Source organism: Eubacterium multiforme, from assembly GCF_030813415.1.
Classification (GTDB): Bacteria; Bacillota; Clostridia; order Clostridiales; family Clostridiaceae; genus Clostridium; species Clostridium multiforme.
Genome location: NZ_JAUSUF010000006.1, coordinates 1 through 57,671 on the forward strand (window position 1 = coordinate 1; position 57,671 = coordinate 57,671).

The 57,671-nt window shown below is 27.2% G+C and carries 58 protein-coding genes and 1 riboswitch (1 of these 59 running past the window's edge); of the genes, 9 read left to right on the top strand and 49 right to left on the bottom strand.

What is annotated here, in order from left to right; translation table 11 throughout:
* Positions 1–133: 133 nt before the first annotated feature.
* The 9 genes from J2S18_RS09380 to J2S18_RS09420 form a co-directional block, all read right to left on the bottom strand.
* Positions 134–586 carry an arginine repressor gene (locus J2S18_RS09380; protein ID WP_307486173.1) on the bottom strand — a complete coding sequence of 151 codons (453 nt, stop codon included), beginning with the start codon at positions 584–586 and terminating at the stop codon, positions 134–136.
* Positions 587–636: 50 nt separating this feature from the next.
* On the bottom strand, positions 637–1,581 hold the full coding sequence (arcC, locus tag J2S18_RS09385; protein ID WP_307486176.1) for a carbamate kinase: 945 nt from the start codon (positions 1,579–1,581) through the stop codon (positions 637–639).
* Positions 1,582–1,632: 51 nt separating this feature from the next.
* The gene (gene arcD / locus J2S18_RS09390; RefSeq protein WP_307486178.1) at positions 1,633–3,072 is read right to left on the bottom strand and encodes an arginine-ornithine antiporter; all 1,440 of its coding nucleotides are present in this window, start codon (positions 3,070–3,072) and stop codon (positions 1,633–1,635) included.
* Between the two features lie 94 nt (positions 3,073–3,166).
* The gene (gene argF / locus J2S18_RS09395; protein WP_307486181.1) at positions 3,167–4,162 is read right to left on the bottom strand and encodes an ornithine carbamoyltransferase; all 996 of its coding nucleotides are present in this window, start codon (positions 4,160–4,162) and stop codon (positions 3,167–3,169) included.
* 64 nt (positions 4,163–4,226) lie between these two features.
* Entirely contained in the window at positions 4,227–5,468 is a 1,242-nt protein-coding gene (gene arcA / locus J2S18_RS09400; RefSeq protein ID WP_307486183.1) for an arginine deiminase, read from the bottom strand.
* A gap of 371 nt (positions 5,469–5,839) precedes the next feature.
* On the bottom strand, positions 5,840–7,030 hold the full coding sequence (locus tag J2S18_RS09405) for a M20 metallopeptidase family protein (RefSeq protein ID WP_307486186.1): 1,191 nt from the start codon (positions 7,028–7,030) through the stop codon (positions 5,840–5,842).
* A 15-nt stretch (positions 7,031–7,045) separates the two neighbouring features.
* The gene (locus J2S18_RS09410) at positions 7,046–8,170 is read right to left on the bottom strand and encodes a M20/M25/M40 family metallo-hydrolase (RefSeq protein WP_307486188.1); all 1,125 of its coding nucleotides are present in this window, start codon (positions 8,168–8,170) and stop codon (positions 7,046–7,048) included.
* Positions 8,171–8,180: 10 nt separating this feature from the next.
* A complete protein-coding gene (locus J2S18_RS09415) occupies positions 8,181–8,846 on the bottom strand; it encodes a hypothetical protein (RefSeq protein WP_307486190.1) in 666 nt (221 codons plus the stop codon).
* Between the two features lie 9 nt (positions 8,847–8,855).
* Positions 8,856–9,563: a DUF5058 family protein gene (locus tag J2S18_RS09420; protein ID WP_307486193.1), complete on the bottom strand. Its 708-nt coding sequence runs from the start codon at positions 9,561–9,563 to the stop codon at positions 8,856–8,858.
* 167 nt (positions 9,564–9,730) lie between these two features.
* On the opposite strand from J2S18_RS09420, the gene J2S18_RS09425 reads away from it, so the two are divergent.
* A complete protein-coding gene (locus tag J2S18_RS09425) occupies positions 9,731–10,975 on the top strand; it encodes a hypothetical protein (protein WP_307486196.1) in 1,245 nt (414 codons plus the stop codon).
* 129 nt (positions 10,976–11,104) lie between these two features.
* A protein-coding gene (locus J2S18_RS09430; RefSeq protein ID WP_307486199.1) for an IS3 family transposase occupies positions 11,105–12,435 on the top strand; the annotation gives its coding sequence in 2 pieces (ribosomal slippage) (positions 11,105–11,477 and positions 11,477–12,435; 1,332 coding nt in all).
* An 88-nt stretch (positions 12,436–12,523) separates the two neighbouring features.
* On the opposite strand, the gene J2S18_RS09435 is transcribed toward J2S18_RS09430, so the two are convergent.
* Together J2S18_RS09435 and J2S18_RS09440 are read right to left on the bottom strand one after the other, a co-directional pair.
* The gene (locus J2S18_RS09435; RefSeq protein WP_307486607.1) at positions 12,524–13,501 is read right to left on the bottom strand and encodes a calcium/sodium antiporter; all 978 of its coding nucleotides are present in this window, start codon (positions 13,499–13,501) and stop codon (positions 12,524–12,526) included.
* Between the two features lie 35 nt (positions 13,502–13,536).
* Positions 13,537–13,836, bottom strand: a complete 300-nt coding sequence (locus J2S18_RS09440) for a metal-sensitive transcriptional regulator (RefSeq protein WP_209797781.1) — start codon at positions 13,834–13,836, stop codon at positions 13,537–13,539.
* Positions 13,837–13,999: 163 nt separating this feature from the next.
* Here J2S18_RS09440 and J2S18_RS09445 point away from each other — a divergent pair, with 163 nt between their 5' ends.
* Positions 14,000–15,556 (top strand): ABC-F family ATP-binding cassette domain-containing protein, encoded by a 1,557-nt coding sequence (locus tag J2S18_RS09445; protein ID WP_307486202.1) that lies wholly within the window; start codon positions 14,000–14,002, stop codon positions 15,554–15,556.
* 124 nt (positions 15,557–15,680) lie between these two features.
* On the top strand, positions 15,681–16,355 hold the full coding sequence (locus J2S18_RS09450; protein ID WP_307486206.1) for an HAD family hydrolase: 675 nt from the start codon (positions 15,681–15,683) through the stop codon (positions 16,353–16,355).
* 52 nt (positions 16,356–16,407) lie between these two features.
* On the opposite strand, the gene J2S18_RS09455 is transcribed toward J2S18_RS09450, so the two are convergent.
* From J2S18_RS09455 to J2S18_RS09505, 11 genes are all read right to left on the bottom strand, one after another.
* Positions 16,408–17,709, bottom strand: a complete 1,302-nt coding sequence (locus J2S18_RS09455; protein ID WP_307486208.1) for a PTS sugar transporter subunit IIC — start codon at positions 17,707–17,709, stop codon at positions 16,408–16,410.
* Between the two features lie 252 nt (positions 17,710–17,961).
* On the bottom strand, positions 17,962–19,131 hold the full coding sequence (locus tag J2S18_RS09460) for a MalY/PatB family protein (RefSeq protein WP_307486210.1): 1,170 nt from the start codon (positions 19,129–19,131) through the stop codon (positions 17,962–17,964).
* A 2-nt stretch (positions 19,132–19,133) separates the two neighbouring features.
* On the bottom strand, positions 19,134–19,886 hold the full coding sequence (locus J2S18_RS09465) for a MurR/RpiR family transcriptional regulator (protein WP_307486213.1): 753 nt from the start codon (positions 19,884–19,886) through the stop codon (positions 19,134–19,136).
* 216 nt (positions 19,887–20,102) lie between these two features.
* Entirely contained in the window at positions 20,103–20,783 is a 681-nt protein-coding gene (locus tag J2S18_RS09470; RefSeq protein WP_307486216.1) for an ABC-2 transporter permease, read from the bottom strand.
* Between the two features lies 1 nt (position 20,784).
* Positions 20,785–21,417, bottom strand: coding sequence for an ABC-2 transporter permease (locus J2S18_RS09475; protein ID WP_307486218.1), 633 nt, complete (start codon positions 21,415–21,417; stop codon positions 20,785–20,787).
* Between the two features lie 2 nt (positions 21,418–21,419).
* A complete protein-coding gene (locus tag J2S18_RS09480; protein WP_307486221.1) occupies positions 21,420–22,289 on the bottom strand; it encodes an ABC transporter ATP-binding protein in 870 nt (289 codons plus the stop codon).
* A gap of 22 nt (positions 22,290–22,311) precedes the next feature.
* Entirely contained in the window at positions 22,312–22,683 is a 372-nt protein-coding gene (locus tag J2S18_RS09485) for a GntR family transcriptional regulator (protein WP_307486224.1), read from the bottom strand.
* 171 nt (positions 22,684–22,854) lie between these two features.
* The gene (locus tag J2S18_RS09490; RefSeq protein ID WP_307486609.1) at positions 22,855–24,444 is read right to left on the bottom strand and encodes a cell shape-determining protein; all 1,590 of its coding nucleotides are present in this window, start codon (positions 24,442–24,444) and stop codon (positions 22,855–22,857) included.
* 427 nt (positions 24,445–24,871) lie between these two features.
* Positions 24,872–26,647: a C40 family peptidase gene (locus J2S18_RS09495; RefSeq protein WP_307486227.1), complete on the bottom strand. Its 1,776-nt coding sequence runs from the start codon at positions 26,645–26,647 to the stop codon at positions 24,872–24,874.
* Between the two features lie 165 nt (positions 26,648–26,812).
* Positions 26,813–27,598, bottom strand: coding sequence for a dimethylarginine dimethylaminohydrolase family protein (locus J2S18_RS09500; RefSeq protein ID WP_307486229.1), 786 nt, complete (start codon positions 27,596–27,598; stop codon positions 26,813–26,815).
* 155 nt (positions 27,599–27,753) lie between these two features.
* A complete protein-coding gene (locus tag J2S18_RS09505) occupies positions 27,754–28,332 on the bottom strand; it encodes a hypothetical protein (RefSeq protein WP_307486232.1) in 579 nt (192 codons plus the stop codon).
* Between the two features lie 146 nt (positions 28,333–28,478).
* Here J2S18_RS09505 and J2S18_RS09510 point away from each other — a divergent pair, with 146 nt between their 5' ends.
* Positions 28,479–28,859, top strand: a complete 381-nt coding sequence (locus J2S18_RS09510; RefSeq protein ID WP_307486235.1) for a hypothetical protein — start codon at positions 28,479–28,481, stop codon at positions 28,857–28,859.
* Positions 28,860–28,907: 48 nt separating this feature from the next.
* On the opposite strand, the gene aspS is transcribed toward J2S18_RS09510, so the two are convergent.
* From aspS to J2S18_RS09595, 17 genes are all read right to left on the bottom strand, one after another.
* Positions 28,908–30,698: an aspartate--tRNA ligase gene (gene aspS / locus J2S18_RS09515; RefSeq protein ID WP_307486237.1), complete on the bottom strand. Its 1,791-nt coding sequence runs from the start codon at positions 30,696–30,698 to the stop codon at positions 28,908–28,910.
* A 55-nt stretch (positions 30,699–30,753) separates the two neighbouring features.
* Entirely contained in the window at positions 30,754–32,004 is a 1,251-nt protein-coding gene (gene hisS, locus J2S18_RS09520; RefSeq protein ID WP_307486239.1) for a histidine--tRNA ligase, read from the bottom strand.
* Positions 32,005–32,015: 11 nt separating this feature from the next.
* On the bottom strand, positions 32,016–33,443 hold the full coding sequence (locus J2S18_RS09525; protein WP_307486242.1) for a coproporphyrinogen III oxidase: 1,428 nt from the start codon (positions 33,441–33,443) through the stop codon (positions 32,016–32,018).
* 9 nt (positions 33,444–33,452) lie between these two features.
* Complete coding sequence (locus J2S18_RS09530; RefSeq protein WP_307486245.1) at positions 33,453–34,052, bottom strand: MBL fold metallo-hydrolase; 600 nt, start codon at positions 34,050–34,052, stop codon at positions 33,453–33,455.
* 19 nt (positions 34,053–34,071) lie between these two features.
* The gene (dtd, locus tag J2S18_RS09535; RefSeq protein WP_307486248.1) at positions 34,072–34,521 is read right to left on the bottom strand and encodes a D-aminoacyl-tRNA deacylase; all 450 of its coding nucleotides are present in this window, start codon (positions 34,519–34,521) and stop codon (positions 34,072–34,074) included.
* 16 nt (positions 34,522–34,537) lie between these two features.
* Entirely contained in the window at positions 34,538–36,730 is a 2,193-nt protein-coding gene (locus J2S18_RS09540) for a RelA/SpoT family protein (RefSeq protein ID WP_307486250.1), read from the bottom strand.
* Positions 36,731–36,846: 116 nt separating this feature from the next.
* Positions 36,847–37,365, bottom strand: a complete 519-nt coding sequence (locus J2S18_RS09545; protein WP_307486253.1) for an adenine phosphoribosyltransferase — start codon at positions 37,363–37,365, stop codon at positions 36,847–36,849.
* Between the two features lie 45 nt (positions 37,366–37,410).
* Positions 37,411–38,268 (bottom strand): DHH family phosphoesterase, encoded by an 858-nt coding sequence (locus J2S18_RS09550; protein WP_307486255.1) that lies wholly within the window; start codon positions 38,266–38,268, stop codon positions 37,411–37,413.
* A gap of 143 nt (positions 38,269–38,411) precedes the next feature.
* Positions 38,412–39,281 (bottom strand): protein translocase subunit SecF, encoded by an 870-nt coding sequence (gene secF / locus J2S18_RS09555; protein ID WP_307486257.1) that lies wholly within the window; start codon positions 39,279–39,281, stop codon positions 38,412–38,414.
* Between the two features lie 4 nt (positions 39,282–39,285).
* The gene (gene secD / locus J2S18_RS09560) at positions 39,286–40,536 is read right to left on the bottom strand and encodes a protein translocase subunit SecD (RefSeq protein ID WP_307486260.1); all 1,251 of its coding nucleotides are present in this window, start codon (positions 40,534–40,536) and stop codon (positions 39,286–39,288) included.
* A gap of 246 nt (positions 40,537–40,782) precedes the next feature.
* Positions 40,783–41,067, bottom strand: a complete 285-nt coding sequence (gene yajC / locus J2S18_RS09565) for a preprotein translocase subunit YajC (protein ID WP_307486262.1) — start codon at positions 41,065–41,067, stop codon at positions 40,783–40,785.
* A 150-nt stretch (positions 41,068–41,217) separates the two neighbouring features.
* On the bottom strand, positions 41,218–42,354 hold the full coding sequence (tgt, locus tag J2S18_RS09570) for a tRNA guanosine(34) transglycosylase Tgt (RefSeq protein WP_307486264.1): 1,137 nt from the start codon (positions 42,352–42,354) through the stop codon (positions 41,218–41,220).
* 30 nt (positions 42,355–42,384) lie between these two features.
* Positions 42,385–43,410 carry a tRNA preQ1(34) S-adenosylmethionine ribosyltransferase-isomerase QueA gene (gene queA, locus J2S18_RS09575; RefSeq protein WP_307486267.1) on the bottom strand — a complete coding sequence of 342 codons (1,026 nt, stop codon included), beginning with the start codon at positions 43,408–43,410 and terminating at the stop codon, positions 42,385–42,387.
* Between the two features lie 18 nt (positions 43,411–43,428).
* The gene (gene ruvB / locus J2S18_RS09580; RefSeq protein WP_307486271.1) at positions 43,429–44,457 is read right to left on the bottom strand and encodes a Holliday junction branch migration DNA helicase RuvB; all 1,029 of its coding nucleotides are present in this window, start codon (positions 44,455–44,457) and stop codon (positions 43,429–43,431) included.
* Between the two features lie 9 nt (positions 44,458–44,466).
* Positions 44,467–45,072 carry a Holliday junction branch migration protein RuvA gene (gene ruvA / locus J2S18_RS09585; protein WP_307486273.1) on the bottom strand — a complete coding sequence of 202 codons (606 nt, stop codon included), beginning with the start codon at positions 45,070–45,072 and terminating at the stop codon, positions 44,467–44,469.
* Positions 45,073–45,269: 197 nt separating this feature from the next.
* Positions 45,270–45,842 (bottom strand): hypothetical protein, encoded by a 573-nt coding sequence (locus tag J2S18_RS09590; RefSeq protein WP_307486276.1) that lies wholly within the window; start codon positions 45,840–45,842, stop codon positions 45,270–45,272.
* 55 nt (positions 45,843–45,897) lie between these two features.
* Complete coding sequence (locus J2S18_RS09595) at positions 45,898–46,908, bottom strand: tyrosine-protein phosphatase (RefSeq protein WP_307486279.1); 1,011 nt, start codon at positions 46,906–46,908, stop codon at positions 45,898–45,900.
* A gap of 242 nt (positions 46,909–47,150) precedes the next feature.
* On the opposite strand from J2S18_RS09595, the gene J2S18_RS09600 reads away from it, so the two are divergent.
* Together J2S18_RS09600 and J2S18_RS09605 are read left to right on the top strand one after the other, a co-directional pair.
* Positions 47,151–48,656, top strand: coding sequence for an ABC transporter permease subunit (locus J2S18_RS09600; protein ID WP_307486282.1), 1,506 nt, complete (start codon positions 47,151–47,153; stop codon positions 48,654–48,656).
* Between the two features lie 14 nt (positions 48,657–48,670).
* Positions 48,671–49,411: an amino acid ABC transporter ATP-binding protein gene (locus tag J2S18_RS09605; RefSeq protein ID WP_307486286.1), complete on the top strand. Its 741-nt coding sequence runs from the start codon at positions 48,671–48,673 to the stop codon at positions 49,409–49,411.
* Between the two features lie 99 nt (positions 49,412–49,510).
* On the opposite strand, the gene J2S18_RS09610 is transcribed toward J2S18_RS09605, so the two are convergent.
* Positions 49,511–50,350 carry a DUF6241 domain-containing protein gene (locus tag J2S18_RS09610; RefSeq protein WP_307486289.1) on the bottom strand — a complete coding sequence of 280 codons (840 nt, stop codon included), beginning with the start codon at positions 50,348–50,350 and terminating at the stop codon, positions 49,511–49,513.
* A gap of 148 nt (positions 50,351–50,498) precedes the next feature.
* Between J2S18_RS09610 and J2S18_RS09615 the strand changes: the two genes are divergently transcribed.
* Both J2S18_RS09615 and J2S18_RS09620 read left to right on the top strand, forming a co-directional pair.
* On the top strand, positions 50,499–50,912 hold the full coding sequence (locus J2S18_RS09615; RefSeq protein WP_307486294.1) for a pyridoxamine 5'-phosphate oxidase family protein: 414 nt from the start codon (positions 50,499–50,501) through the stop codon (positions 50,910–50,912).
* Between the two features lie 128 nt (positions 50,913–51,040).
* On the top strand, positions 51,041–51,718 hold the full coding sequence (locus J2S18_RS09620; RefSeq protein ID WP_307486296.1) for a hypothetical protein: 678 nt from the start codon (positions 51,041–51,043) through the stop codon (positions 51,716–51,718).
* A 152-nt stretch (positions 51,719–51,870) separates the two neighbouring features.
* On the opposite strand, the gene add is transcribed toward J2S18_RS09620, so the two are convergent.
* The 9 genes from add to J2S18_RS09665 all read right to left on the bottom strand — a co-directional run.
* Positions 51,871–52,866: an adenosine deaminase gene (gene add, locus J2S18_RS09625; RefSeq protein WP_307486299.1), complete on the bottom strand. Its 996-nt coding sequence runs from the start codon at positions 52,864–52,866 to the stop codon at positions 51,871–51,873.
* 57 nt (positions 52,867–52,923) lie between these two features.
* A riboswitch (purine riboswitch) is annotated at positions 52,924–53,023 on the bottom strand.
* Positions 53,024–53,130: 107 nt separating this feature from the next.
* The gene (locus J2S18_RS09630) at positions 53,131–53,256 is read right to left on the bottom strand and encodes a hypothetical protein (RefSeq protein WP_307486302.1); all 126 of its coding nucleotides are present in this window, start codon (positions 53,254–53,256) and stop codon (positions 53,131–53,133) included.
* 185 nt (positions 53,257–53,441) lie between these two features.
* Positions 53,442–53,609 (bottom strand): small, acid-soluble spore protein, alpha/beta type, encoded by a 168-nt coding sequence (locus J2S18_RS09635; protein ID WP_307486611.1) that lies wholly within the window; start codon positions 53,607–53,609, stop codon positions 53,442–53,444.
* 160 nt (positions 53,610–53,769) lie between these two features.
* Positions 53,770–54,402 (bottom strand): hypothetical protein, encoded by a 633-nt coding sequence (locus tag J2S18_RS09640; RefSeq protein ID WP_307486306.1) that lies wholly within the window; start codon positions 54,400–54,402, stop codon positions 53,770–53,772.
* A gap of 203 nt (positions 54,403–54,605) precedes the next feature.
* Positions 54,606–55,094, bottom strand: a complete 489-nt coding sequence (locus J2S18_RS09645) for a GNAT family N-acetyltransferase (protein WP_307486308.1) — start codon at positions 55,092–55,094, stop codon at positions 54,606–54,608.
* 14 nt (positions 55,095–55,108) lie between these two features.
* Entirely contained in the window at positions 55,109–55,642 is a 534-nt protein-coding gene (locus tag J2S18_RS09650; protein WP_307486311.1) for a GNAT family N-acetyltransferase, read from the bottom strand.
* A 763-nt stretch (positions 55,643–56,405) separates the two neighbouring features.
* Positions 56,406–56,771 carry a hypothetical protein gene (locus tag J2S18_RS09655; RefSeq protein ID WP_307486312.1) on the bottom strand — a complete coding sequence of 122 codons (366 nt, stop codon included), beginning with the start codon at positions 56,769–56,771 and terminating at the stop codon, positions 56,406–56,408.
* A gap of 155 nt (positions 56,772–56,926) precedes the next feature.
* On the bottom strand, positions 56,927–57,133 hold the full coding sequence (locus J2S18_RS09660) for a hypothetical protein (RefSeq protein ID WP_307486314.1): 207 nt from the start codon (positions 57,131–57,133) through the stop codon (positions 56,927–56,929).
* Between the two features lie 286 nt (positions 57,134–57,419).
* On the bottom strand, positions 57,420–57,671 hold the final stretch of the coding sequence (locus J2S18_RS09665) for a hypothetical protein (protein ID WP_307486317.1). Its footprint extends 336 nt past the window's final position; the window shows 252 of its 588 coding nt (coding positions 337–588); its start codon lies off the right edge, out of view — the gene reads right to left on this strand; it ends in the stop codon at positions 57,420–57,422.

Here is a 57,671-nt window from a genome sequence, read left to right on the forward strand (position 1 = left end):
AATTTTACAATGGAGGTTTTTTATTTTCTACTCACCGCTGAAAGCTTTTTAGAACCACCCGCATAGCAGGTGGTATTCTAAATACAAAAAAAGAGGAAGTATTTGTGTAATACCTCCTCCATAAATTTATTAATTAAAGTCTTAAATCATTTAATTCTTTAAAAACATATTTTGAATATTCTTTACTTTTGCATAAAACTAAAACATTATTTCCACTTGCAACTGTTCCTGCAATTCTTTTGTCAGATAACCTATCAATAAGTTCTCCAACAGCTGATGCCATACCATTCATTGTTTTTAATGTTACAAAATATTCTTGAATATAAATGCTTACTACTGCCTCTTTAAATACACGTTGACATCTTTTAGCTATATCTTCCTTAGTAATCATTATATACTTATATTGCTTATTACTATTTAGCCTTCTAATTATATTCATTTCTCTTAAATCTCTAGATAGTGTAGCTTGAGTAACATTAATTCCTTTATATTTAAGTTCAATTACAAGTTGATCCTGTTTTGTTATATTATTTTTCTCTATTATTTTAATTATTTCTTTTCTTCTCTTCTTAAGTTTATTTTCCACAAACAATTCTCCCATAAATGACCACTTTACCTAATATTAAATACTAAATATTATTTAATTATTCTAGTTCCTGCTTTAGAACTTAGAGCATCTACTGCCTTTTGAAGTGATGCAATTATAGCTACCTTATTTTCCCCTGACTTAACAAACTTTTTGCAAGCTTCAACCTTTGGTAACATACTTCCTGGGGCAAATTGTCCTTCTTCAATATATTTATCTACTTCTTCAAGATTAATTTCAGTTAATTCTTTTTGATTTGGTTTATTAAAGTTTACACAAACCCTATCAACTGCTGTAAGAATTAAAAGTACATCTGCATCTAATATTTCAGCTAATTTTTCTGCTGCTAAATCTTTATCTATAACAGCTGGAACTCCAGTTAATTCAAAATTATCTCTAACAACTGGAATACCACCTCCACCACATGCAATAACTACAAATCCATCAGAAATCATTTTCTTTAATGCTTCCTTTTCAACTATATCAACAGGCTTTGGTGATGCAACAACTCTTCTATATCCACGACCTGCATCTTCTTTCATAACATAACCTTTATCTTCTTCTAATTTTAAAGCTTCCTCTTTACTATAAAATGATCCTATTGGTTTTGTTGGATTTTTAAATCCACTATCATCTTTATCTACAACTACTTGAGTTACAATAGTTTGAACTGATTTATTTATATCTCTTTTATTAAGTTCTTCCCTTATTGCATTTTGTAGATGATATCCTATATATCCTTGTGAAAATGCTCCTACAACATCAAATGGGAATAATGTATTACTTGAATCTGCTTGATATGCAGCCTCTATACTTGCAAGTATTTGTCCAACCTGTGGTCCATTTCCATGTACTATAGAAACTTCATGTCCTTCTTTTATTAAATCAACTACAGACTTTGCTGTTTCTTTACAAGTTTTTAATTGTCCTTCAGCACTTTTATCTTTACTATCGGATTGTAATGCATTACCGCCTAATGCTAATACTATCTTCATTTGTCTCCTCCTTCTTATCTTATGATAATCTATTATTTTTAATTTTATTAATTAAATTGTTATTGAACCTGTTACTAATGAATAAATTGCAAATACAGCTGCTAATAATATAAATATTGCAATAAACATATCTTTTCCTTGGAATGCTTTAGCATTTGGATTATTTTGTTTTTTTGCAAAATAGTATACTATTATACCTACTGCATAAAGAATTGCACAAAGTAATAAATACTTTAATCCAGCTGCATATACAAGCCATATAGTATATATTGATGCAATTATTGCACATATTTTATCCTTTGTTCTTCCTTCTGGATTTACATCATAAGTTTCTCCACTCATAACTAATTTTAATCCATAAAAAGCACTTAAAAGATATGGTACAAGTATTGCAGTACTAGCAACTGAATATAAAGCTTGATAAGTACTGTTAGCTACTAATGTCATAACTAAGAAAATTTGTACTAATATAGTTGTTATAATTAATGATGCAGCTGGTGCTCCCTTTTTGTTAGTCTTTGCAAATATTTTTGGAAGAGCTCCATCTTTAGCTGCAACAAATGGAATTTCTGCTGCAAGTAATGCCCAACCAAGTAATGCTCCAAATAATGATATTATTAGTCCTAAATTAATTAAAACAGCTCCCCATTTACCAACGGCAAATTCTAAAACATAAGCCATTGATGGATTTCCAAGTCCTGCAAGATCAACTCTATTCATTACACCAAGTGACATTAATGAAACTAAAAGATATATACATAAAGTTCCTATTAACCCAACTACAGTTGCCTTACCAACATCACTTTGTCTCTTTGCTCTACCTGATACAACAACTGCACCTTCAATACCGATAAAACACCATAATGTTACAAGCATTGTATTTTTAGCTTGATCTACTATACTTCCAAGGTCTGTTGAACCCCAAAATTCAAATGTAAAGTTATCAAAATTAAATGCAAATATTGCTACTACTATAAATACAAAAATAGGTACTAGTTTTGCTATAGTTGTAATTAAATTAACAAAAGCAGCTCCACTTACTCCATTAAGTATTAATAAAGTAAATCCCCATACTAATATTGAAGCTCCTATAATTGATGCTAAATTATTACCTTCACCAAACATTGGAACAAAATATCCTATAGCTCCAAATAATAATACTGAATATGATACATTTCCAATCCAAGCACTTAACCAATATCCCCATGCTGAATTGAATCCTATATAATCACCAAAGCCAGCTTTAGCATAGCTATATACACCACCACTTAATTCTGGTTTTCTATTTGCTAACATTTGATAAACAAATGCAAATGCTATCATACCAATACCTGTTATAACCCAACCTAAAATAATTGCGCCAGTTCCTGCTCCTGCTGCCATATCTGCTGGTAAGCTAAATGCTCCACCACCAATCATGGAACCAACAATTAATGCTGCCAAAGAAGCAAACCCAAGATTTCTTTGTTCCCCATTTGAATGTTCTGACATAAATTTCCCCACTCCTTTTTCATTTAATTTTTATAAAATTTTAGCCGGCTATTAACTTTAAATAACCGGCTTATATTAAATTGCTTTCTTAAAATTACTTTCCTGCAGTTGCAACCATTACGGCTTTAATAGTATGCATTCTATTTTCAGCTTCATCAAATACTACTGAATTTTTACTTCTAAATACTTCATCTTCAACTTCTCTTATATCGCAACCTAATCTTTCTCTTATATCAATTGCAACCTCAGTTGTCATATCATGATATGATGGAAGGCAGTGCATAAATAAAGTATTTTTATTACCTGTTTTATTCATCATTTCAGTAGTTACTTTATATGGAGTTAATAATTCAACTCTTTCTTTATAAAGAGTTTCATCTTCTCCCATTGATACCCAAATATCAGTATAGATAACATCAGCACCTTTAACAGCTTCATCAACATTATCTGTTACTTCAATTGTAGCTCCTGTTTGCTTTGAATATTCTTGCATTTCTTTTACTATATTTTCATCTGGAGCTAAGCTCTTAGGTCCAAGTGCTACAAAATGCATTCCCATTTTAGCAGCTCCATACATTAATGCATAGCTCATATTGTTTCTTATATCACCAGTAAATACTAATTTAATTTCACTAAGTGGCTTATGAGCATGTTCTTCTATTGTAAGAAGGTCTGCTAATATTTGAGTTGGATGGTCTGCATCTGTTAAACCATTCCAAACTGGTACTCCTGCATATTTTGCAAGTTCTTCAACTGTTGATTGAGCAAATCCTCTAAATTCGATACCATCGTACATTCTTCCAAGTACCTTTGCAGTATCTTCTATTGATTCTTTTTTACCCATTTGGGAGTTAGTTAAAAATGTTACGTGAGCTCCTTCTTCAGCTGCTCCACATTCAAATGCACATCTTGTTCTAGTTGATGTTTTTTCAAATAATAATACAACATTTTTTCCTTTTAAAGTATCCCCTAAGATTCCAGCTCTCTTTTTTGCCTTTAAGTCACGGGAAAGGTCTAAAAGATATCTAATTTCCTCTGGTGTAAAATCTTTTAAAGTTAAAAAACTTCTTCCTTTTAAGTTAACTGCCATTTTTTATTCCTCCTAAATCATCTAAAAAAATTCTTCTTAGTTGTAAATAAATCTATATTATTCCTTATTTTAAATCTTCTCTAACTAGTGGCATTGACATACATCTTGGGCCACCTCTACCTCTTGATAATTCTGATGATGGAATTACATGTAGTTTTACTCCATGTTCTTCTAATAATGCATTAGTTACATAATTTCTTGAGTAAACTACAACTTCTCCTGGTGCTATTGCAAGAGTGTTTGAACCATCATTCCATTGTTCTCTTGCTGCGATGATTTCATCTCCGCCACCACATTTAATTAATGTAACCTTTGTATCTAAATATCTGCTTAAAATATTTTCTAAACTATCTACTTCTTTTACAGTTTTAAGTGCCCCTTCAACCTTTTCATTTTTTGTTATTGCATAAACATTTAATGGACCTACAATTCCTGGATGAACTGTGAATTTATCATAATCAACTTGAGTAAATACTGTATCTAGATGCATAAATGCTCTACTTACTGGTATTTGGAATGCAAGCACAGTTTTAAAAGAAGTATCTTTATTAAATAATAATTTTTTTGCTAACTTTTCAACTGAAGCTGAATCAGTTCTTTGAGAAATACCTATTGCTACAGTATCCTTTGATATTATTAATTCGTCTCCACCCTCTATTGAAGTGTTTTCATCTCTATTAAACCAGAATGGAATATCCTTATCTTTAAATCTTGGATGATATTTAAAAATATACTTTGCAAAAATTGTTTCTCTATTTCTAGTTTCAGTTCTCATATGATTTAAAGAAACTCCATGACCTATTGTTGCAAATGGGTCTCTTGTAAAATAAAGATTTGGCATTGGATCGCATACAAAAGGATAAGTATTGTTTACTAAATCATATAAAGAATCCCGGCTATACTCTTTTAACTCTTCCTTCCTAACTCCAGCCATCATCTTATCAACCATAGCTTTGTTTTCAAAACTTAAAAAGTATTTAGTTAAAGCCTCTTTTAAAGATTCACTTTCAATTCCCGCTTCATCAATAAATTCACTTATAAATTCTGATTTTACTTTTTCATCAGTTGCAATTGCTTCAGCTGCAAGAATTTCTAAGTAAAGAACTTCCACACCAGCATCTCTTAAAGTTTGTGCAAATGCATCATGTTCTTCCCTAGCTATCTTTAAATATGGAATATCATCAAACAATAATCTATCTAATAAATCTGGAGTTAAATTTTCAACCTCTTCTCCAGGTCTATGTAGTAATACTGTTTTTAGTCTTCCAATTTCTGATGTAACATTTAAAGCTCTGTTCCCCATCATCATAATCACTCCTCTTTCCCTTCTTATTTGTAAAGTTTTTGTTTACTTTTTAAATTTTAAATTAATTTTTCTTTACAATTGTTACTATAATAAAAAAGAAAATTATTATCAAGGGGGTATTTTTCGTAATTTTGTATACGTTTTACAACTTTATTCATTAACTTTTTTTAAAAATTTTTGTAAGTACTATTTTTTTAGATTATTCCCCATTTTTCATCTATGTAAAATATCTATTTATTATAATTTTATGAATAAACTATGTATAAAATGCGAATAAAAAAATTTTCAAAATTTTTTATTTAGAGATATATAATTTTATAAAAATGGAGATATTGTTTTTAAAAGCAATATCTCCATTTTTATTATATATTCTATTTTATATTTAATTTATTAATTGCAACTGCAACAAAAATTGCAATTCCCTTATAAAATTCATCCTCAATTACATCAAATTTCGAACTATGATGAGGATATCTAATACCATTTGATGATGTTTTTAAATTTGTAAGCATAAAATAAGTTCCAGGAACTTCTTTTAAAAATAACGACATATCCTCACCACCCATAGTAGGAGTATTTATTCTTTTTACATATTTCTTACCAAATAGTGATGTTGCTATATCAAATACATCCTCAGTAAACATATAATCATTTATAAGTACTGGATAGTACCTTTTATAATTAACCTCTGCTGTAGCTTTATAAGCTTCCGCTATTTTACATGATATTTCCTTTAACCTTTTTTCTATAAGATCCTGAGTTTTTTCATCCAAAGCTCTTGCCGTTCCTAATACAGATACAGTATCAGGAATAATATTTTGAGTAGTACCTCCATTTATTTTACAACAGGATATTACAGCCTGTGATGTAGGTGATACCTCCCGACTTACTATTTTCTGTATCCCTAGTATTATTTCACTCATTATAACTATAGAATCTACACAATCCTCTGGGTGTGCCCCATGTCCACCTTTTCCATGTACAGTTATCTCAAACTTATCCATAGAAGCCATTAATGATCCACATTTAAATCCAATTTCTCCTGTATTAAGTTCGTCTATAAGCCCACCCTCATGCAAGCCAATTATATAATCTACATCAGGATTTTTCATACATCCTTCCTTTATCATTAACTTTGCACCACCTGGTATTTCTTCTCCAGGTTGAAATAAAAATTTAACACATCCATTAAACTTATCAGTATTCTCTGAAAGAATTTTGCATGCAACTAAAGCCATTGCCATATGACCATCATGCCCACAAGCATGCATTTTCCCTTCATGTATTGACTTATAAAATAAATCTGTTTCCTCAATAATTGGAAGTGCATCCATATCAGCTCTTATCGCTAAACATTTATCACCTTTTTTTCCATATACTCTAGCAACAATAGCATTTCCATTTACAAGAAGATCATATTCAATATTCCATTTCATTAATAGATTTGTTATATAATTTACTGTTTTAGGAAGATTTAATTCGAGTTCTGGTATTTTGTGAAGATCACGTCTTATTTTAATGCATAATTCTTCCTTTTCCTTTGCCAATTGAATATAATTCATTTTTTCACCTTACTTCTAATTTTCTATGCTCAAATACTTTATAAGTGCTTTTGTAGATTTTTTTAATTCTTCTAAATCTAGATATTCCTCTGTAGTATGTACTTTTTCCATTCCAACACCTATAATTATTGAATTAAATCCTTCTTTAGCAAAAAAGTTACTATCAGAGCCTCCACCTATGACCTGAAGCTTTGCATCAACTCCAATTGATTTATATACATTAACAAATTCCTTTGCAAATTCTAAATTATCCAGTGGTTTAAGTACAGGATATTCACAAGTATAATCAAGTTTATAAGATGCATTATACCTTTTAGTAACTTCCTCTGATATTTTATTAAGGTCTTCAATCATTTTATCTAATACATTAAGATCATGACTTCTCATTTCACCTTTTGCTATACATATATCAGGTACTACATTTGAAGGAAATTCTGAATTAATTTCAGATATATTTGCAGTAGTTTTATCATTAATTCTTCCAAATTTAAATTTTGAAATAATTTCAGACATTAAAACTATTGCATTAATTCCTTTTTCAGGTTCTATTCCTGCATGAGCCTTTTTACCATTTAAAGTAATTGAAAAGTTATAACATCCAGGTGCACTATGTGCAACATATTTTGCCTTTCCTGCATTATCAAGAACTATCATATTTTTTGCTGGATTCATATTTTTGTATACTTTATCCCAATCTATATTTCTAGCCCCTTTCATTCCCTTTTCCTCTCCAGGAGTAAAGACTACATAAATATCTTTATGTGGAACATTATTATTTATTATTTCTTCAATAGAATATAATATAGAAGCTATTCCACCTTTATCATCTCCACCTAAGGTAGTGTTTCCATCAGTTTTTAAAATATTACCATCCCAAAAAAATTTTAAATCTTTATTAGGCTCAACAACATCCATATGAGCTGATAAAGTTACTCCCTCCCCTTTAACTGTACCTTTTAATTTTGCAAATATAGTAGGTGAATTTCCACCATAATTTTTATATCCTTCATCAAGATAAATTTCTGCACCTAATCTTCTAAGAAATTCTATAAGATATTTTGCTAAGTCCTTTTCATTATCAGTAGGTGAATATATTTTAAGTAATTTTTCTAAAATTTCTTTTATTCTTTCATCATTCATTTTTTTCTCCTTAATTTTTATTTATTGTAGAAAGTTGTGTTTTCGCAAAAGCTATAGTTGAAAATACTGACACTAATGTTATAAGGAATGACATATTACCTGGAAGAATTTTAACAATTTGAGTCATTATAAAAGCTATAACTAATGCAAATATTCCAGTTTTATATGATTTTACAGCAAATTGTGCAAATATTCCCCCATAAAGTGCTGGTATAATAAGTGTAAACATATTAGTAATGCTTTCAGGAAGATTTGCAATAAGTGTTTGTCCTAAAAATGTTGCAAAAATTACAAAGAATATCCCAACATAGACAGATATTGCAATACCTATAGTTCCCATTAAAGAACCCTCATCAGTTCCTTCTTTAAATCCTGAACCTTCTATAGAACTTATTGCAGCAGGAATTCTCATATTCACAGCATTTCCAGATAACGTTTCCATATATAGTCCTGTTGTTCCAATTATAGGATAATAACTTATAGGTTCACTAAAATAAAATGCTCCAGATACAGATATTTGTGAAACGGCTCCTGCTATTATTGCTGATATTCCTGGATTAAAACCATAATAAAAGGTCATTAACAAAGGTGGTAAAAGTACTGCTATCATTCCTAATATCATTGTTAACCTACCAACTTTAACTACTCTTTTTACATATTGTTCATAAATATTCATAATTCCCTCCTAAAAAAATAAACTTGCAATAATTGCACCGCCAAACATACTAAATGTAAGTCCCCATTGTTTTAACCATGGAAATTTACTTTTTCCTAAGTATTGGCATATTACCATTATTACTATACCGATAATTCCAGATACCGTTATTGCTGGCTTTGTAGTTATTTTCATAAAATTATCAATATTAAAATATGAAAATGCACCTAACATAGCTCCTATACTTACCGCTGGAAGTAAAGCTTTCTTTCCTCCAGTAAGTACATTGTTAACCTTTCCCATTCTATGAGCAAATAAGAATACAAATATTAACCAACCCATTACTCCAAGTGCAGGTGTCCAAAGTGCATTTGCAAAAACTGTTGGATCCATAACAGTTGCTAGTTCTCCACCTGCAGCTTTAGCACCAAAATTAGCAGCCATAGTTTCATAATTTGTTCCACCTATAACACTCATTCTTAATGCTGTTACTGGAGCCCCAAGTGTTACTACAAGTGCTAATATACTTGCAACTACCCCAAGGGCTGGTCCAATACTATTTATTGCACTTGTTTTCATACCTTCCTTAACTTTTTTTTGATCCATGCCCATATCCTTAGTGCATTGAATAGATTTTCTTAAAATGATTGTAGTTTGAACTAAAACTAATATTATACCAACACTACAAACTATGTACATTAAAGGACTATTAGCATAAAACATTTGACTTTTTTCCATTTTTATACCCCCTTATCTTTAATATGTCTTTTTATTATTTTTTATGTCTTTAATATTTCCTTAATTAAATATTAATAAATTTGTAAACGTTTGTCAATACGTTGTTCCAATAAATATTGTAGTTAATTCTAAAATATGTTATTTTAACTATAGTAAAGGAGTTTATTATGAATATAGCAATAATAGGAACAGATGAATCTGCAAATAAAATAATATATATTTTAAAAGAAAATTATAAAGACATTAATTTTATTAGTTTTACTCAAGAAGAAGCCAAAGACTTTAGCCATATAATAAAAAGACTTCCAAATGATATAGATGGAATAATGGCAACTGGAATAGGTGTTTATCATCAATTAATTTCTAATTTTAGTTTTCTATGTCCAATTTCATATTTTAAAAGAGGAAATATAGGTCTTATTAAATCTTTTTTAGATTGTGATAGAGATGGAAATTCATTAAAAGATTCCAGTATTTCTATAGACATTATAGATAATGATATTCTTGAAGAAGTTATTGATGAACTTGATATAAAAATAAATAGGATATTTCATTTTGAATCTGATATAAAAAAGGAAGAAGATTATTATCTTAAACAACATTTAGATTTATATTATAAAGGAAAAATAAACTATATTTTCACTGCCTTTGGATATGTATATAATTTATTAAAAAAAATTGGACTTCCAGTTTATAGAATACAAGCTTCTTCTATTGATATTAAAGAAGGTTTTAAATATTTTTTAAATGAGATACGTTGTTCAAAAGCTGATGAAAAAGCTCTTCTTATACATAAAATAAATATTGAAAATGGAAATGATGTATCTTCATTTATTTCAGATTACTCAAAACAAATTGAAGGGTTTATGTTAAAAAATAATTCTACTTATATGATTATAAGTAATAAAGGTTATTATGATGATGAATTATGCCTTAGTAGAGCAAGAAAACTTATTGATTATATAAATGAGAAAGATTTATCCTCAAATATAAAAATAGGCTTAGGAACAGGTGCAACAGTATATAAATCTATAGAAAATTGTGATTTTGCTTTAAAAAATTGTACAAATGATTCTCATATAGTTTTATACAATGGAAAGATACAAAAGAATTTTAATAAAAATACTACTACCCTTAATTATCTTTCTGATAAAGATATAACCTACATCGCTAACAAAACTGGATTAAGTTCAAGTCATATAAGAGATATAGACATTGCTGTGAAATCTCTTAATAGAAATAAATTTACAAGTAATGAACTTGCAAATATACTTGGACTTACAAACAGATCAGCAAATAGAATAGCTAAAACCCTTGTAGAATTTGGATATGCTGAATATATGGAAAACATAAAAAGTAAAATAGGCAGACCTAAAAATACAATAAAAATGAAACTTGAAACTTTAGAATAATTTTTATTTAAAAAGCATGTCAAAAATATGATTTTAAAATGTACCCTATAGAGTAGACATGATAAAAAAAGTCTACCCTATAGGGTTTTTCTATTTATAATAGATTTATAACGTTAGGAGTGAATACAAATGAGCAAGAAATTATTTTCAAATAAAGATATAGAAATACTATCTAAAAATAAATATGTTAAAAAGATTAGCGAAAAAGGAATCACATATACTGATGAATTTAAAAGATTATTTATTTGTGAAAATGAAAAAGGTAAATTTCCAAGGGATATATTTGCAGAGTGTGGATTTGATATTGATGTAATTGGTTTAAAAAGAATACAGTCATCGGGTAGTAGATGGCGCTCCGCATTTCGAAGAAATGGTGTAGAACAATTACAAGATACTAGAAAATTTAATACAGGAAGACCAACTGAAAAAGACTTATCTTTAGAGAAAAAATATGAGAAACTACAAGCAAAGCTAAAGCTTTTACAAGCAGAGAATGAACTTCTAAAAAAGTTAGAAATGTTAGAAAGGGGCGTGAATCAAAAGAAATAATAGTAGCAGCAAATGAAAAGTTCGAAATTATAAAATCTTTGATTACTAAATATAAATTTAAAAATATGATTAGCTATATGTGTAATATTTCAGGTGTTTCACGCTCGGGTTATTATAAGTACTTCTCATCTATTACTGTAAAAAAGCGTGAGTCTAACGAAGTTAGAGATTTAGAGAGTAGAGATAATATTTTAAAAGCTTACAACTTTAAAAATCGTAAAAAAGGTGCTAGACAAATTAAAATGACACTAAAAAATCATTTTGGTATTAATTATAACTTAAAACGTATAAGAAGAATAATGAAAAAATATAATATCTTTTGTCCACATAGAAAAGCTAATCCCTATAGACGAATGATGAAGGCTACAAAGGAACATACCGTCTTGCCTAATTTGTTGAATAGAGAATTTAAGCAAGAGTCTCCAGGTAAAGTATTGCTAACAGATATATCTTATTTATTTTTCAAAAATAGTCAGAAAGCTTATTTGTCGACCATTTTAGATGCTTCTACTAATGAGGTTTTATCTTATAACATTTCGAAAAGTCTAAAAATAGATATAGTAACTAATACACTAGATAAACTAATTAAAAATAATAGTGATATTCTTAGAGAAGATTCATTTATTCATTCAGATCAGGGAGTTCATTATACTAGTCCAATATTTCAAAACAAAGTCAAAAAGGACAATTTAGGACAATCTATGTCCAGGCGTGGAAACTGTTGGGATAACGCCCCACAGGAATCCTTTTTTGGACATTTAAAAGATGAAGCTGACATAAAGGCATGTGAAACATTTGAAGATCTAGTCAAAGAAATAGACAATTACATAGACTATCATAATAATTTTAGAGGACAATGGAACTTAAAAAAGATGACTCCTGTTCAATACAGAAATCATCTTCTAAATTAGTCTACTCTTTTTTAAACTGTCCTTGACAAGGGGTACAGTTTATTTTGACATGCTTTTCTTTTATCTTCTATAAACTTAAACTAATTTTTTAATTTCTCATAATTATATAAGAAAGATAAGTAACATAAAATATTATTAGAATAGTTCCTTCTATTCTATTTATCTTTTTTAATTCTTTATTTCTATTAAAAAAGATCATAACTCCTATTATAAAAGTAACAACAATTAAAAATATTAAATCTATATAAAGGTTTCCTGAAACCATTATAGGATTTATAGTTGAGGATAATCCTAATATCAAAAGTATATTAAATATATTTGATCCTAAAACATTTCCTATAGCAATTTCAGTTTCTCCTTTAAGTGCTGCAACTATTGATGTTACAAGTTCAGGAAGAGATGTACCAACTGCAACTATTGTAAGTCCTACTAACTTTTCACTCATTCCAATAGAATAGGCAATATTAGTAGCTCCATTTACAACTAAATTACCGCCTAAAACAATTCCACATACTCCAATAATTATTTTTATAATATTTAATCCCACTTTTATTTCTTTATTTTTATTATTTGAATTTTTATCAACTTCATAAACAATCTTATTTTTAATAGCACTTTTAATTAAAAATATTATGTATATAATACATAGCCCTAAAAGAATCAATCCATCTATTCTTGATATTCTTCCATCAGTTCCATTAAATACAAAACCAAATGAAATTACATAAAGTAAGATAACAACTAATATGTTAACTAAAAAGTCTCTCTTTACTATTTTCTTATTAATTATAAGAGGACTTGCAATAGCAGTTCCTCCAAGTACAACTAATGTATTAAAAATATTAGATCCTAAAATATTTCCTATAGCAATACCATTATTTCCTTGAAAGGCTGATATTGAACTTACTGCAAGTTCTGGTGCACTTGTACCTAATGATACAATTGTAAGACCAACTATAACTGAGGGTATTCCTATCTTTTTAGCTATGTTTGATGCCCCACTAACAAATATGTCTGCTCCTTTTATTAAAAGAATAAATCCCAAAATTAAAATAAGTACATTTATAAAAATATTCATCCCTTTCTTCTCCTTTATATAACTTATTTAACAAAGCTATTTATTTTTTTAACTAAAACCTTTATTTTCTTTTCTTCCTCAGAGCCTTCCTTAAAACCTAAACAGTTTATTGCATAATTTTCTATAATTAATCCACCAACATTATTTATTGCTGATCTTATTGCAGCTACTTGAACAAGAACATCTCCACAGCAAGCATCCTTTTCCATCATCCCTTGTATTCCCTTAACTTGCCCTTCTATCCTTCTAAGTCTATTCATTATATCTTTTTTAAGCTTTTTATTATGCTCATCAAAATTTATAATATCTTTATTTTCTTCCATATCTTTAAAAACCTCCTTATACCTCCCGGTGGTATTTTCTTATTATTTTATTTTACATTATTTTTTTACATTTTAAAAGGCATTAATATTCTACACTTTTTCTTTACAAAATATAATTGTACCTTTAAACTTATTTGTATGAACAAAATTTTAGGAGGATTAAATGAGTATAGTTACTGTTAAAGAGATGAACCATGGATTTGGTGATAGAGCTATTTTTGAGGATGTTTCCTTTAGACTTTTAAAGGGAGAACATGTTGGACTTATAGGTGCAAATGGTGAAGGTAAGTCTACCTTTATGAATATTATTACAGGAAAACTTATGCCTGATGAAGGAAAAGTAATTTGGTCAAACAACGTTAGAGTTGGATATATGGACCAACATGCTGTTTTAAATAAAGGAACTTCTATTAGAGATGCTTTAAGAGAAGCCTTTAGATATCTTTTTGATTTAGAAAGTGAAATGAACTCTCTTTATGAAAAAATGGGAGAAGTTTCAGAGGATGAATTAAATAAAATGCTTGAAAGAACTGCTGTTATTCAAGATATGCTTGATAATAATGGTTTTTATTTAATAGATGCAAAGGTTGATGAAGTTGCAAAGGGTCTTGGACTTTTAGATTTAGGTCTTGATAAAGATGTTGATGATTTATCTGGAGGACAAAGAACTAAAATACTTTTAGGTAAGCTTCTTTTAGAAAACCCTGACATATTACTTTTAGATGAGCCTACTAACTATTTAGATGAAGAACATATAGAATGGCTTAAAAGATATCTTCAAAATTATGAAAATGCCTTTATACTTATATCCCATGATATACCATTTTTAAATTCTGTAATTAATTTAATATATCATGTGGAAGATAGAAGGCTTACAAGATATGTTGGAGATTATGATGAATTTAAGAGAAAATATGATGAAAATAAAAAAAGACTTGAAATTGCTTATGAAAAACAACAAAAAGAAATTGCAAGACTTGAAGATTTTGTAGCTAGAAATAAAGCAAATGTTGCAACAACTGGTATGGCAAAATCAAGACAAAAAAAATTAGATAAAATGGAAAGAATTGAACTTACAAAGGAAAAGCCAAAACCAGAATTTAATTTTAAATATTCAAGAACTTCTGGTAAAACAATTTTTGAAACTAAAGACCTAGTAATTGGATACGACTCTCCTCTTACAAAACCTCTTAATCTTTATATGGAAAGAGGACAAAAGATTGCATTAGTTGGTGCAAATGGTCTTGGTAAATCAACTCTTTTAAAAAGTTTACTTGGAAAGGTTAAGCCTTTATCTGGTGAAGTTATTTTAGGTGATTATCAAAACATAGGATACTTTGAGCAAGAAGATAGATCTGATAACAATAATACTTGTATTGAAGAAGTGTGGAATGAGTTTCCAAGCTTTACTCAATATGAAATAAGAGCTGCCCTTGCAAAATGTGGACTTACTACAAAACAACTTGAATCTAAAATAAGAGTTTTATCTGGTGGTGAGGCTGCAAAGGTTAGACTTTGTAAGATTTTAAATACTGAAACAAATATACTTATATTTGACGAGCCTACTAATCACTTAGATGTAGATGCTAAAGATGAACTTAAAAGAGCTTTAAAGGAATTTAAAGGATCTATTCTTTTAGTATCTCACGAACCTGAATTTTATAATGATATAGTAACAGAAATTTGGAACTGTGAAGATTGGACAACAAAAATAGTTTAAAATATTTATTAAAATCATATGATATTTTATAAAAGAGCTAGAACATTTCTAGCTCTTAAATTTATGCATATTAAAATTACTTTGATATAATATAAATATAAAAATTATATAAGGAGATTATACTATGGAATTAAAAGGCGTAATTTTTGACTTTAATGGTACTCTTTTTTTAGATGCCGAAAAACACAACATAGCTTGGAAAGCTTATTCAAAGGAACTTAGAGGCTCTGAATTAACAGATGAGGAACTTGATGTTCATGTTCATAGAAGGACAAACAAAGCTATTCTTGAATATATTTTAAATAAAGAATTTAATGATGATTCTTGGGTTGAATTTTCTGATAAAAAAGAAAAAGTATATAGAGATATGTGTCTAAAAGATAAAGAAGGCTTTAAACTTACAGAAGGTGCAGAAGATTTATTTGACTATTTAAAAGCTAATAATATTCCCTTTACAATTGCAACAGGTTCTGAAGAAGTAAATGTAATATTTTTCATAGAAAACTTTAAATTAGATAAATGGTTTAATAAAGAAAGTTTAGTATTTAATGATGGAACTTTTAAGGGGAAACCAGATCCAGATATGTATTTAAGAGCTTGCAAAAAACTTAACTTAAAACCTGAAGAATGTATTGTTTTTGAAGATTCCCTATCTGGAATAGAATCTGCTAAAAGGGCTAATATAGGTAAAATAATTGCTTTAGCCTCTGAAGATAAAAAGGATACTTTCCTTTTAAATCCTTCAGTTGATGCTGTAATTTCTAATTTTAACTCTTTTGATAGAAATATTTTAAAATAGCAAAAAGCTTACTTAAAAATTTTTAAGTAAGCTTTTTTATTTAAATATATTTTTATACTTTAGTATTTGTTTCTTCTTTTCTATATTGACTATCTAAAGCTTTAACAAATGGATAATATATAACTGTTGCAGCTGCTATACACACAATTTGTACAACTGCACCTTGCCATCCTCCTACTAAGAAACCACTAAAAATTCCTGGTGTTGGCCAAGGAGCTTGTATTCCATTAAAAAGTGGCATGAATCCTATACTTTGTGCAAAATAAGCAATTAATACAGAAACAGTTGGTGCTAAAGCTACAGGTACTAGCATAAGTGGATTAAATATTATTGGCAATCCAAATACTAGTGGTTCGTTTATATTAAATAAAGCAGGTACTGCACTAAGATTTCCAAGCATTTTTAATCTTTGTGATTTTGCAACTAATAATATTGATATTATTAATCCAATTGTCATTCCTGCCCCACCAATAGTTGCAAATTGGTCAATCATTTGAATTGTTCCAATATGTCCTTCTCCAAGAGATAATTTCCCAGCTTCAAATAATTTTTGATTTTCTAAAGTATTTGCTATTAACATTGGATTTACTATTGAATTAACTACAGAAGGATGTATTCCAAACCACCATAATAATCCATTAAGAAGACCAACTACTGTTATTGCTCCAACAGATGAAGTTAACCCTTGTAGTGGAACTTGAAGTATTTTATATATCCATTCATGTAATGAAGTTCCTGCTGCTAGTGCTAGTCCATTTACTATAAGTGAAAAAGTAACTATTAAGACTCCTGGTATAAGAGCACTAAAGGATCTTGATACCATTGGTGGTACACTTTCTGGTAATTTTATAACTAAATTCTTTTTTACAACAAATCTAAATATTTCAGTTGAAGTTATACCCATAAATAATGCTGCTATAATTCCTTTTGAGCCAAGCCAAACCATTGGAAGTACTCCTGAAACTATTTCTCCTGACTCTGGTGCAATAACCATTTTAGGAGTTATTATAATGTATGAAACAATTGCAAGAATCATAACTGATAACTTATCCAGCTTATAATCTTCTGCTAACTTGTATGCTAAAGTACCACAAAGCATAACTCCCATCATGTCAAAAGTTGCTTTATAAGCTGGGGATATGTATGAAACCCAATCCTCTCCAAAAATTCCTGCCATAAATTCAGCATATCCACTAATAGGGAAGCTTGTTATTAATAAAAATATTGATGCTATAATTGTTAATGGCATTATTGCCAAAAATCCTGAACGTAAAGCGTTAAAGTAACGCATAGTTGTAATTTTTGATACTACAGGTACTATTCTTTCTTCAATAAATTGTGAAAACTTATTCATTTTCTTCTCTCCTCTCACACTACCTTTAAACATTTACAAGGTAATTATACCAATGTCTAATTATAAAGTGTATTTCACAATCAGATAAATTTTCCAGAATTTTTTTCTTTTTTTCATATATTTTATCTAAAAGCATATCCAAATTAACTTAAAAAGGAAATTTTTACTTTTTATTATATTAATAATAATTATATTCATAATTAATTAAAAAAGGATTCATTCTAACTTTATGCTAGATGAATCCTTTTTTCTTTAAATTTTTTCATAATAATTTATAATTTTTTCCATTCCTTCTCTTATTATTTTGCTACTGGTTGCAACATTTATTCTTAAATATCCTTTGTAGTTATCTACAAATCTACTTCCACTTTCAAGTAAAACTCCCGTTTCCTTTGCAAGTTTTTTTGAAAACTCCAAACTATCCTTTACCTTATTAAATTTAACCCATACTAAATAGCCAGCATCAGGAATCATTATATTACAATCAACATTCTTTAATAGACTTGTTACTATTTCAATATTCTTTTCTATTTCTTTAATTAGCTCCTTTACCCATGTAAACCCAATATTATAACAAATATTAGAAGCCTCTTCCCCTACTCTATTTACATGAAGCTTTCTTTTATTAAGTCCATTTACAACCTTTTCTCTAATTTCTTCATTAGGAATTAAAGAATAGCCTACATTTAATGATGCAATATTAAATGTTTTATTTGGTGAACCTATAACAATAAATTTATCATATATATTTTTTAATGCATACATAGATGAAAACTTATTATCATAAAGTACTAAATCACCATGAACTTCATCAGAAATAACTAAAATATCTTTTTCTCTTGCTATTTCTAAAAGTTTTTTTATTTCATTTTCATTCCATATCCTACCTGATGGATTATGTGGATTACAAAATAAAATACAAGATATATTTTCCTTTTCTACTGTTTCCTTAACTCTTTCAAAATTTATATAGTATTTACCATTTTTTATTTCTAATTTTTCTTTTATTAATTTTAAACCATTATTTAATACTATATCTTTGAACGGTCCATAAACTGGAGTAAAAATCATAGCTTTTCCATCTTTTTTTACAACTTCATTTATTATTGCATAAGTTGTGGTTAATGCTCCAGTTGTTGGAATTATATCATTTTTATTTATATTTAAATTTTGAGTTTTATTGTACCAATTAATTATAGAATATTTAAACTCATCCTTTATATCGTAATAACCAAAATCACCTTTAGAGATAAATTTATTAATATTCTCAATTATATTTTTTGGAAGTTTATAATCCATATCAGCTATAAATAATGGATAGTAAGGCTTACATGCCCCTTCAAATCTTTTTTGGATATATTCTTCATTCCATTTCTTTGAATTATTTTTTTTTCTTTCTAAAATTTCACTAAAATTGTACATAACTACCCTTTCGTTCTATATTTTTCTACAAACCTCTTTATTATGATATCCATAGCTATGTGTACATTTAGTCTAGTATCAATATTTGAATCAGGGTCTTTAGCATATCCTGTGTAAACAACATATTTACAAAGTCTTTCAAAGGTTGATCCTCTTGATTCTGTTATTAAAACTACATCAACTCCCTTTAAGTTAGTTTCAACTAAAACTTCTAAAAGTTCTGGTGTTTCTCCACTTCTAGATAGCATAAAGACAAGATCCTCATTTCTTTTTAGAATTTTACTAGACAATCTCATAAATCTGGAATCATCATGTTGTTCTGCTGGTATTCCTAGAAGTTGCAGTTTTATTTGAAACATCTTTCCTAAATAATTGCTCATTCCCATACCATAAATAGTGATTTTCTTACATTGTGCCATCTTATCTATAATCTCTTCTTGTGGTCCATCTAAAACAAGCTTATAAGTTTCTATTATAGAATTTATATATGAATTATCTGAAAACTCCATTCTATCCTCTGAAATTTTGCTCTTTTCAAAATAATCATCTTTAAATTGTACAAAGCTTTTATATTCTAACTTTTTAGAAAGTCTATGAACAGTACTTGTACTAGTTGAAAATGCCTCTGCTATATTCTCTATTGTAAAAGTTTTATAAGTAAACTTATCTCTACTTTCTAATAATTCACGTAACAAATCTTTTTCTAGTCTAGTTAAGTTTTTAGTATATGTTGATATTCTCCTGTGTAAATTCAAAATTTCCACCTCTTCCACAAAAAAGTAATTAATTTTAACTTAACTCTATCATAAAACGGCAATTTAATCACTTTATGCCTTTATTATATAGGAAATTTTATCAGTTACAATTTCTATTTACGTCAAATTTTTCAGGAATTGATAAAAACATAACATGTAAAGTTAAATAAATATTCAAAATTATGAAAAATAATATATAAAAAATTTATCTTTTTATTATAATTCTATAGATTTATATTTCTTCAATACAAATTTTAATAAAAGCAACACTCCTAATATTGTAAATAAGCTTATAAATATTAGAACAACATTTAAATTCTCTAAATTAAGTGTGAATTCTTCTAAATACTTATAAATGCTATTTATTACGTTCATAATCACTATAATTATTAATATTGGAATCATTCTAATGTAATAAGCCATTCTACTTTCAGGATTTAATAAATTTACATATAAATTTACCAAAGAAGTTATATAAAATAATATAAATGTTACTAATATTCCACTAATTCCAACTATTATATTAATATTTGCATAATGAGAATATATAATTTGGAATAATACATTAGGTATTTCATATATTATAAATATTACAATTGGTGTAATACTTTTACTAATAACAATTTCTTCTTGTTTTATTGGAAGAGATCTAAATAAAAAATTTAAGTTATTTCTTTTTCCTAAAGATTTTGCAATTATATAATTTATACTACATGTTAAGAAAAATAATATATAAATAAAATAATATATATTAAACTTTTCATACAATTCAATATCTAATATATTTTTATTATTAAACTCAATAAAAAAACACCCACCAAAAATAAATAAACATATAAAATAAATAATATAAATCTTTCTTTGAATTTTTATATCATTTAAGACAAGTTTAATCATACTATTTCACATCCATTCTTTTATATATGAAATTAGTTAATAGAAAAGATATAAAGAAAACTATTATAGACATTATAAAAAATATTAAATTAAATTTATTTATACTATCTATTTTTGATATTATATCTATATTTTTTAAATTATCCATTACAATGAATAATATAGAAATTATAACTCCACTAAAAACAATATTAGCTATTCTATAGTATTTACAACTTAATATTATAAATATAGGCTCAATTATAGATATATATATTAACTCTGCAGCTAAAGTCATCATAACTATTTTAGTATTTAACTCTATTTCTGGCTTAAATATTAAACCTAATACTTTATATAATATATAACAAACTATATTAACCAAAACTAAATAAATTAATGCACTTATATATTTTGATATAATGTAGTTTCTTTTTTTTATTGGTAATGAATTTATATATATATTAACTTTACTTCTTTTTTCTACTTCAATAGTTGTTAAAATAAGAAAAAATATTATAAATCCTCCTGCAAAATATACCCCTTGAGACCCTCTATTTAACAAAAATATAATTGACATAAAAAGTAATCCAAAAGCAAGACTTTTAATAAATTTCTTTTGAACAAAAAATTCTACTTTCAATAAATTTTTCATAGCTAAATCTTCTCCTTTTTTGAATAATATACAATAATATCATCAAGTGTGGCTCTCTCAAATATAAGATTATCAAAATTTCTATTTAGCTCTTCACTATTTTTAGTTAATCCTTCAAAATTGTATTTTGATTTTCTAGTTCCAATTAAATATTTTCTTATATTGTCATCAAAAACTTCTAGTGGTCCTTTAACTATAAAATATTCTTCTAAAAGACTATCTTTTTCTATTGAAAATTCAACTTTTCCATTATTAATAAATGTTATATAATCTGCTAATTTTTCTAAATCAGATGTTATATGTGTTGAATAAAGTATTGAAACTTCCTCATCTCTTATTAAATCAAATAAAATATCTAAAAGTTCACTTCTAAATACAGGATCAAGCCCTGATGTAGGTTCATCTAATATTAAAAGTTCTGCATTATGTGAAAGTGCAATAGCTAATGAAAATCTAACCTTTTGCCCCTTTGATAAATCTTTTACCTTCTTTTTATCATTTAATTTAAATTTATCTATATAAAATTTAAATTTATCTTCATCCCACTTAGAATAAAAAGGTGCTATAAGCTTTTTATTTTCATTTATTGAAAAATCTTCATAAGCATAACAATCATCATATACAAAACCTATTTTATCTTTTATTTTTACTTCATTATCTATTAGATTTTCTCCAAATATTTTTATCTGTCCTTTATCTAATTTAATTAAATTCATTATTGCTTTTATTGTTGTTGTTTTCCCAGCTCCATTAGGTCCAACAAGTCCCATTATAAAACCTTTAGGAAGATTAAAACTTATGTCCTCTAATAAAAAATCCTTATATCTTTTTCTTATATTTATAACTTCTAATGCATTTTTATATTCTTTCATAAAATTCTCTCTCCTTTATCTTTTAAATTTCCTTTAATGTTTTAAGCATTTCTATTAATTCCTCAAATTCCAATCCAATACTATTAGAAATATCTATAATTTCTAGTAATTTATCTTCAATTTCCTTAAGCTTTTCTTCCTTTAATAACTCTTTATTTTGAGGAGCAACATAAGAGCCTTTGCCCTTAACTGTATATATATACCCTTCCTTTTCAAGTTCCTCATAGGCTCTTTTAGTTGTTATTACACTTACTCTAAGGTCTGATGCTAAGTTTCTTATTGAAGGTAATAATGTATCCTCCTTTATTTTTCCTGAAATAATTTCATCTTTTATAGCTTTTAAAATTTGTTCATATATTGGCATTCTTGATGTGTTAGAAATAATAATATTCAAAATTTCACCTCTTTTAAGTTAATCTTTCGTTGTGTATATACTGTATATAGTGTGTATATACAGTATATGTTCTTCTATATATTTTTGTCAATACAAATTAAATATATTTTTTATTTTAATGAACAACAAAAAAAACCTCCATAGACAATTATCTATAGAGGCTTTTAAATATTATTCTTTTTCTATATTTTCTTTTGTTTTATTTTCTTCTTTATAAACTTTATTATCCTTAGGAGCTGTATTTATATTTTTAAATGAATTCACTATTATATATCTACTATCTCCCACATTCATATATTCTATTTTAACCTTATCTCCTACTTTACTTAAAGCAGCTTCCCTTGAAGTTTCTGTTGATACTGAATAAATGTTATCAGATCCTTTAAGTTTTATATCATAAATACTAGATCCCTCTTTAACAACTAATCCTATTCTTTCAATTTCACCTTCAATCTTTTTGGCATTATTACTTCCTTCTAAAGAAATATTTGTATTTGTTAATACTTCTAAATATTTATTCAATGTAGATTGAAGTGAATCTCCAACTGAAACAGTATTATAGTTTTTAACATTAACCATAGCATAATTTTTTACTAAACCATTTGCATCCTTTAATGTCATAAAATATGTTGGTTCATTTTGAATATTTATTAAATAAGGAAATGTTGCAGTATATTTATATTGCTGAACCTTACCTTCTGCTGATTTCATTGCTGCAGTTTCTGTTGCTCCTGATGTTTTATACATTGTTGTCTTTCCATTTCTAGTATTAGTTAAAGTAAATCCAACTAAACCTTCATCATTTCCAACTGAAGTTATTCCAGTATAATAATAACATTCATTATTGTTATAAATTAAATTCATTCCTTCTGTTGATACTAATTTATCCTTATCACTAAAATTAAATACTCCATGAACTAATTTACCCCATTTATCAATATAATTTTTGATAAATTTATCTGGTTGAATTCTATCAACCCACTTTGGCATATTTTCAATATCATATATTTCTGATTTACCAGTTTGAGCATCAATAATTAAAGCTCCTGTAGCTTTAGCTTCTGTTATACCAACACCTGTATCATATCTTGTAATAACCCAGTAAGGATTTCCGCTATCATCTAATTCAAATGTATAATCTGTATGTGCAGATTTCATATCTCTTAAGAAAGCTGCTCTATCTAAATCAGTTAATAAATAAGATGATGGTAAATATTTTATTTTAAGAGGTTTCCCATTAACTTCAGTTACAAGTTGAACATCATTTTGATTAGTAGCACTAACCTTTACATATCCTGGAGTTCCTTCATGATTTGAAATCCATTTAAATAATGATGAATGTTCAAGTGGTGCTACATAATAAAGTTCTCCATTAATACTTTGAAGAGTTAAATCACCAACATAAACCTGACTACCAAGGCTTGGTATCTCCCCTAACTTTTTATCTGCTAATTTATCTGCTAATTCTTTATCTATTGTAGGTAATTGCTTTAAATCAATATGTTTTATTTGACTTGAAAATTCTACACCATCTACAGTTCCAATTAAATTTCTATGTGCCTTATAGCTTATTAATGGACTAAAGATTATATTAAGAATAAAATATAAAACTATTCCAAGAACACCAAAAGTAACATATTTTTTACTTAAATGAGTAACTCCATAAATAATACTACATAGTACAAAAGGAATAATAATTGGTAAAAAGCTTATTGAAATATCTAATATTAACTTGCTCTGTACCAATAATATTATTGCCATAATTAAATATGAAATTATAAGCCATTTTAAATATCCTTTAAATGATGCATCTTTTTTCTTAATAACATTATCCTTTTTTTGTTTAATCCTCGATATAAAGTCAAAAATATTTGAAAAATCTCCCCTATTATCCATATCTTAAATTCTCCTTCTTGTTTAAATTGTTTATATTATATCATAATGTAATAATTAATACCATATACAATTAAAATTTATTCATTTTTTGTTAAAACTTTATTGTTTTTTAAGGAGAATTTATCATATATTTTTATAATTTTATAGATATACAAAAATGTATGCACTGGTAAAACTTCACAATAAATATTTTTCATCAATTAGCAAATTCTAGCTTTACTTTACAACCTTTTGTGAATCAAAAAAAAAGAGCTTTAAGTTCTTCTTAGTAACTTAAAACTCTTTATGTTTTTTATTTTAAAATTCTTCTAGCTCTTCCTATTTGACTCCAAGGAACATTTGCTATTTTTACATAGTCATGAGAATGTGGTGCTTCTAACCATTTTCCATTTCCTATATACATACCAACATGTCCAAGGCTTCTATAGAATAATAAATCTCCTGGTCTAACATCATTTAATGAAACTTCTCTACCAGCATTTATTTGATCATAAGTTGTACGTCCAATGTTTATTCCAACTTGTCTAAAACCCCAGTATAATAATCCAGAACAATCAAATGCTCTATATCCATTATTTATATATCTTGATGGAATATTATATTTACCTTCTGATGCTTCTCCTGGGAACATTCTCTTAAACATTCTTAAACTATCATGAGTTATAAACTCACCACTGCCTCCCCAAATATATGGTGAACCAATATGAGATTTTAAAATACTATATACTCTTTCATAAGATGCAGATGATGTAGATGAACCTGAATTTCCTGATGAATTAGCTTCATTCTTATTAATTAATTTAATATAATCTGAACTTGCATATCCAACTTTTCCATTTGCATTTACTTTATACCAGCTGCCATTTCTTTCTGTAATTTTAAATGTTTCTCCAGGGAATAAATATCCAACTACTGAACTATTTGTACTTGGACCTCTTCTTAATCTTAAACTAGTTGAAACATTAACAACTTTTCCATATTCACTTACAGATTGTCCTGATGAACTGCTACTAGAACTACTTCCACTATTATTACTACTATTTCCTTGTCCAATTACACTTACATAATCTTTGTGTACATATCCAGTGCTTCCATCATGTTTTATTTTATACCAACTACCTGATCTTCCTACTATATCAAATGTTTGTCCATCTAATAAGTATCCAATTACTGAACTATTTGTACTTGGTGCATTTCTTATTCTTAAATTTGAAGTTATATTAACAACTTTTCCTCTACCTTTTTCTTGTACTTCATTGTTACTACTTCCACTATTTGAACTACTTGAATTACTGCTACTACTGCTTCCTTGTCCTAAAATCTTAACATAGTCTTTGTGTACATATCCACTATAACTAGTTGTTTTAATTTTATACCAATCTCCTGATCTTCCAGTAATATCAAACTTTTCTCCATTTGAAAGATATCCAACAACTGAATGACTAGTTCCAGCTCCACTTCTTATTCTTAAGCTACTTGTTACATCTACAACTTGTCCAACTTTTCCGCCTAAGTTATTGTTATTATTATTATTGCTATTACTATTTGAACTACTTTCACCAGCTTGTCTTACATATTCACCATAAACGTATCCTGTACGTCCATTATGATTAATTTTATACCAGTCTCCTGATTTCTCTAATATATCAAAAGTGTTTCCTTCATATAAATAGCCAACAACAGAATGATTTGTACCTGCTCCACTTCTTATTCTTAAACTGCTTGTTACATTAACAACTTTTCCTTTACCTTTAGCCTTTTCAGAACTTGAATTATTGGATCCTTCTTTTATATATTCGCCATAAACATAGGCTGTTTTTCCTTCAAAATCAATTTTATACCAGTCTCCTGATTTTTCCTTTATATTTACTTTATCTCCATTACGTAAATAGCCTAAAATTTCTGAATCAGTACTGGATTTAGCTCTAACTCTAAGAACGCTTGTTATGTTTACTACATGTCCTGATAATTTATACTCATCAGCATGAGCAACTGTATTATGCATTAATGCAGCTCCAGTTCCAGCAGAGGTAGCTAACATTAAAGCTACAATCTTCTTCTTATCCATTCTATCACTCCCATATGTTCAAATTATAACACTCTACATCTTAATTCTACTCTATTTTTGAAGATAATTAAAGAAAATTTTATGGTTTATGTAAATTTTAAACATAATATAATTATTTATAGAGTTTATTAATAATTAAAGGGCATAATAAATTAGTTTTTTAATCTAAATCATAATAGGTAAAGTACTGCAACCTATTCCTCCACCAACTTTTATTATTTCATCATATTCACAATAAAATGCTTTATATCCTGCTTTTTTTAATATCTTCATTACTTCTGTATCGCTGCATATTATTCTTTTCTTTCCAAGTGCTAAAATATTTGTTCCAAGATTGTCTGCACTTTCATTAGATATATGATAAATATTTTTTATTTCTTCCTCTATTTTGTCACTATCATATACATAATCACTTAATATTGCTGATTTTTTATCTAATATATTAAATACACAATCTAAGTGCAGTTTATTTTCTGAATCAAATCTTATAGGTACAACCTTATATTTTAATTTATTATCTTCAACATATTTTGTTAATTCTTCTATTGCCACTTCATTAGTTCTTTGGCTTATACCCACAAATATAGTTGATCCAAAAATTACAACATCTCCACCTTCAATTTTATTTTCAAATACATAGTGTTTAATCTTATTTTTTCTAACATATTCCATAAGATTTTTTGTTTCTTTTTTTCTACTTACAGAGGTTAGATTACATATAAGTAAAGTATCACCTAAAGAAATTCCTAAGTCACGAGTAAACACTTCACTAGGTCCACATTCTGTATTTAAAAAATAATATTTTATACCCTGTGCTGATAATATATTAAGTAAATTATTATAATTATTAAATACCTTCTCTTTGCAGAAAAGATTTTTATATTTATTATTAGGATTAATGATTTCTAAATAACTTGGGTATCTCATTAATACATATTTTATTTCTTTCATATTTTATTCCTCTTTCGCTATAATCTCACAATTTATTCTTCCAAAAACTAAATGTTTTGTCAATGATATTTTATTATTTTATAATGTATCACACTTAAAGAATAATTAACAGTATTTATCACAAAAAAGAGGGATTTTAATTTCCCTCTCTTGAATTATTTTTCTAGTTCTTTTTCATTAAGTTTATCTTTATCTTCTTTTTTAGTGTCATCTTCTTCATTAAAAGTACTTTTATCTTCTAATTCATTACTTTTTTTAGTATCATTTTCTTCTTTAAGAGTACTCTTATCACTTGATTTTTCTAATTTATCTTCTTTTTTATCCTTTGATATATCATCATTTACACTAGTTTCCTTTTCAGCTCTTTCCTTTTTCTTAGAAATTTCTATTTTTTTTGCATATCCTTGTGGTGGAATAGATTTTGTAATTTTTTTATCTAACTCTATTGAAACATAATCTCCAACTTCAAATTTGATTTTTTCTTTTTCTTTGCATTCTTTGTTCATTTTAGTATTCTTATCAACTACAACAACAATTTTATCTTTACATACTCCACAAGCTTTCATATATCCATTTACAACTATTTTTACATCTTTGGAATCATTACACTTTTCTACTGAAGTAATTTCTCCAATTAATATAGGTTTTTTAAATTCTGTTGCTGATGCTGAAAAGCTAAAAATTCCAACAAATAATACTGCACTAAGTATAATCTTTTCAAAAAATTTTTTCATACTCTTTTGCCTCCTTTTAGTGAATACAAAAAGTATTTTCCCTCAAACATTTAAAATTTATTCAAATATTTATTTTTAAATGGCTACTTTATATTTTATATGAATATAATTTTAATGAGAGTAATATTTAGGAGGCTATATAATATATGAATACAAAAAAATATGAACTATTTCAAAGAGGTAAATGTTTATTTCTCTATCTTTTAGTTTTACTTGTTATAGCCTTTTTCATTACAATAATTACAGATTTTATATATGCTGATGTATTTCTTATTCTTGGTTTAATAACATCAATTATTGGAGGTTTTTCTTTATATGGAGAATCTCATATTGGCAGCGGAATTAATTCTTTAGGTCAAAGTAATTCCCAGTATGTTTCAAGAGCTGATTTAGAAATAACTCATCATGAGAAGGAATCTTTAGATAGAGCTAATAATGCTTTAAGGACAACTTTATTTGATGTTAAATTTCACAGTTTTGAAATAATGCTTTCAGGAATAATATTGATTATATTAAGCATAATATAAAAATTCACCAAAAAAAGGTGCCTTAATAGACACCTTTTTTTATTTTAATTAATCTTCTTTTTTAACATTAATTGAAATTCCAAGTTCTGAAAGTTGTTTTTCATCTACTATGTTTGGAGCTTCACTTAAGTAGCAATATGCATTTTGATTTTTAGGGAATGCAATAACATCCTTAATATTTTCAGTTCCAGCTAAGAACATTATCATTCTATCTAAACCAAATGCTAAACCGCCATGTGGTGGTGGTCCAAATTTAAATGCTTCTAATAAGAATCCAAATCTATTCCAGGCTTCTTCCATAGTAAAGCCTAATGCCTTAAACATTCTTTCTTGAAGCTCAGTATCATGTATTCTTATTGATCCTCCACCTAATTCTTCTCCATTTAATACTAAATCATAGGCTATTGATCTAACCTTTCCTGGATCTGTTTCTAAGAATTCTAAATCCTCTTCCATTGGTGCTGTAAATGGATGGTGACATGCTGTATATCTTCCTTCCTCTTCACTATACTCAAATAATGGGAATTCTGTAATCCAAGTGAAATTAAATTCATTTTTATCTTTAATTAAATCAAGTTTCTTTGCAAGTTCTAATCTTAATGCACCTAAACTTTGGAATACTACTGAATTTTTATCAGCAACAATTAGCACTAAGTCTCCCTTATTTGCATTAGCTTTATTTAAAAGATTTTCCATTTGTTCTTCTGATAAGAACTTAGCTATTGGAGATTGTATTGTACCATCTTCTTTAACTTTTATCCAAGCAAGACCCTTTGCTTTATATGTTTTAACAAATTCTCCAAATCTATCTATATCTTTTCTTCCAATTGTAGCTCCACCTTCAACACAAAGGCATCTTACTGATCCACCATTTGAAATAGCATCAGAGAATACTTTAAATTCAACATCTTTTACAGCTTCTGTAAGGTCTTGAATTTTCATTCCAAATCTTAAATCAGGTTTATCTGAACCATAGCTTTCCATAGCTTCTTTAAATGTCATTCTCTTAATTGGAAGTGATACTTCATGTCCTAATACTTCTTTAAATACATGGGCTATTAAGCCTTCATTTAATTTCATTATATCTTCTTGATCAACAAAGCTCATTTCTAAATCTACTTGAGTAAATTCTGGTTGTCTATTAGCTCTTAAATCCTCATCTCTAAAACATTTAGTTATTTGATAGTATTTATCAAAACCTGATACCATTAATAATTGTTTAAATATTTGAGGTGATTGAGGAAGTGCATAAAACATTCCTGGATAATTTCTTGAAGGAACTAAATAATCTCTTGCTCCTTCTGGAGTACTCTTAGTTAAAATAGGAGTTTCAACTTCTAAGAAACCATTATTATCTAAATAATCTCTAACTGCCTTTGATGCTCTGTTTCTTATCATAAAAATTCTTTGCATATCTGGTCTTCTAAGGTCTAAATATCTATATTTTAATCTTATATTTTCAGCTGCATCTAAATTTTCTTTTATATATATTGGTGGAGTTTCTGATTCTGAAAGAATTTTTATATCCTCACATTTTAATTCTACAAGACCTGTAGGTAAATCCTTATTTGGAGCTTCTCTTAAAACTACTTCTCCAGTTACTGCTATACAATACTCTGGTCTAACTCCCTTTGCCTTTTCAAATACTTCTTCTTTAACGTCGTCTCCAAAAACTACCTGCATTATCCCAGTTATATCTCTTAAATCAATAAACTGTAATCCTCCAAGTTTTCTGTTTCTTTGAACCCATCCCATTAAGGTAATATTTTTACCTACATGTTCTTCTCTAGGTTCACCACACATCATTGTTCTTTTTAATCCGCTAAGCGCTTCTGCCATATGTGATTCCTCCATATCTATTTAATTATTTTTCACAATTTAAATTTAATTAATATTAAGCTTTAATAACTTCTTTTATTTTTTCTAAATCATCTATACTTAATTCAAATTGTTCTCCATCTTCCATTCTTTTAAATCTTGCAACTCTATTTAAAAGTTCATCTTCTCCTAAGACAACATTAAACTTTGCTCCAATTTTATTAGCATATTTCATTTCTGCCTTAAAACTTCTTCCTGCATGATTTATTTCTGAACTTACTCCAATTTCTCTTAAAGCATGAGCTAATTTAAAAGCTTCCTTAGCTCCATCTTCTCCTCTAGCTGCTAAATAAAGTTCTACTACAGGTTCCTTTGGAATTTCTATATTTTCTTTTTCAATTGCCATTATAAGTCTTTCTATTCCCATACCAAATCCAACAGCTGGTGTTTCTGGTCCACCAATCTCTTCAATTAGCTTATCATATCTTCCTCCACCACATACTGTGAAATCTGAATTTAATATTTCAAATATTGTTTTAGTATAATAATCAAGACCTCTAACTATACCTGGATCTATATTGTATTCTATTCCTAAAATATCTAAATACTCTTTTACCTTACTAAAGTGATCACTACATTCTTCACATATGTAATCTAATATTATAGGTGCATTTTTTGTAATTTCTTTGCATTTATGTTCCTTACAATCTAATATTCTCATAGGATTTTTTTGGAATCTAGTTTTGCAAGTAGGACATAATCCTTCATAATTTTCTTCTAAGAAATTTTTTAATGCTTCATTATATTTAGGTCTACATTTAGGACATCCTAAATTATTTATATTAAGGCTTAAGCCTTTAAGTCCAATTTTCTTTAAAACAGTCATAGCAAGTGCCATAACTTCTGCATCTATTGAAGGTTTCTCACTTCCAAACATTTCAATTCCATATTGATGAAATTGTCTATATCTTCCCTTTTGAGCCTTTTCATATCTAAAGCAAGGAGTTATATAAAAAAGTTTAGTTGGTTGTGCTTCATTAAATAATCTATTTTCAATAAAAGCTCTAACTGCTGGTGCAGTTCCTTCTGGCTTTAATGTTATACTTCTCCCACCTTTGTCTTCAAAAGTATACATTTCCTTTTGAACTATATCTGTTGTTTCTCCAACTCCTCTTAAAAATAATTCTGTATGTTCAAATATTGGAGTTCTTATTTCCCTTATTCCAAAATTCTTTGATATTTCTCTAAATATATTTTCAACATAATGCCATTTATAAGCATCACTTGGTAACATATCCTTAGTACCCTTAGGTGCTTGTATTTCCATCTATTTCCCTCCTACTTATATAAAGTATCAAGTAATTTAATCTTACCTTCAACCATTTCATCAATTCTTTTTACATATTCTCTAACATCTTTAACATTTGGAAATCTTTCTATTCTATTTTCATCTAAAAAGACTACTTTTGATACTGCATCAGCTCCAAGGGCTATTATTGTTTGAGTATCTTCTATCATCTGCATATTATAAATGCATTCTTTACCTTCCTTTGCATAACCTAGGTTTTCCATATTTCCAACCATGTTTTTTTGTCTATACATGTAATATGCTTTAAGTCCTAAGTCTTTAGAGAGTTCCTTACTTAAACTATACATTTTAGCAATTTCCTCTTGTCCTTTAATGCCAAGACCTTTTTTTAGTATGAAATTTTCATAAAGTCTTGAACCTCTTTTTAATGAAAGACCATGTATTGTTAAACTATCAGGCTTAAGTTTACTTATTTCATTAACAGTATTTTCAGCCTCTTTAATACCTTCTCCTGGAAGTCCAATTATCATATCCATATTTATATCATTAAATCCAAGGTTTCTTGCCATATTAAACTTTTCTTTAACATCTTCTACTGTATGATTTCTTCCAATTAATTTTAAAGTATTATCATTCATTGTTTGAGGATTTATACTTATTCTTGAAACATTATACTTTTTCATAGTATTTAGCTTTTCTTCTGTGATTGAATCAGGTCTTCCACATTCAACTGTAAATTCTGAAAGGTTTTTATTATTTACAAATGAATTATAAATCTTATTCATTATATCTTCAAATTCTTCATTAGAAACAGCTGTTGGAGTTCCTCCTCCAAAATAAACTGTTTCTATCTCTAAATTTTTGTTATCTACATATTCTTTAATCTTTTCTATTTCATAAGAAAGTGCATTTAAATAAGGAGTAACAAGTTTTTTATTTCCATAAATAGGATTAGATGCAAAGGAACAGTATAAACATCTTGTTGGACAAAAAGCCATTCCTATATATATAGCAATTTTTTCATGATTAATATTTACAAAACTTTCTTCACGTTTTGCAACCTCTATACAAAGTTTTGCCTTTTCACTACTTGCTAAATATTTGTCCTTAAAATATTTTACTATTTCTTCTTCACTTTTTCCTTCATTAAGAAGTTTTAAGGCAATCTTAGAAGGTCTTATACCTACTAAGATTCCCCAAGGATAATCATCATTAGTTAACTCCTTAAGACTTTTAAATACTACCTTTTTAATTGAATCCTTTATATTGTCATAAATCTTTTCTTCTCTTTCAAAGTCTTCTTTTTTAAATACAACTTTTTCATCGTATACAGTTACCAAATAATCAAACTTTTCTTCTTCTTTAAACTTTAATTCATCTAAAGGAAAATATAAATTAAACATTTGATATACATCATATCTATATTTTAAATCATTTAATCCTATATTAATTACCATAGTTTCTCCTTAGTTTAAAAATGGATTATATTTCTTTTCATATCCTACTGAAGTCTTTGGTCCATGACCTGGATATACATTAATATCATCACCTAATGGTAATATTTTAGTTTTTATACTATTTATTATTTTGCCAAAGTCTCCTCCTGTAAAATCTGTTCTTCCAATAGATCCTTTAAATAAAGTATCTCCTGAAAATAAATCATTATCAATTAAGAAACATACTCCTCCTTCTGTATGTCCTGGAGTATGAAGAACCTTAATTTTATGATTTCCAATAGAAAACTCTGAGTCTTCTGATAAAAGTCCATCAGGTTTTCTTATATTTCCAAATATATAATTGTCACTTTCCATATATTTAATTTCATCACCATGAACATAAAATGGAATATTAAATAAACTACTTAAATGCTCTACTGCTCCTACATGATCTAAATGTCCATGAGTTAATAAAATAAACTTTGGCTTTACATCTAAATCCTTTATTATTCCTTCAAGTCTTACATCATCTCCACCTGGATCTAATATGCAAGCTTCCTTTGTATCTTCATCAATTACTATATAACAGTTTGCATCATACATACCTGCAGGTATTGTCTTTATTATCATAAAAGCATCTCCTTTAAGATTAAAATTGTTTAAAGCTATCAAGTAAAATTGTTACAGGACCGTCATTTTGTATATCTACCTTCATATCTGCACCAAACTCTCCCGTTTCAACCTTTAAATTTGTCTCTTTCAACATTTCTATGAACTTATCATATAAAATTTTAGCTTCTTCTCCACCTTTGGCATTCATAAAATTAGGTCTTCGCCCTTTTCTACAATCACCATATAAAGTAAATTGGGAAATTGCTAAAATTTCTCCATTCACATCTAATAAAGATTTATTCATCTTATCATTTTCATCTTCAAAAATTCTAAGATTTATTATTTTATCCTTTATATACTTTAAATCTTCTATTGTATCCTCTTTCGAGATTCCAATAAGAACATTTAATCCTAAATTTATTTTTCCTACTACTTCCCCATTAATTGTTACCTTTGAGGAAGAAACTCTCTGTACTACAGCTCTCAAAAAGAACACATCCTTTTTAATTATTCATTCTATATACGTCTATTACCCCTTTAATCTTTCTTATAGCTTTCATAAATTCCTTTAATTGTTCAATTGAATTTATTTTAACTTTTACATTTATTAAGGCTACATTGCCTTTAGCTGAATTTGCATTTAATGCATTAAGAGGTAATCCCTTTTCATTTATGATAATCATTATTTCAGATAAAATACCCATTCTATCTTCTGTCTTTATTTGAATCTCAGCTACATATCCTGAACCTTTAGCTTTACCAAAACTAGCTTCAACTATTTTTTCAGGTTCTGTTTCTATTAATGTTTTTAAATTACTACAGTCTTTCCTATGGATTGATACTCCTCTTCCTTTAGTTATATATCCTAAAACTTCATCTCCTGGAACTGGATTGCAACATTTGGCAAATCTCACCATAATATTGTTCAATCCCTTAACTGTTATTCCGTAATTTTTTTCTTCTTCTTTATTTTTCTCATGTCTTTCATTCTTTTGTATCTGTTCTTCAATATTTTTTTCTACAAGTTCTTTAGAATATTTTTCTTTTTCCTCAATATTGTCTTCTTTAAGTCTTGAAACAAAAGCTGAAGGACTTATCATTCCCATTCCTATATTTGCATAAAGATCCTCTAGTTGATGAACATTATATCTTTTAAGCATTTTTTCATAAACATCACCTTTAGCTATATCACTAAAAGTAACACATTGCTTTTTAAGTTCCTTTTCTAAAAGTTCCTTACCTTTATCAATATTTTCTTCCTTCTTAACTCTCTTAAACCACTGTCTTATTTTGCTCTTTGCTTGATTACTCTTTGCAATATTAAGCCAATCCATATTAGGACCTTTAGCTACTTTAGATGTTATTATCTCTACTATTTCACCAGTTTTTAATTTATAATCTAAAGGAACTATTTTTCCATTAACCTTTGCTCCAACACATCTATTACCTATGTCTGTATGAATTCTATATGCAAAGTCAATTGGCGTTGAACCACTAGCTAGATTAATAACTACGCCCTTTGGGGTAAATACAAATACTTCATCTGAAAAAAGATCTATTTTAAATCCTTCCATAAACTCTTCTGCATCTGAAGTATCCTTTTGCCATTCTAGTATATCTCTAAGCCATGCAAGCTTAGTTTCAAAGTCCATACCTTTATCATCATCTGTACCTTCTTTATACTTCCAATGGGCAGCAATACCATATTCAGCAGTTTTATGCATTTCAAAAGTTCTAATTTGAATTTCAAAAGTTTTTCCTTGTGGTCCAATTACTGTTGTATGTAAAGATTGATACATATTAGGCTTAGGCATTGCTATATAATCTTTAAATCTTCCTGGAATAGGTTTATATATTGTATGAACAATTCCAAGAACACCATAGCAATCCTTAACAGAATCGACTAAAATTCTTATAGCCGTTAAATCAAAAATTTGCTCAATACTTTTATGTTTTTTAACCATCTTCCTATATATACTATAAAAATGTTTTGGTCTTCCTTCAATGTCAGCATCTATACCTGAATCTTCAAGTTTCTTTTGCAAATCTTTTATAACACTTGCTATATATTCTTCTCTTTCTCTTCTTTTTTCTGCAATTTTATAAACTAAATCATAATATTCCTCTTCATGTAAATATCTAAAAGCTAAGTCTTCAAGTTCCCACTTTATTTTAGACATACCAAGTCTATGAGCAAGTGGTGCATATATATCCAAAGTTTCCTTTGCCTTTTCCTTTTGCTTTTCCTTTTTCATAAACTTTAAAGTTCTCATATTATGAAGTCTATCAGCTAATTTTATAATAATTACTCTAATATCCTTTGCCATTGCAAGAAGCATTTTTCTAACATTATCTGCCTGTTGTTCTTCCTTGGTTTTATACTTTATCTTTCCAAGCTTAGTTACACCTTCTACTAAGTTTGCAACTTCAACACTAAATTCACGTGCCATATCTTCATAAGTATAATCTGTATCTTCAATTACATCATGTAAAAGTCCTGCAGCAATTGTACTAGTATCCATTCCAAGTTCAGCTAAAATACAGGCTACATCTATAGGATGTATTATATATGGCTCTCCTGATTCTCTACTTTGATTTTTATGAGCTTCTTTTGCTAAATTATAAGCTTTTTTAATTATTTCAATGTCAACATTGTTACAATTTTCGTTTATAAGTTTAATTAAATCTTCTATCATTAGGATTACTCTCCCTTAAAATAGTATAAAAACTATAATTACTAAAATCAAAGGCTGGTTTTCTAACCAGCCATTATCTAATATTATATAATATTGTCAAATCATTTTCAATAATTTTAAATATTGTATTTTGTTAGAGACTTAACATCATAACCTTTAAGTTTATCTCTTCCTTTTAAGTCTGTAAGTTCAATAACAAAGTCTAATGACACAACTTCTCCACCTGCAAGTTCTACTAGTTTAGCAACTGCTTCTATAGTTCCTCCTGTTGCTAATAAATCATCAACAATTGCAACTCTTTGTCCTTTTTTTATAGCACCTTTGTGTAACTCTAAATTATCTGTACCATATTCTAAATCATAAGCTATTGATATAGTTTCTCCTGGTAATTTTCCTGGTTTTCTAACTGGAATAAAACCTACACCTAATGCATAAGCAACTGGAACACCAAATATAAATCCTCTAGCTTCTGGACCTACTACAACATCTATGTTTTTGTCTTTTAAATTTTCAACAATTTGATTAACAGAATCTCTTAATCCTTCTCCATCACCTATTAATGTAGTTATATCTTTAAAGCTTATTCCTTCTTTTGGAAAGTTTTCAACTACTCTTATCTTATCTTTTAAATCCATATTAATTCCTCCAATATTTTAAGAATTTTAAATAATGATTATTTTTTATTTTTGACATATCTTTGTATTATATAAGTATTTTGATATTTGTTCCGCTCTGTCTTCATCATTTGTAGTAAGTAATTCCAAAACAATTCTTGCATTATTAATCATACCAACTGCACTTGTAGTTGGAGTAATTAAATTTATCATCTTTTCTATGTTATCATCATTAAGTTCTTCTATATCATTAAATTTAATGACTGCTCTAAGACCAATATTATTTGTATTATCTAAAAACTTCTTACCTTCTTTTAAGAAGACTGCATTTTCTCCACTAGGAGCTGCTCCTGCCCACTTTGTTCCAATTAAAATTAAATCTAGATATTTATTAATACTCTTCATATTATAATAAATAGCTATTGCCTGCATTAACTTAAAAGTTAACGCACTAATAGATAGATTTTTATATCTATACTGACAAATTTTTTGTTTAGGATTTATGTATATATAATTTTTCTTTTCATCTGTCTTTTTATTTTCAAGAACAATTAAATCTATTCCAAGTCTTTCACATAATTCTACTTCTTCCTGTGAAAGAAGATCTAACCCTAGTGCAATAAGCACTTCTCCTCCCAAAAAATCTACCTTTGTCTTTATATCAAATGAATCTACCTTTTTACATTCTTCCAGTCCGTCGTGTATTAAATACTCTATATCTGCATTTAAGTATCTTAGCACTAAGCTTAAGGAAGCAATTGCACAAATACCATCAACAGTGTTTGTTCCATATATAATGATTTTCTCCCTATTATTAATAGCAGTAACAAGACGTTCAATAGACTTGTTCATATCTTTTAAAATAAAGGGATTGTATCCTTTTATGTAATTAGGGCAATATATGCTCTCCCAAAACTTACGCATCACTTACTATCTCCTCCATAAAATTAGAAAACAATAATATTATAATTTAAAACAGTTAATTTGACAAATATTTATGAAAAAAACTTAAAAAACCTTCAAAACTTTGTTTTGAAGGTTTTCATTTTGCTATTAAATTAGTAAAATTATTCTCTTACTACCTTCTTTTTTGATCCTCTTTTTTTAAGCCAAACCCACATTGGTGATGCTATAAATATTGATGAATATGCTCCAGTTGCTATACCGATTATAAGTGGAAATGAGAATTCCCTAACTGTTGGAACAAAAATATTAACAGCAACTATTGTAAACAATGTAGTAAGGGTAGTGTTTATTGACCTTGACATAGTTTGTGTTAAACTCTTATCTGCTATTTCTGTTGGAGTACTTCTTCTCATAAATTTTGAATTTTCTCTTATTCTATCAAAAATAACTATAGTATCATTTATTGAATATCCTACAATAGTAAGTATTGCTGCAATAAATGGTGAATTAACTGTAATATTAAATATTGCATATACACTTAGTGTTATTAAAATATCATGGAATAATGCAGTTAATGCTGCTATACCAAATTTTATTTCGAATCTTATTGCTATATAAACAAGCATACAGATAAATGCTATTCCAAGTGCTAACAATGCTTTTTGAGTAAGTTCTTTACCTATTGATGCTCCAATTTCATTTTGAGAAACTATGGCTTTATCACTTAATCCATAATCTTTCTTAAAAGTGTTAAATATTTCATTAACTTTTTGAGAATCTAAATTTGCTGATTTAATTTCATATTCAGTTGAATTAACTGTATTTGTTACTGCATTAGGTGCATACTCTTTAACAACCTTATCAACTGCTGACTTATCGAATTCTTTACCAAAGTTAAAGACTACTTGTGTACCACCCTTAAAGTCTATACCGAAATTAAGTCCTCTTGTAAACATGAAACCTAATCCAACAACTATAACTATAAGGGATAAAGTAATCCATATTTTTGCGTGCTCAATTATCTTTAGCATAGCTTTACCCCCTTTTCACTTTCACTCTAAAGCGAGATGGTTTATTTAAAAATCCCGCATTTACAGCTTGATTCATTAAGAATTTAGTAACAACAAGTGCTGTAAATAAACTTACAATTATACCTATCATTAATGTAATTGCAAATCCTTTAACAGATCCTGAACCTACAAAATAAAGAACTAAAGCTGCAATTATTGTTGTTACATTTGAGTCAACAATTGATGAAAGTGCATTGTCAAATCCTCTTTTAACTGCTGCCTTTATTGAAACTCCATTTCTAAGTTCTTCTCTTATTCTTTCAAATATTAAGACATTAGCATCAACTGCCATACCTATTGTAAGCAAGAATCCTGCTATACCTGGAAGAGTAAGAGTTGCTCCTATTTCTACAAACACTAATAATACTAATGTAGTATATAATGTTAAAGCTATACTTGCTATAAATCCTGGTACTCTATAATAAGCAATCATAAATAAGAATATTAATGAAATACCTATTATTCCAGCTTTCATTGCATTAGGTAATGCTGTTTCTCCAAGTTGTGCACCTACAGTTTGTTGTGAAAGTGCCTTTATTGTAACTGGAAGTGCTCCTGAATTAATAAGTCCTGCTATATTTTTAGCCTCATCAATACTGCTCATACCAGTTATTACAGCTTCTCCATTAGTTATTTGATTTTGAACTGTTGGATTAGTTAGCTGCTGACCATCCATATTTATTGAAATTTTTTGTCCTAAATACTTTTGAGTTGCTTCTGAAAACTTTTTAGTTCCTGCTTCATTTAATTCAAGAGAAACTACTGGTTTATTAGTTTGTTGATCAAGTACTGATGATGCTTTTTTTACATCTTTACCAGTTAATAAAACATCTCCATTTGGTGCTTTAAATGTAAGATCACCAGTTTTACTTAAGGCATCAACTATACCTTGAGAATTATATTCTCCTGGTATGTCTACTCTTATTCTATCTTTACCTTCTGTTGTAACAACTGTTTCTGCAACACCAAGTTTATTAACTCTTAGTTGAATTAAATCCTTTGTTTTTTGTAAATCTTCATGACTTACATCTTTGTCTTGAATCCCTAATAATACTGAAACTCCGCCTTGAAGGTCAAGTCCTTTTGTTATTGTCTCATTAAAGGATTTAACTTCCCATCCACCTATTTTAACACCTCTAAAGCACACTACTGCAAGAAGTATAATTGCAATGGTACAAAATGTAAAAATAAATGTACTTTTTGCTTTTCCTTTCATCTTTATCCCCCTTCGGTATTTAATAAATTGCTATATTATAATTTCTTTATTTATATTATAAAAATTTCTCACAATACTAATTTACAATTATTGTAATATATCCTTGTAAATCGATTTTAATTATACCATATTCTCAATTCTTAATAAAGCATTATGTAAACATTGTACCTCTATTAAAAGGAATTTTATTACAAGTTTTTATTAATATAAAAAAATATCCATCAACTTTGCTGATGGATATTTCTATTATGCTTTTTTAACGTCTTCTTTATTTATCTTACTTGCGATTGAATTTCTTACTAATTTTATTTTTGTTCTGTCTGAGCTAGTTTCTATAACTACGTGTTCATCATCCATTTGAACTATTTTACCAACAATTCCTCCTCTTGTCATAATTTCATCATTAAGACCTAATGAATCCATCATTTGAGAATATTGTTTCTTTCTTTTCTTTTCAGGCATAATTATCATGAAAAAGAAAAGTACGAATATAGCTACTATTGGTAATATTTGTAATAACATAGGTGACATCCTTATACTTCCTTTCGCTTTTAAATTTATTATTAATTGGAACTAAATACTATTCCATAAAATGAGTTTACATTTTTTTCTTTTTGTTGTCAACAAGCTTTTTCTTATATATAAAATAAGTAACACAATATATAAATAATTAAATTTTTATTATTTTATATTCCATTCCTTAAGTTTTTGCTCCTTAAACTCTGCATATCTATCTTCATCTATTGCTTTTCTTATATCTTCCATAAGTTTATTATAGAAATAAAGGTTATGAAGAACACAAAGTCTCATAGCAAGCATTTCTTTTGCTTTAAATAAATGTCTTATATAAGCTCTTGTATAATTTTTACATGTAGGACATTGACATCCCTCATCTATAGGTCTCTTATCTAATTCAAATTTCTTATTCATTAGATTAATTTTTCCTTCACTATTAAAAACATGTCCATGTCTACCATTTCTTGCAGGAAGTACACAGTCAAAAAAGTCTACTCCTCTATCTACTGCTTCTAAAATATTTTCTGGAGTACCAACTCCCATTAAATATATTGGTTTATCCTCTGGAAGGTATGGAACTACAGTATCAATAATTTCATACATTTCAGCATGAGTTTCTCCAACTGCAAGTCCTCCAATTGCATATCCATCTAAGTCCATCTTTGTAATAGTCTTTGCATGTTCTATTCTGATATCTTTAAATGTTGCTCCTTGATTTATTCCAAAAAGCATTTGTTCTTTATTTATTGTATCAGGTAATGAATTTAATCTATCCATTTCCTTTTTACATCTTTCAAGCCATCTAGTTGTTCTTTCAACTGATTTTTCAACGTAAGGTCTTGGTGAAGGAATTTCTATACATTCATCAAAGGCCATTGCTATAGTAGATGCTAAATTACTTTGAATTTGCATACTTTCCTCTGGTCCCATAAATATTCTCTTTCCATCAATATGAGAATTAAAATATACTCCCTCTTCCTTTATCTTTCTAATTCCAGCTAGTGAAAATACTTGGAATCCACCTGAATCAGTAAGGATTGGTCTATCCCAATTCATAAATTCATGTAATCCACCAAGTTCTCTAACTACTTTATCTGAAGGTCTTAAATGTAAGTGGTATGTATTTGAAAGTTCTACTTGACATCCAATTTCCTTTAAATCCATACTTGAAACTGCACCCTTAATTGCAGCTAAAGTTCCAACATTCATAAAAACTGGCGTTTCTATTGTTCCATGAGGAGTTACAAATCTACCTCTTCTAGCCTTCCCGTCTTTTTTTAATAGCGTATATCTTTTGCTCAAAAATTTCACTCCTTAAAGTTTTATTAAATTTTATTTAATGAACATTGCATCTCCAAATGAGAAAAATCTGTATTTTTCTTTTACTGCTTCACTATAAGCATTTAATACATGTTCTTTTCCTGCAAGTGTAGATACTAACATAATTAAAGTTGATTCTGGTAAATGGAAATTAGTAATTAAATTATCTACAACTTTAAACTTATATCCTGGATATATAAAAATATTAGTCCATCCATGACCTTCCTTTACCATTCCATTTTCATCACCAACAGTTTCTAATGTTCTAGTTGATGTTGTTCCAACTGATATTATTCTTCCACCATTTTTCTTAGTGTTATTTATTATATCTGCTGTTTCCTTTGATATTTGATAAAATTCTGAATGCATTATATGATCATTAATATCTTCAACTTGAACTGGTCTAAATGTTCCAAGTCCTACATGAAGAGTAAGGTATGCAATATTTACTCCCTTATCCTTTATTTCTTTTAAAAGCTCCTCTGTAAAATGCAATCCTGCAGTAGGTGCAGCAGCTGACCCTTTTTCCTTTGAATAAACTGTTTGATATCTTTCCTTATCTTCAAGTCTTTCATGAATATATGGAGGAAGTGGCATTTCTCCTAATGAATCTAAAACTTCTTCAAATATACCTTTATATTCAAACTCAACAATTCTATTTCCATTTTCTAAAACTTCTACAACTTCACATTTAAGTTTTCCATCACCAAACTCAAATCTTCTTCCTTCCTTTGCAGATTTACCTGGTTTTGCTAAGCATTCCCACTTATCTCCCTCTAATCTTTTAAGAAGTAAAAACTCTATTTTACCACCAGTTTTTTCCTTTGATCCTATAAGTCTTGCTGGCATAACTCTTGTATTATTTAAAACTAAAGTATCCCCTTCATTTAAATATCCTATTATGTCTTTAAAAATTTTGTGTTCTATTTCTCCAGTTTTTTTATCAAGAACCATAAGTCTTGATGTATCTCTTCTTTCTAATGGATGTTGTGCTATTAATTCTTCTGGTAAATAAAAATCAAAATCACTTACTTTCATGTCTTTCTCTCCTAACTTTTAAAAAAAACTTTTTTGCCCGCTTTCTTTATGCTTATTATTAAAATTTCTTCCTAAATGTTTATATGCCTTTTCTGTTGCAACTCTTCCCCTTGGAGTTCTAACTATAAAACCTCTTTGAAGGAGATAAGGTTCATATACATCTTCTAATGTTCCAAGTTCCTCTCCTATAAAATATGAAAGAGTTTCTATTCCAACAGGTCCACCTTTAAAATTATCAATTATAGCTTCTAATATTTTATTATCAACTCTATCAAAACCTTGACTATCAACTTCTAATAGTTCTAAAGCTTCTCTAGCTTCTTTAAAACTAACTAAATTATCAGCCTTAACTTCTGAGTAATCCCTTACCCTCTTTAAAAGCCTATTTGCAATTCTTGGAGTTCCCCTTGACCTTCTTGCAATTTCAGCTGCTCCTTCTTCAGTAATTGAACAACCTAAAACTAAAGCACTTCTTACTATAATATCTTTTAATTGCTCATCTGTATAATATTCCATAGAACATAATACTCCAAATCTATCACGAAGTGGAGATGTAAGCATACCAATTCTTGTAGTTGCTCCAATTAAAGTAAACTGTGGTAAATCTAATCTTATAGATTTTGCAGCAGCTCCTTTTCCAATAACTATATCAAGGGCATAGTCTTCCATTGCAGGATAAAGGATTTCTTCTACATTTCTATTTAGTCTATGTATTTCATCAATAAATAAAACATCATTATCTTGAAGAGTAGTTAAAATAGCAGCTAAATCTCCAGCCCTTTCTATGGCAGGTCCTGAAGTTACTTTTAAATTACCACCCATCTCTGTTGCAATTATATTTGCAAGGGTAGTTTTACCAAGTCCTGGTGGTCCATAAAGAAGAACGTGATCTAACGCTTCTCCTCTATTTTTTGCAGCCCTAATAAAAATGTCTAATCTTTCTTTAACTTTATCTTGACCTATATATTCGCTTATTTTTTGAGGTCTTAAACTCAACTCTCCGTTAAAGTCCTCATTTAGTTCATTTGGAGTAATAATTCTTTCCATTTAAATCACCTAACCCATTAATACTCTTAAACATTCTTTTATCATAAGCTCTACTGTACTATCTTTTTTAATATTTTTTATAGCCATATTAGCTTCTTTTTCACTATAACCTAAAGCTAAAAGTGCTCCTAATACTTCTGATATTTTAAGTGCATAATCATCATCTGAAGGAATTAATTTAGAAACATTTTCTTCTCCTTCTATTAGCTCATCAGGTTTTAATTTATCCTTAAGTTCTAAAATAATTCTACCTGCTGTCTTTTTTCCAATTCCTGGTGCTCTGCAAAGATGCTTTTCATCTCCAGTCATTATTGCATATTTTAAATTATTAATTCTACTTATAGATAATAATGATAATGCAGCCTTAGCACCAACCCCATTTATACTAATTAGCATATTAAACATTTGTAATTCTTCCTTTGATAAAAATCCATACAAACCTATAAAATCTTCTCTAACAATTTGTTCTAAATAAAGCTTAACCTCTTCTCCAATAGAAGGCATTTCTGCCATTGTTATACCTGAAGAAAATATTTTATATCCAATGCCATTATTCTCAATAACAACATAATCTTTAACTATTCCTATATAATTTCCTTTTATGTATTCATACATTAAGGTTTCCCCTCCTCTATGCTTAGGTGAAAGTATGTTCCCATACAAGTCTACTTATTACTTTATCATTTTAATTGTAATCTTTCAAGAAATCATATTATTTTTTAAAATATTTTAAGACCTAGCAAAAAACACTAGGTCTTAAATATTTACTACATATATTTATTTTAATTTAAAAGCTATATTATAATAATTTTCTAAGTAGTTAATTCAGTTATTTTATTTTCAGCTTCTTCTAAATTACTACTATTAAAGTATTTAAAATTTTTAAGTTTATTTATATCACTTTCTCTAAGCATATCAATTGTAATATCATCAGAGTAGACTTTTTCTGTTTTTAATTTTCCTTTATCATCAGTTTTATAAATAGCTAAAAACCCATCACTTTCACCTATATAATAAGTATTTGCCTTTAGTGATTCCTCTTTTGTTCTCTTATATACAAAGGTATCATTAGATTTATTAACTAATTTATATCCATTTTTAGATACAGCTTTTGAAAGAACCTCTTCTGTTAAATTCTTTTCAAGGTTATATTCATTCATTAATGTACTTATTGTAACTGTTTTATCTCTATTTGTATCTGTATAAAAGGACACCTTAAGATCATCTCTAAGTTCCATTCCAGAATTGTTATGAATCATTTCTTTACCCATAGTGCTATTATTTAAATTTCTACTTTTAATATTTTTTGAAACAAAATAATAACTTGTAAAAAATAAACCAATAATTGCAATAATAGAAAAAATAAAATATTTCTTTCTTCTCATATTTATCACCTCTTATTGGTTATTGTTTCCTATTTATATTTTTTTATACAATAAGTTAAAATTCGTATAAATATATATTTCTTAAATTTTCTAAAGTATCTTTATCAAGACCATATTCCTTTTCAAAATACTCATCATAAGAATTATAATTATTTTTAATAGTATTTAAACTTTCCTCTATAAGATTTCTATTTACACCTAAAATTCCTTTTATTAAATCCTTTGTTTTATCATCTTTAATATATTCACCATATATTCCCATAATCTTTTTATTACTTTCTGCTCTACTTTCATTACTCTTTAAATAATCCTTTATAACAGTTTCTTCTGGAACATTAAGTGCCAATAATATTAAAGCTGAACCTACTCCTGTTCTATCTTTACCAGCTGTACAATGTTGTAATATTGCTGTATTATTTGGATTTTTAAAAAGCTTAAACAATTCCTTATAAGCTGGATTATTTATCGGCATACTCTTATATCCTTCTAGTAATAATTTATCTGGTGTAATTGTCATTTTATTTCCCTTTATTATTCCTTCTACATAACTTACCATATCAAAATTTTCATTATCTAAGCTGCTTAAAGCAGATATATTTAAATTTTTAATTAAAGGTACTTGTACATCTGGTTTTTTTTCTTCCTCTTCTTTTGATCTATAATCTAATACATATTTAATTCCTAATGTTTTAAAATAATCTAAATCTTCATTTTTTAAATCTGATAAATCTTCTGAACGATAAAATACTCCCCATTTAACCTTTCTATTATCTTTAGTTGTATAACCACCTAAATCTCTAAAATTTGAAAAACCTTTAAGTGGAACTATCCTTTCCGCTAAAATTAATTCTTCATTTCCTACTACAATTTTATAAAAAGTTCTATTTTTAGGTTCTGGATCTTTAAATTCCATTTCATCTGTTTTATTAAAATCCATTAAAAACTTATAATTTTCATCTATTTTATTCATATAATAAACTTTACCAGTATCACATACTTTATTTAATTTAATAATAAGATTATCTTCATTATCTCTTTTTATAAATCCATCTAATTTATTATTCATTTAATCAACTTCTTTCTATTTTCTTATGTTTATATCATTATACCTTTATTTAAAGTAATCCTATCTTTAAACTTAAATTATTAATTTAAAGATAATTGAATATTAATTTTATTTACAAGGTTATAAAAATAATTGAAATAATATTTAACATAGATTTAAACATTTTTAATGTTGACAATTCAGATAGGAATTCTATATAATCTAAAATAATTATTATTAATAAGGTTAGAGGAGAATGCTAAATGAAAAAAAGATTATTACTTATTATTACCTCATTACTACTTATTGTTTTTGCATTTATAGGCTGTGAATCTAACAAAAATTTTAAGGAAGATACTATAAATTCAAAAACAATTACTATTGGAACATCTGGTACATACTATCCTTTTACTTTTTTAAATAATGGAAAGCTTGAAGGATTTGAAATTGATATGTGGAATGAAATAGGAAAACATATTGGTTATAACATAGAATTTAAACCAGCATCTTTTAGTGGCTTATTTGGAATGCTAGAAAGCGGTAAAGTAAATACAATAGCAAATCAAATAACTATTACTAATGAAAGAAAGGAAAAATATAATTTTACTAATCCTACTGTATATAGTGGTGCTCAAATAATCGTTAAGAAGGACAATAATTCAATAAAATCCTTTAAAGATTTAAAGGGGAAAAAAGTTGGAGTTGACCTTGGTAGTAACTATGAGAATATAGTTAAAAGTAAAGATACTGATAAAAAAATAAATGTACTTACATATCAAAATACTGATGCAGCTTTTAATGAACTACTTCTTGGAAGAATAGATGCTGTTGTTATAGATAAAGTTTCAGCTCTTGCTACAATTAAAGAAAAAAATCTTAATTTAAAACTTGCTGGTAACCCTATTGATAAAATAGAAAATGCTTACCCATTTATTAAAAATAAAGAAAATACTGAACTTATAACTAAAATAAATAATGCTTTAGAAGATATGAAAGAAAATGGAACATTAAAGTCAATATCAGATAAATGGCTTGGAATGAATGTTACAGTTCCAAATAATAATGAAAATTACTCAAAGGTTAATGAATTAAAAAATAATTCTTCAACATATTTTGATTTTATGTATTCATTTAAACTTATTCCTATGTTAATTAAAGCTTCCAAAACTACTCTTTCTCTATCTGTTTTTGGTATGTTAATGGGACTTATAATTGGAACTATTTTATCTATTATAAGAATTTATAAATTTCCTATTTTAAAACAATTAGCTGAAATTTATATTTCATTTTTTAGAGGTACTCCTCTTTTAGTACAGCTATTTTTACTATACTTTGGTATTCCTCAAATAATACCTTCCCTTCAAAATATGAGTGCCTATACAGCAGCTCTTATAGGTCTTGGATTAAATGCTTCAGCTTATATTGCTGAAATACTAAGATCATCAGTAACTGCTATTGATAAAGGTCAAATGGAAGCCTGCTTATCACTTGGTATGACAAAGGGAGAAGGACTTAGACGAATTATTATGCCACAAGCTTTTAGAATCGCAATTCCACCCCTTGGAAATATATTTGTAGATACTGTTAAAGGAACATCTTTAGCTTTTACATTAGGAGTTGTAGAATTACTTGCAAAGGCACAAATGGCCGCTGCCTCTAGTTATAAATTTTTTGAAAGTTACATTATAGTAGCTATTATGTATTGGATTATAATAGAAATCTTTAATTATTTTCAAAGAATATTAGAGAAAAAACTTTCAGTATATTAAGGTAGGTATTAATTATGATAGAAATAAATGGACTTAAAAAAACCTTTAAAAACTTACAAGTTTTAAAAGATATTAATATAAAAGTAAATACTGGCGAAGTTGTTGTTATTCTTGGACCTTCTGGCTCTGGTAAATCAACCTTTTTAAGATGCTTAAACTATTTAGAAACTCCAGAGTCTGGAGAAATACAAATTGGAGAAGTTAAAGTAAATACAGAAAACATTTCAAAAAAAGAAATAGTAAATTTAAGAAAACAATCTGCTATGGTCTTTCAACATTACAATTTATTTAATAATAAAACAGTTCTTGAAAATGTAACTGAAGCATTAATAGTTGTAAAAAAACTAAATAAAGAAAAAGCAATAGAAATTGCAATAGAATCATTAAAAAAAGTTGGAATGGAAGAAAAGCTAAATTCCTATCCAAATACACTATCTGGAGGACAAAAGCAAAGAGTAAGCATTGCACGTGCTATTGCTATTAATCCAAATGTTATTCTTTTTGATGAACCAACATCAGCTTTAGATCCAGAACTTGTTACAGAGGTTTTATCTGTTATTAAAGATCTTGCAAAGGAACATAGAACTATGATTATAGTTACCCATGAAATGTCTTTTGCTAAAGATGTAGGGGATAAGATTATATTTATGGCAGATGGTCTTATTATTGAAGAAGGAACTCCAGATGAAATATTTAAATCTCCTAAAAATGAAAGAACAAAACAATTTTTAAATAGATTTGTAACTTCCAATTAATTACTTATAAAATATAAAAGCTATTTATATCCATTAGAATAGTAAATAAATCTTAGACTGTAGGAAAATTTGTGTAAACCCATATTTTCCTACAGTCTTTTATTTAAATTCCTGTAATACTTTATTTATACCTTCTTTGTTTAAATCTATAGCCTTTCCAACAGTTCCCCCAAGCTTTTTCCAAACATAATTATGAACTTCAACTCCATTTTCAAAATTTGAATCCTTCCATTTAGATAATTCCTCATAAAGATAATCATCTACATCTTTAACCTTTAATAAAACCTTATCTAGCCTTTTTAAAGTTATCTTTTCTTCTCCCCATATTTGATTGTCCTCTGCAATTATTAATGAATTTGCCATTTTATGAACTTCATCATATATTTCATTTATTTTTATCTGAACCTTCTGTCCCTTTACCTTCACATTAACTATATTTTCACTCTCAGCTTTCTTTTGTTTATTTATACTGTAATCATATAACTTAAATCCAATAGGAAATGAAACTATAACTGTAAAAATCATAGCTATAATTATTCTTTTAGTTATTTTCTTATCTTTCAAATTAGAGCTTTCCTCTTCATAATCATTACAGTTATTAATTTCTTCTTCTCTTACTTCCTTAATTTCCTCATTAATTCTTTCTAATATATGTTTATTTTCTTCATCCTTTTCCTTATTTATTTTATCCTCATCTTTATCTAATCTCTCATTATCTTGAAGCTTGTCCGTACTATAATTTATATCATCTTCATTAAAGTTTCCTTCACATATCTCTTCATTCTCTATTTTATCAATCTTATGTATATCATCATCTATTTTAGGTTCTTCCGTTTCATAATTTTTATCTAACTCACATTTTTCATCTGCTTTTTCTATCTTATCTAAATTTTTCAGTTCATTATTCTCTTCATTAACTTTTTTATTTTTTTCTCCCATATATATCGCTTTCCTTTCCTTTTTTTACCATTTATATTTATTATTTTATATTATTTTGAAATTGTTTTCAATGATATATTTTATAAATTTATGTTATCATAATATAAATAAAAAAATTTTTTTATTTATATTATGAGGTGAAAAAATAATGACAAAAGACATACTTTACGAAAATGCTATACGTTTATTAAATAAAAGTAATACTCTTTCATTGTCAGTTGTTGATGAAAATGGTTATCCTATAATTTACGCAATGGAAAAAGTACTACAAATAAATTTAGAAAAGGTTATTTTTATTACAAAAAAAGTTTCAAAAAAAGTCAGTTTATTAAATATAAATAATAAATGTTGTGTAGAAGTTCACACAGAAGATGATATGGTTTGTTTGAAAGGATATATTGAAATTAAAAATAGTGAAAAAGATAAAAAAGAAATCTTGCCAAAGAATTATATACAACGATTAAAAAATAGTGGAAGTGATAAATATTGTTTATTAATTTTTCATACTTTAAATGCTCATTTATATATAGATGGAATTTTAAAAACTATACCCATTCAATAAATACAACAAGAAAATGTTAAAATTCAAATTATAAAGCTAATATAAAAATAGTAATTTATAATACAGAGAACAAAGTAGAATTTTTTACCTACTTACAGAATGGTAACAACAAAAGAAAGGATGTTTATATGTTTAATAATAAGATGCAAAGTTACTTAGGCAATAATTATACAGATAATTACATAATTAACTTTTTGAACTATTGGATGTTCCCAAAAGAGCCAAGAGAAGAAAATGATTTGGATTGTCTTTATTTAAATGGAGATTTATGTGCAGATACCATTTTTTCTGTTTGGACACCACTGAAATTTGTATTAAATTGTTTAAATCCATATGAAAAGTTCTATAAAAAAGATAAATATGGGTCTGATCCACATATATTTTTGAAAAAAATCAAATGTAACATTGATATATATTTGCCTAAAAATGAAAAAATAGTAAAAGATTTATATCATTTTGCAAAATTGGCTGAGACAAGAGCAAATGTAATGAAATGGCCAGTTCAAGGTATAAATAATAAGCGGTACAATGACTATGATCAAATGCCACCTACAATTTATAATTGCTTTTCAAATGGAAAATATAGCAAATACTTTGATAACGATGATTTGAAGGTAGTTAATTGGATTAAAAGAGAAAAACTCGAAATGTTTTTCTTTGATAATATAATTTCAAAGGAAACTATAAAGCCATTAATTACAAGTATGAAAGCAAATGAGAAAAAATGGTTAATAAATAAAGATGAAATTATGGAGATGCTACAAAAAATCAATAAAACTTTAGAAGAACGATTGAGCTACTTCTAAATCATATTTTAATTTATCCTTAGCTTAAATTTAAAACTTAACAAATATATTTATTAATAACTAGAGTCCAACAATAAACTTGCTGGACTTTTAATTTATATTATATTAAAAATTACACTTAATAATAGTGTACCTTTAGGACTTCAACTTTATTATACAATTTGTTTTAATAGCCACTTTTTTGTTTCTTCATTACAAAAAGCACCTTTTAAACTATTTAAATATATTTTTTCTACATCTTTATAAGTTAATGAATGTACATCATTTATATTATTACATTCCTCTGTTAATGTTACATTAGAAACTGTTCTATTATCTGTGCTTAAATTTACATATAAACCATCATTTAAAAATTTCTTTATTGGATGATTTTCATATCCTTTTACAGCCTTAGTTTGAACATTACTTTTAGGGCACATTTCTAAAATAATACTGTTATCCTTAACTAAATTATAAACTTCTTTATCCTTTTCTATAGCAACTGCATGTCCTATTCTCTCTGCTCCTAAAAACTCTATTGCATCTTTTACATTACTTGAAAAGCCAGTTTCTCCAGCATGAATTGTAACTTTATAACCATACTTTCTTGCAAGATCAAAAGGCTTCTTAAAATTCTTTGCAAACCCTTCTTCTTCTCCTCCTGCAAGGTCTAAAGCAACAACACCTTTTCCTATAAAATCTTTTCCACCTTCAATAACTTCATAAGTTGATTCAACTGTCATATGTCTTAAAAGGCTTAAAATTAAATTACTTTTAACTCCAAAATCCTCTTCTCCTTTTCTTAATCCTTCTAAAACGCTCTCTATTATTTCAGGAACTTCCATCCCCCTTTCCTTATGTAATAAAGGTGCAAATCTAATTTCAATATATTTTACATTCTCTTTACTTACGTCTTCTATTAATTCATAAGCTATTCTTTTTAAATTTTCTTTATTTTGCATTAACTTTATAGGTAAGTCAAACCTTTTTAAATATACATCTAATGAAGGACAATCCTCTGGAACAATTAATGTACTTTTTATTTCTTCATATCCTTTATTATCTACTGCTATATTTTCTTTTTCTATTAAATCTAAAACTGTCTCTACTCTTAAGCATCCATCTAAATGACAATGTAACTCAATCTTTGGTATTTTTTCAAAATTCATTATATTATCCCTCCTAAATTTTATAAAAAAAATCTTGATTACGAAGAAGGTATTTTGCACATTAAATACCTTCTTCGTAATCAAGATTTGTTGGTTCTTGGTAGAAACTCCTTAACCTTATTTTAAGGATTATACGAATTGCTTTTTTTTAAATTAAATCTATTTTAACATATTATTTTTATAAATCAAGAAATTTTTTTAAATTTCAATAAAAAAATAAAAGCATCAAAATCTGATGCTTTTTAATAAAAATAGCTGTTAAAATTAAATATTACTTTTTGCTTCTAGCTTTCTAAGCTTTCTGTTAACCTTTGCAATCAGTCTTACATTGTGAGTTCCTTTGTTAATTAATGAACCTTTTCTAACTTCTAATTCTAATCTTTTATTCATTTAAAAATCCCCTCTCACCCATAAATATTTTAAATACGGTTGCTTCCATATTGATTACAATTCTACCATATTTTATAATTTATTCAAGATGATTGCATTTCAATTTTTAAATTTATCTGCTTTTATCTCTTAAACTTTAAGTTTATCTCTTCTTTTGTCATAATTCTCATTTTTTCTATAATAATTTATTTTTTAAATGGGTTTTTCCTCTCTTTATCTTTTCCAAGCTTCCTTGATTCTTTAGAATAACCTATTTCATTAGCTGTTTCACATTTCATCTTTTCTACTTCTTTTTTAGTTTTTTGTCCTGATTTTTTGTTAGCCTTACTATTTTTATTGTTTTTATGAGACATATTATTCACTCCTTTAACTAAATACATATCATTTATATTATTTAATTTTTTAGTAATATATATTCCATAAAAATTTTGTAACAAAAAAATCACACCTATAATATATAAATATTGAAAGTGTGATTTTTGTATGTAATTGTAAATATTTTCATAAGCAAATTTACATAGCTTCTATTTTATCTTTTATAAAATCTTTAAGGTTTTTATAATTGAATTTTTTGTTATTAGAAGTATCTTCTATAACAAGTTCAAACTTATCTTTTACATCTATATATTTTAGCCTATCATATTCTCTTACATTGTGGGTATATATTTCTTTAACATATTTTAATTTATTATTCCATTCTTCCATTGTATTTGGCTTTAAATTTTTAAATTCCAATTTATAATTATCTAAGTTATCATCAAAAAAAGTTATATTTTTTACAAACAAATCAATAGGCTCGAAGTTATTATTAATACCATTAATAATATACTTAAACTCTCCTTCTTTTTCATTATATTTAATTTTTATAAATCCATCAGCTGTAATTTCTATAGATAGTTTTCCTAAAATATCATCTTCATATTTATACAATATATCCTTACCGTCTTTGTCCATTTTAAAATCTAATTCTTTTGTAAGAAATTTATCAAGCTCCTTTTTATTGTCTTCATTATATGCATCTAAAGTTACATCATATTCCAATTCCTTTTTCATCAAGTCAATACTATATTTTTTAATTAAGTCCTCACACTCTTTAATTGTTAGTTCCTTATGTAATTTATTGTTTTTTAACTTATTTATATCCATATTAACCCTCCTAAAAATTCTCTATACTTTCATCTTAGTTAATTACTTACATTTCTTCAATATATTTTACAATTAGTTTACATATGGATATTATAATTTCTAACAATATTTATCTATTTTTCCTCTAATTTCTCCAATTAAAAATATTATTTCAAATTTTTAATTAACTCTACTCCCTAAGTTAAATATGCACTCTATAATTTTTAAACTGGATTGTTAAGTACATATATTACACTATTGATTTTACTTTCATAACCTTCATTTTTAAAATTTAACTTTTCCAATAGTTTTTTACTTGCTATGTTTTCAGGATGAACTAAACATGCTATTTCATATGTTGGAAACATTTCAAAAAGTTTCTCTATAAGATTTTTTAGCATTTCATAAGCATATCCATTTCTTTGATGTCTATATGAAATAGTATATCCAAGTGTAATAGTTTTTCCTTTAAAGGCAACATATATGTGACCTATTAAAATATCAGTACTTTTTAATGCTATTGCTAATTGGATTGTCTCTCCATTTAAAATTTTTCCCTTTTCATTTTTTATAAAATCAGCTAAATATTCCTTTGAATTTTCTTCCCATCTTTGATATTTTGAACATAAAATATTGTTTCTATAATCATATAAACAATCTAAATCACTATCTTTAAAATTTCTTAAAACTAATCTTTCTGTTTCTAATATCATATTCCCCTCCTAATTTATACATTTGTAAAATCCACAAAATCTTCTGGAATTAATTCATAATCAACTGAAGTTTGTAATTCTCCTAACTGATTCCTCCATGAATCTTCTCTAACTCCTACTTTTTTAAACCCAAGAGTTTCATATACGTGTTTAGCTCTGTTATTATTTATATTAGTGTCAAGAATTACCTTTTTATATCCCATATCATAAAATAAATATGAAATTAGCATACTTAAAAATTTTCTTCCAAATCCTTGATTTTGTTTTGATAAAGTGCAGATCTTAATTCCTATTTCAACAACTTTATTTCCTACATTATAATAAACCATCTCACCTACAGCTGTTTTATTAATTTCAAGAATTAATCTCCTTTTTACATCATCTCTATCTGTTTTAATTTTTTCTACAATATCTTTTGCTTTCTCTCCTGTTCCATTTGGAAATCCAGCATGCTCCATAATTTTACCATCATTCCACCACTTAGCTAAAAGTACCCCATCATTAACTGTGGCATTTCTTATAATTAAATTTTTATATTTTAATAACATATATAATCACACCCTCATATAAATATTAACTTATATTTATTATTTTACCAAAATCTTAAGTCTAATTAATACTTGAATAAATTTTTGTTTCTACTATTATTATAATAAATCACTTAACAGAAAAAAACACACCTTCAATACTGATATAACTTTATTATTGTATATTATGTTCTTTTACTATAATTTCTTATCTCTAGTTCTAATAGAAACTCTTCTAATATATCTTTTAAGTACAACAAAAAAGCTACCTCCTATCTTGTTATAGATAGAAAATAGCTTTTTCTGTATACATCATCAACAAATAACATAATATATGTATATCGTAATAAATCTTTTATTTTAACGAAAATCTAATTCATTAAACTCGTTGATATCACTAGCTTTACGTCCTATTCTTCCCATCCTTCTGGAATGGGTAATAGTGTAATGTCTTTTATTATAACAACCTATAAATGGCTTAAATACTACATTATCTTTTTATAGTACATTACTATATATTATAATATTTTATTCTATAAGGGGCAAAAAAAGGGGCAAAATTATACTTTGCCCTCTTCTACTTTTTTTATAAAACTCTAATAATAACTTCTCTGCTGCTCAATAGTTTAAAATAGAGTGTATTATTTTATAAGGGTTAAAAAAATAAAGGACTAAGAAATAAATCTTAATCCTTATTATTCTTACCTTCAATCTTTAAGTTCGATTAATATAGAATTTACTTAATTTAATATGGTTAATTAAACTTAATATAAAAAATATACCATCACTTAAAGAATATTCTCATGTCATAATTACTTATGTAATCTCTCACATCATATAAATTACTATGTAACCACTTATACTCATTAGGATACATTTGTTTCACATATGCTTGAAAAACACCATTATAATATATCATATAATATTTATTACTATTTATATATTTTTGCACATTCACTTTTTTATAATAACTATATTCTTCTTTTAATATTTTTCTTATTTCTCTTAAAATGCCCATAGCATCCTTCTTATTACCATCTGAGAATAATTTCATACCTTCTTCAGCTTTTTTAGAATAAAATTCAATGTGTTCAATCATTTCATTTATTGATATTTCTCTTTCATCAAACTTTAATACATTATCTTTCATTATCTGTCCACCTCACTACTTTAAATAATTATATTATTTTTTATTATAATACTTAATTAATAGCTGTTCTATCTCTTCCATAGTACAATATCTCTTATTCTTATCTCTAAATACTATTCCTAAGTTTATATAATACTTAAATCCTGTATATATACTTACCTTAACATATACACAGGATTAATAATCTTTCTTTTATTACTGGCCCAACATTGAGTTAATCCTAACTCTTCTACATATACTAAATACTTATCATATTCTTTATCATGTATAGCCTTTAAATAAGCCTCTTCCCTCTTGTATACATCTTTTAAACTCAATCCCATATCTTTTATTCTCTTCATCATTATTTCTCTATGCTCCATTATAATATAGCCTCCTTAATTAAAGGTATGAATGAATTTGACACCCTTTATATTTAAATATAACTTATGTTTCTTTTTAATGTATGTAGTCCTAAATTAGGATTACATCTCTTACAAACTGACCCGTCAAAACAACTTATCAGCTTATCATCTTTATTAATTAATATACCTTTAAGTATATTAAAGGTCTCCTTGATTTAGGGCGTCGTATTTATATTCTTATCTATATATGATAAAAGGATAAGAACTTTAATCTTATCCTTTTGACTTAATACATAAATTCATTTTATTTTTCTATCTCTTTAATTATCTCTTCATTATCATTATAATATGTAATTCTTTTAGGTGTTATTTTTTCATTTGAATCAATCTTTGAATCATATGGATCATATTCCTTTGAATCAAATGGATCATATCCTCCATTTCCATAATCTTCGTATATTCTTAATTTATTATCTCTTACGAACGGATTTATATAATCGTAATATTCTACTTTAACCTGTAAAAAACTATCTACAACAGCCACCATCTTTTTACC

Coding starts and splice junctions, on each gene's coding strand:
- arcC (WP_307486176.1), bottom strand. CDS start 1,581: ATGAAGATAGTATTAGCATTAGGCGGTAATGCATTACAATCCGATAGT.
- arcD (WP_307486178.1), bottom strand. CDS start 3,072: ATGTCAGAACATTCAAATGGGGAACAAAGAAATCTTGGGTTTGCTTCT.
- argF (WP_307486181.1), bottom strand. CDS start 4,162: ATGGCAGTTAACTTAAAAGGAAGAAGTTTTTTAACTTTAAAAGATTTT.
- arcA (WP_307486183.1), bottom strand. CDS start 5,468: ATGATGGGGAACAGAGCTTTAAATGTTACATCAGAAATTGGAAGACTA.
- J2S18_RS09405 (WP_307486186.1), bottom strand. CDS start 7,030: ATGAATTATATTCAATTGGCAAAGGAAAAGGAAGAATTATGCATTAAA.
- J2S18_RS09410 (WP_307486188.1), bottom strand. CDS start 8,170: ATGAATGATGAAAGAATAAAAGAAATTTTAGAAAAATTACTTAAAATA.
- J2S18_RS09415 (WP_307486190.1), bottom strand. CDS start 8,846: ATGAATATTTATGAACAATATGTAAAAAGAGTAGTTAAAGTTGGTAGG.
- J2S18_RS09420 (WP_307486193.1), bottom strand. CDS start 9,563: ATGGAAAAAAGTCAAATGTTTTATGCTAATAGTCCTTTAATGTACATA.
- J2S18_RS09425 (WP_307486196.1), top strand. CDS start 9,731: ATGAATATAGCAATAATAGGAACAGATGAATCTGCAAATAAAATAATA.
- J2S18_RS09440 (WP_209797781.1), bottom strand. CDS start 13,836: ATGGAAGAAAATAAAGATATTATAAATTTTGATGAGCATAATAAAAAG.
- J2S18_RS09445 (WP_307486202.1), top strand. CDS start 14,000: ATGAGTATAGTTACTGTTAAAGAGATGAACCATGGATTTGGTGATAGA.
- J2S18_RS09450 (WP_307486206.1), top strand. CDS start 15,681: ATGGAATTAAAAGGCGTAATTTTTGACTTTAATGGTACTCTTTTTTTA.
- J2S18_RS09455 (WP_307486208.1), bottom strand. CDS start 17,709: ATGAATAAGTTTTCACAATTTATTGAAGAAAGAATAGTACCTGTAGTA.
- J2S18_RS09460 (WP_307486210.1), bottom strand. CDS start 19,131: ATGTACAATTTTAGTGAAATTTTAGAAAGAAAAAAAAATAATTCAAAG.
- J2S18_RS09470 (WP_307486216.1), bottom strand. CDS start 20,783: ATGATTAAACTTGTCTTAAATGATATAAAAATTCAAAGAAAGATTTAT.
- J2S18_RS09475 (WP_307486218.1), bottom strand. CDS start 21,417: ATGAAAAATTTATTGAAAGTAGAATTTTTTGTTCAAAAGAAATTTATT.
- J2S18_RS09480 (WP_307486221.1), bottom strand. CDS start 22,289: ATGAAAGAATATAAAAATGCATTAGAAGTTATAAATATAAGAAAAAGA.
- J2S18_RS09490 (WP_307486609.1), bottom strand. CDS start 24,444: ATGGCAATAATATTATTGGTACAGAGCAAGTTAATATTAGATATTTCA.
- J2S18_RS09495 (WP_307486227.1), bottom strand. CDS start 26,647: ATGGATAAGAAGAAGATTGTAGCTTTAATGTTAGCTACCTCTGCTGGA.
- J2S18_RS09500 (WP_307486229.1), bottom strand. CDS start 27,598: ATGAAAGAAATAAAATATGTATTAATGAGATACCCAAGTTATTTAGAA.
- J2S18_RS09505 (WP_307486232.1), bottom strand. CDS start 28,332: ATGAAAAAATTTTTTGAAAAGATTATACTTAGTGCAGTATTATTTGTT.
- J2S18_RS09510 (WP_307486235.1), top strand. CDS start 28,479: ATGAATACAAAAAAATATGAACTATTTCAAAGAGGTAAATGTTTATTT.
- aspS (WP_307486237.1), bottom strand. CDS start 30,698: ATGGCAGAAGCGCTTAGCGGATTAAAAAGAACAATGATGTGTGGTGAA.
- hisS (WP_307486239.1), bottom strand. CDS start 32,004: ATGGAAATACAAGCACCTAAGGGTACTAAGGATATGTTACCAAGTGAT.
- J2S18_RS09525 (WP_307486242.1), bottom strand. CDS start 33,443: ATGGTAATTAATATAGGATTAAATGATTTAAAATATAGATATGATGTA.
- J2S18_RS09530 (WP_307486245.1), bottom strand. CDS start 34,052: ATGATAATAAAGACAATACCTGCAGGTATGTATGATGCAAACTGTTAT.
- J2S18_RS09540 (WP_307486250.1), bottom strand. CDS start 36,730: ATGATAGAAGATTTAATTAAACTTATAAACGAAAATTGTAACAATGTT.
- J2S18_RS09545 (WP_307486253.1), bottom strand. CDS start 37,365: ATGGATTTAAAAGATAAGATAAGAGTAGTTGAAAACTTTCCAAAAGAA.
- J2S18_RS09550 (WP_307486255.1), bottom strand. CDS start 38,268: ATGCGTAAGTTTTGGGAGAGCATATATTGCCCTAATTACATAAAAGGA.
- secF (WP_307486257.1), bottom strand. CDS start 39,281: ATGCTAAAGATAATTGAGCACGCAAAAATATGGATTACTTTATCCCTT.
- secD (WP_307486260.1), bottom strand. CDS start 40,536: ATGAAAGGAAAAGCAAAAAGTACATTTATTTTTACATTTTGTACCATT.
- yajC (WP_307486262.1), bottom strand. CDS start 41,067: ATGTCACCTATGTTATTACAAATATTACCAATAGTAGCTATATTCGTA.
- queA (WP_307486267.1), bottom strand. CDS start 43,410: ATGAAAGTAAGTGATTTTGATTTTTATTTACCAGAAGAATTAATAGCA.
- ruvB (WP_307486271.1), bottom strand. CDS start 44,457: ATGGAAAGAATTATTACTCCAAATGAACTAAATGAGGACTTTAACGGA.
- ruvA (WP_307486273.1), bottom strand. CDS start 45,072: ATGTATGAATACATAAAAGGAAATTATATAGGAATAGTTAAAGATTAT.
- J2S18_RS09590 (WP_307486276.1), bottom strand. CDS start 45,842: ATGAGAAGAAAGAAATATTTTATTTTTTCTATTATTGCAATTATTGGT.
- J2S18_RS09595 (WP_307486279.1), bottom strand. CDS start 46,908: ATGAATAATAAATTAGATGGATTTATAAAAAGAGATAATGAAGATAAT.
- J2S18_RS09600 (WP_307486282.1), top strand. CDS start 47,151: ATGAAAAAAAGATTATTACTTATTATTACCTCATTACTACTTATTGTT.
- J2S18_RS09605 (WP_307486286.1), top strand. CDS start 48,671: ATGATAGAAATAAATGGACTTAAAAAAACCTTTAAAAACTTACAAGTT.
- J2S18_RS09610 (WP_307486289.1), bottom strand. CDS start 50,350: ATGGGAGAAAAAAATAAAAAAGTTAATGAAGAGAATAATGAACTGAAA.
- J2S18_RS09615 (WP_307486294.1), top strand. CDS start 50,499: ATGACAAAAGACATACTTTACGAAAATGCTATACGTTTATTAAATAAA.
- J2S18_RS09620 (WP_307486296.1), top strand. CDS start 51,041: ATGTTTAATAATAAGATGCAAAGTTACTTAGGCAATAATTATACAGAT.
- add (WP_307486299.1), bottom strand. CDS start 52,866: ATGAATTTTGAAAAAATACCAAAGATTGAGTTACATTGTCATTTAGAT.
- J2S18_RS09630 (WP_307486302.1), bottom strand. CDS start 53,256: ATGAATAAAAGATTAGAATTAGAAGTTAGAAAAGGTTCATTAATTAAC.
- J2S18_RS09635 (WP_307486611.1), bottom strand. CDS start 53,609: ATGTCTCATAAAAACAATAAAAATAGTAAGGCTAACAAAAAATCAGGA.
- J2S18_RS09640 (WP_307486306.1), bottom strand. CDS start 54,402: ATGGATATAAATAAGTTAAAAAACAATAAATTACATAAGGAACTAACA.
- J2S18_RS09645 (WP_307486308.1), bottom strand. CDS start 55,094: ATGATATTAGAAACAGAAAGATTAGTTTTAAGAAATTTTAAAGATAGT.
- J2S18_RS09650 (WP_307486311.1), bottom strand. CDS start 55,642: ATGTTATTAAAATATAAAAATTTAATTATAAGAAATGCCACAGTTAAT.
- J2S18_RS09655 (WP_307486312.1), bottom strand. CDS start 56,771: ATGAAAGATAATGTATTAAAGTTTGATGAAAGAGAAATATCAATAAAT.
- J2S18_RS09660 (WP_307486314.1), bottom strand. CDS start 57,133: ATGGAGCATAGAGAAATAATGATGAAGAGAATAAAAGATATGGGATTG.